The organism is Kocuria sp. CNJ-770, from assembly GCF_001942375.1.
In the GTDB taxonomy this organism is placed as follows: Bacteria; Actinomycetota; Actinomycetes; order Actinomycetales; family Micrococcaceae; genus Kocuria; species Kocuria oceani.
Map to the genome: position 1 here is coordinate 1 of NZ_MKJW01000144.1, position 54,495 is coordinate 54,495.

A 54,495-nucleotide genomic window follows, 5' to 3' on the forward strand; every position below is an offset into this window, starting at 1 on the left:
CGACCAGAACCCCTCGAGCGCCGCCGGTATTCCAGAGGGTCATTGTCGGCGTTCGTCCTGCTGACGGTGCGCCAACCGACTCGACGTCCCCTGGCAGACCCGAGGACGAGTCCCGGTGCGGGCGGACTGAGAGCGGTCGAGGTGGTGGGGGCGTCGCGGGGCTGTCAGTCGGTGGCCTCGAGCTGGAGGCCACCCCAGGGGACGGCGACGAGCCGCCCCGAGGCGCCGTAGGGATGAGAGCTGACGGTGGCAGCACCCTCGTTGGCCGAAGTGGTCGTCGAGACGGACCAGTCGTTGCGGATGCCCGTCAGAAGGCGGTGTACGAAGCTCATGATGGATCTCCTGGCGTTGTGATCTTTGGTGTCGTGCGGACAAGGACCGACGCCGCCCTGGTGCTGCCGAAGGTCCGCGCACCTGGAACCGAGTGGTACGCGAGGAGCGGTCGGCCATCAGGCGTGGACCGACTTCACATGGAAACAGAAGGGCGGGAACAAGGGATCTGCGAATAATGCAACGTTACGCGTAATGCGCAACTCGAGTGCATGGGAAAAGTGTCCGCAGGAGCCCTGCCCCCTGTCAAGGGATTTCCGAGAGAGTTACGAGATCCAGGTCACATCCCGCCGGGATGACGCCCGGCGGCGTCCGGGCCACCGAGCATGCCATCACTGCTGAAGCTGCTTCGGCGCGGTGAGGATCTGGGGTCCGTCGTCGGTGATGGCGATCGTGTGCTCACTGTGCGCTGCCCGGCAGCCCGTCGCGCTGCGCAGCGTCCACCCGTCGGCATCGGTGATGAGCTCCGCGGTGTCGGCCATGACCCACGGTTCCAGTGCCAGCAGCAGTCCCGGGCGCAACATGTAGCCGCGGCCGGGGCGCCCGGTGTTCGCCACGTGCGGGTCCTGGTGCATCGTCGAGCCGATGCCGTGGCCTCCGAACTCGGTGTTGATCGGGTATCCCGCCGCTCCGAGGACGGAGCCGATGGCGTAGGAGATGTCGCCGATCCGGGCGCCGGGGACGGCCGCGGCGATTCCTGCGCTCAGCGCGCGTTCGGTCGTCTCGATCAGCGCGAGGCTCTCCGAGGGGCGTGAGTCGCCCACGAGGAAGCTGATGGCCGAGTCCGCGGCCACTCCGTTGTGGATGACTGCAAGATCCAGGGTCAGCAGGTCCCCGTCGGCCAGTGAGTAGTCGTGGGGGCGCCCGTGGAGCACCGCGTCGTTGACGCCTGTGCAGATGTGGTGGCCGAAGGGCCCGCGCCCGAAGGGCGGTGCGTAGTCGACATAGCAGGACCGCGCTCCGGCTTCCCGGATCAGGGTCTTCGCCCACCGATCGATGTCGAGGAGGTTCGTCCCGACCGTGCTGCGGCGCTTGAGGGTCTCCAGGATGTCGGCGACCAGGGCGCCGGTGTCCCTCGCGCGGGCCACTTCGGTGGGGTGCAGGATCTCGATCATGGGGCGCCCTTCTCGTCCGACCAATAACTATCCCGGCCATATTATCCCGGTCATAGAATTGGGGGCATGGTCAGACTGCCGCTCACTCCCGCTGAGGTCGAACGCGGGCAACGCCTCGGTGCCCTGCTGCGTCGGGGCAGGGGGGAGCGGTCGATGCTCGAGACGGCGCTCGATGCTGGTGTCTCACCGGAGACCTTGCGGAAGATCGAGTCCGGTCGCGTCGCCACTCCTGCCTTTCCGACCATCGCCGCGATCGCCGGGGTCCTCGGTCTCTCTCTGGACGAGGTGTGGGTCGAGATCAACCGCCCCGCCGTCGAGGGCGGACCCGCCGGAACAGGTCGCACCACAGGGGCGCGACTGGCCTCGTGAGCCCCGGAGTCGCGGCTCCGTCGTCAGGTTCGACGGCAGGCGGCCCATCGGTGCGATGTCCGACCAAGCTCTCCATCAGTCGCCGGGGTCGTCGCGGTGAACGCTCCTGCTCCTAGAGAGCCTCTGCTTGGCGCGGTACGGGGGTGCCAGCTGGGGGGTCCACCGATCGACCGCCGACCAGCAGCAGGGGGCCACGCCGACGGCGATCGAGTTCGCCGGCCGCTGGCGGGAGATGCGGAAGGTGTCGTTCTCCTCGGCGACCAGTGCGGCCGACGGGACCGCCCGTCCGGCCGCCGGCGACGCGGTCACCGCGATCGCGAGGTGCACGGCCGAGGCCGGCGACCTCTCGCATATTGGTAACCGGGTGGTTACCATAAGTGTCGTGGACGTCTTCACGGCTCTGGGGGACCCGGTACGACGGGCCCTGCTGCGACGGCTGGCCGAAGGGCCGGCCCGGGTGGTGGACCTGGCGGCCGATCACGACATCAGCCGCCCGGCAGTCAGCAGGCACCTGAAGGTGCTCGGTGAGGCGGGCCTGGTTGCCGGGACCGATCAGGGTCGTGAACGCCACTACACCCTGGTCCCGTCCGCCCTGGAACCGGTCGCCGTCCTGCTCGCCGAGCTCAGCGGCCGGACGCCGCGGATCCCGGAGCACGTCCTGGACGCACTCGAGCTCGAGGTCCGCCGCACCCGCCGCGACCGGTCCGCCGACCGGCATGCCCGCACCGAGAGGAAGGACGCAGGATGACAACACCACAGGCCACCGGCCGGCCCGAGACCCGCCAGGACGGTGAGTGGATCGTGCTCACCCGCCACTTCGACGCCCCCATCGACGACGTGTGGGCCGCCGTCACGGACCCCGAACGCCTCGGCCGCTGGATCGGCACCTGGACCGGGAGTCCGTCCTCCGGCAGCGTCGTCTTCCGGATGACCGCCGAGGACGGCATGCCGGAGGAGGTGCACCACATCGAGGTCTGCGAGCCTCCGCGGCTGCTGCGCACCCGCGCACGCAGTGAGGGCCTGGACGGGCAGGAGCACGATTGGCGCGTGGAGATCCGGCTCACCGAAGACGGTGGCGGCACCACGCTGCATTTCGGCCAGCTTCTGCCCGAACCGGAGTGGGCGCACAGCATCGGCCCCGGCTGGGACTACTACCTGGACCGGCTCACAGCGGCCGAGACGGGCCAGGATGTCGCCGCCATCGATTTCGAGCGCGACTACTACCCCGCCTTGGTCCCGGTCTACCAGCAACGTTTCCCGGTCACGCCCCAGCGGCCGTAATCGGCCCACCGTGCTCACGGGCCCAGTCATGGGTCAAGGAGGGGCCGGTGGAGCAGCGGATCCGTGAGCACCTCGTAGTGCGCCACTGTGCATGGGGCTGTCGCAAGAAGGGTGCAAGAGGCGGCGAGCGCACCTGTGCCGCTTTGTGCAAGATCCGTCAACGGCGAACGGTGCTGCGGTGGAGGCTCCTAATCGGTCGGTGTGGTGGTGAGGATCTGCAGGGCTGCCCGCAGCTGATCGGCCAGCGCACGCGCCTGCTCGTCACCGAGGCGATCGGCCACGAAGGCCTGGCCGTCCACCCCGGCGGCCACGGCCTGGTCGATGGTCTCGAGCCCTGCGTCGGTGAGCTCGGCGTAGAGACAGCGCTTGTCGCTGGGGTGGGGCACCCGGTGGATCAGCCCCGCGTCGGTGAGCCGGGTGAGCCGGCCGGTCATGCCCCCGGTGGTGATCATCAACGACCGCGCCAGGTCCTTGGGCGCCAGCCGGTACGGTGCCCCGGACAGTCGGTAGATCCGTCCGAAGATCTCCATCGCCCGGGTGTCCAGCTCCGGTCGCTGCTGGGCCCACTGAGCCACGATCGCATCGACGTCGTCGCGCTCGGGCGGTCTTGTGCTGGTCATGGAACCATTATACCTTTCAACTAACTTACTACTATGCAATTGAGGGGGTGGGATGCCGTACGCGATGACCGACCGCGCCCGGGCCACCCTGCTCGGGGCGATCGCCCCCGTGGTGTGGGGCACGACCTACGCGGTCACCACCGAGCTGCTCCCGCCGGACCGGCCGATGACGGCGGCCCTGCTGCGGGCGGCACCGGCCGGGGTGCTCCTGCTGCTGCTGACCCGGCAGATCCCGCCCGCCGGGTGGTGGGGGAGGCTGGTGGTGCTGGCGGTGCTCAACATCGGGGCGTTCTTCCCGCTGCTGTTCCTCGGCGCCTACCGCCTTCCCGGCGGGCTGGCGGCGGTGGTGGGCTCGGCCCAGCCGCTGATCGTCGCGGCGGTGCTGCTGCTGGCCTTCCGGCAGTCCACCCCGGCCCGGCAGCTGCTCTGGGCGGTCCTGGCCGTGACCGGGGTGGGGTTGGCGGTGTTCGCCGGGCCGGTCACCGTGGACGCCCTCGGGATCACCGCCGCTCTTGCCGGCACGGCCTCCATGGCCACCGGGTGGTGCTGACCCGCCGATGGGGCCTGCCCCCGCGGATGAGCGGGCTGGCGGTGACCGGTTGGCAGCTGGTGCTCGGGGCCGTGGTGATCGCCCCGCTGGTGCCCGTGCTGGACACCGGGCCCTTCGTGCTGGACGGCCCGGCGATCGCCGGCTACACCTGGCTGGCCGTGCCCGGGACCACGATCGCCTACGCGGTGTGGTTCTCCGCCGGGCGCCGTCTGCCGGCCACCAGCACGGCGATGCTGGGGGCGCTCAGCCCCGTGGTGGCCGCCCTCGTCGGTTGGGTCTGGTTGGGACAGGCCCTGTCCGGGGTGCAGAGCGCCGGCTTCGCCCTGGCCCTGGTGGCCGCCCTGCTCGGGCAGACCGCCGCGCACCGGCCCGCCGGCACGCCGCGGCGACCCGGCGGCGAGCCGGCTGGATGCCCCGGGCGCGTGCCTGCTGCACCGTAGCGGTGGGAGTGCGTCGTGGGCGTGCCGGGCCGCGGCGACGCAGAGGTCCCCGCCCGAGCGGTCAGGAGGCGTAGATCCGCGACAGGAAGTCCGACAGCTCGGCCGTGGCGGTCAACGGCAGCACGTGGGCCACGTACTGGTCGGGCCGGACGAGCACCACGACGCCGTCGCGGCTCAGGCCGCGGGCCTCGAAGATGTCGTTGCCGGGGTCCACGCCCCACACCTTGTTGAGGTTGGAGATCCGGAACGGGCCGACCTGCGGGCGGAAGATCGACGGCGTCTGCATCAGCTCGACCTCCTCGTGCGGCTGCTGGTAGACGACGTGGAGGTCGAACAGCGCGTCCAGGTCCTGGCCCTCGGGGGTGAACCGGCGCACGGGCGACCCGGCGGAGTCCATCTGCTCCGCCCACGCCCGCAGCGCCGAGTCCGGTGCGGAGGACACGGCGGAGTCGGCGAAGGCGTAGATCCGCCAGCGGCCGTCGGCGACGTGCTGGTGGCCCAGGTACTTCGGGTTGGTGTCGCAGACCCGCTTGACCGGGTGGGCCTTGAAGCGCTTGCCCAGCGGGAAGCCGGTAGCCAGGTCCTGGTGCACGGCCTCGCCCCGGAGCAGGCTCACCGGGTACTCGGTCATGAAGCCGGCCGGGAACTCGGCGGTCTTCACGTAGAAGTCCTCCAGCGCGGTCTCGCTCTCGAGCTCCTCCGGCTTGGCGGCCATCATGGAGGACCACTCGCGGTCGAAGTCGATGAGGTCCTGGGCGATCTGCTGGCGCTCGGCGGTGTAGGTGGCCAGGAGCTTCTCCGGGGCCACCCCGCTCAGCACCTGACCCAGCTTCCAGCCGAGGTTGAAGGCGTCCTGGATGGAGACGTTCATGCCCTGGCCCGCCTTGGCGGAGTGCGTGTGGCACGCGTCGCCGGCGATGAACACGCGCGGGCTGCGCTGTCCGGCCTCCTCGACGGGGACGTCGTCGAAGCGGTCGGTCACCCGGTGGCCGACCTCGTAGACGCTCCACCAGGCGACGTCCTTCACGTCGATGCTGTAGGGCGAGACGATCTCGTTGGCCTGGCGGATGATCTCCGTCAGCGGGGTGGCGCACTTGGTGCGGATGTCCGGGAAGTCGGTCTCGGCCAGGACGTCCATGACGCCCCAGGCGTGGTAGGACACGGCGCCGACGTGCTGCGCGCCGATGTCCCGCCGGACCCTGGAGTGGGCGCCGTCGGCGCCCAGCACGTACTTGGCGCGCACGACGCGCTCCTCGCCGGGGCCCACCCCCGCCTCGGCGCTCTCGCCGGTGCGCTTCAGGGTGACGGCGACGGGATGCTCCCCCTCGCCGACCTCCAGCCTCACGAACTCCCAGCCCCAGTACGGCTCGGTCCGGGACGGTGCGTTCTTCGCGAAGCGGGCGAAGTAGTCCAGCACGCGCGCCTGGTTCACGATCAGGTGCGGGAACTCGCTGACGCCGGCCGGGTCGTCGACGGTCCGGGCGGTGCGGACGATGTGCTCCGGGTTCTGCGGGTCCGGCTTCCAGAAGTTCATCTCGGTGAGGTCGTAGGCCTCGGCGGTGATCTCCTCGGCGAAGCCGAACGCCTGGAAGGTCTCGACGCTGCGCGCCTGGATGCCGTCGGCCTGGCCGATCTCGAGGCGCTGCGGGCGGCGGTCGACCAGACAGGTCATGACGTCCGGGAAGCTCGCCAGCTGGGCGGTGGCGGTCATGCCGGCGGGGCCGGAGCCGACCACCAGCACGTCGATGACCTCCGGCAGGTCGGGGGAGCGGTCGACGCCCACACCGGCGGCGGGCTGGATCCGGGGGTCCGTGGACACGTAGCCGTGGTGGTGGAACAGCATGGGGCCTCCTGGCCGGTGAGAGGAAGAAACTCACGGTGTGTTCTATAATGGAACACGTCGTTCTTTTATCGAACTCTTGCCGGTGATCATATACGGTCCGTGATCGCCCTCACAAGACCCTGCGACCCCGCTCACGCTCCGGTGCAGTGGGAGCATGGTCATCCCGGGGACGAGACCCGCCGGGCCTCTCGGGCCGGCTCCGCGGTCCCGACATGGCACTCCGGCAGACCGCCCACGGAAAGGGGCCACGGTGAACACTTCGGGACGTCCTCCCGCCCAGGTGCCGGCGAGCAGGGCACCGGCCGCGCAGGCGACCGGGAGCACGCAGGGCCGGGCGGCCTCGTCGGCACCGCTCTCCCAGACCCTCTCCCGGGGGCTGCGCATGCTGGAGCTGGTGGTCGCGGCGGACGAGGCACCGACGATCGCCGACGTGGCCGCGCAGCTCGGCGTCCACCGGTCGATCGCCTACCGGATCCTGCGCACCCTGGAAAGCCACGGCCTGCTGACCCGGGACTCCACGGGCCGCCTGATCGGCGCCCCCGGGCTGGCGGTGCTCGCGCTGGGGGTGCAGCAGGACCTCCGGACCGTTGCCCTGCCGGAGCTGACCGCGCTGGCCAACGAACTGCAGATGAGCGCGTTCGTGGCGGTCTGGGGCCAGGAGGAGTGCGTCACGCTGGTGACGGTGGAGCCCTCGCGCGGCCACGCGGTCACCCAGCGCCCGGGCACCCGCCACCCGCTGGACCGCGGCGCCCCCGGGCTCGCCGTGCAGGCTGGCATGGACCCGGACGAGCTCAGCGAGCTGACGGGCGGGGTCCGCCCCCGCGCGGAGGTGGAGCAGGCCCGGGAGCGCGGATTCGCCGTCAGCAGCAACGAGGTGCTGGACGGCGTCTCCTCCGTGGCCGTTCCCCTCCGCGTGCCCGGCCACCTGCCGGCGTCACTGGCCGTCGTCTACGCCACCCGCCGGCTCGACGTCGAGGCCCTGGGCCGGCGGCTGGCGCACAGCGCCGAGCTGGTCGCCACCCGCCTCGGGCAGCGACCGGCCCCGTCGGATCAGTAGGATCCGCGCGGCGCCGTACCCGGCCCCTGCTCCTCGCCCGCAGGAGCGCACCAGGCGTCCGCGAGCGCCTCGGTCCCGCGGGCCAGCAGCGCGACGTCGGCGCCCACGTTGACGAAGTCGGCCCCGGCGTCGAGGTAGTCCTGGGCCTGGGACCGCGCGAAGGCGTTGACCCCCACGAACTTCCCCGACTGCCGCACGGCGGCGACGACGTCCTTGACGGCGGCCACCACGTCCGGGTGGGTCTGCTGGCCGATCAGGCCCATGGAGGCGGCGAGGTCCGAGGGACCGACGAAGACGCCGTCCACCCCGTCCACCGCGGCGATCTGCGCGGCGGATCCGACCGCGGCCGCGCTCTCGACCTGCACCACCAGGGTGACCAGCTCGGCGGCGCGGGAGAGGTAGTCGGGGACCCTGTTCCACCGGGCCGAGCGGGCGAGCGCCGAGCCCACCCCGCGGACCCCGCGCGGCGGGTAGTGCACGGCGCGCACGGCGGCCTCGGCGTCGGCCGCGCTGTTCACCATGGGCACCACCAGGGACTGCGCGCCCAGGTCCAGGTACTGCTTGACCAGGACCTCGTCCAGACCGGGGAGGCGGACCACCGGGATCGAGCCGTAGCCGGCCATGGCCCGCAACTGGGCCAGGATGGTCTCCAGGCCCAGCGGCGAGTGCTCGGCGTCGATCAGCAGATAGTCCAGGCCCGCAGAGGCGCAGATCTCGGTCACCGTGGGATCTCCCGAGCTGACGAACATGCCGGCCGCCGGCCGCCCGCCGCGCTCGGCGCGGGCCGCCTCGGTGAACAGGTCCTTGAGGCTCGGCTGGACCGCTAGACGAATCGGCATGTGATGGTCCCCAGTTCTCCGTAGTCGGCGTAGACGGTGTCCCCGGCGTGGACCCACATGGGCCGGGTGAACGAGCCGGCGAGGATGATCTCCCCGGCCTCCAGGCGATCCCCGTGTCCGGCGATGCGGTTGGCCAGCCAGTGCACCCCGTTGGCCGGGTGGTTCAGCACGCCGCAGGCCACCCCGGTCTCGATGACCTCCTCGTTGCGGAAGAGCGCACCGGCCACCCAGCGCAGGTCCACGGCGTCCGGGGCCACCGGGCGGCCGCCGATCACCATGGAGCCCAGGGCGGCGTTGTCCGAGATGGTGTCCGTGATGGTCCGGCCCTGCATCTCGATGCGGGAGTCGAGCACCTCCAGGGCCGGCACCACGTACTCGGTGGCGCGCAGCACGTCGAAGAGGCCCACCCCCGGTCCGGACAGGTCCTCCTTGAGCACGAAGGCCAGCTCCATCTCGATGCGCGGATGGGTGTACTTCGCCCACTCGTAGACGTGGCCGGACTCGACCACCTGGTCGTCGAAGACGATCCCGTAGTCGGGCTCGTCGATGCCGGTGGCGTCCTGCATGGCCTTGGAGGTCAGGCCGATCTTGTGGCCGACCTTGCGCCGGCCGGCCTCCTCCTGGCGCTGCGCCCAGATCCGCTGCACCGCGTAGGAGTCCTCGATCTCCATCTGCGGGTAGCGCTGGGTCAGCAGCGGCACCGGGGTGCGGTCCAGCCCGGCTCGGTGCAGCTCGTCGGCGATCGCCACGTGTGTGTCGTGGTCCAGCATGTGCTCTCCTGTCCTGTCCTGTGCTCTGCAGGTGCTCCGCCCGGGGGCCGACGACGGCCGGCGGGCTCCACCCAGGAGCCGACCGGCCGCCGTCGGCCCGGGGGGGCTCAGAGCTGGTTGCCGATCTTGAAGCCCTTGGCGGCCTCGCCCTTGTAGCTGCCCGAGTCGTCACCGGGGCGGGTGTAGGAGAAGCCGTCGGCGCCGATGGTGACCTCCATCTCGGAGTCGTCGGTGCGGGCGACGACATCCTTCGGGTTGCCGTCCAGGTCCAGCACCAGGGAGGCCTCGGTGTACCAGGACGGCACGACCGGGTTGCCCCACCAGTCGCGGCGCTGGTTGTCGTGCACGTCCCAGGTGACCACCGGGTTGTCCGGGTCGCCCGTGTAGTAGTCCTGGGTGTAGATCTCGATCCGGTGGCCGTCCGGGTCGAGGATGTACAGGTAGAACGCGTTGGAGACGCCGTGGCGGCCGGGCCCGCGCTCGATCAGGTCGGACATGCGCAGCGCGCCGAGCTTGTCGCAGATCGCCAGGATGTTGTGCTTCTCGTGCGTGGCGAAGGCGACGTGGTGCATGCGCGGCCCGTCGCCGCCGGTCATGGCGGTGTCGTGCACGGTCGGCTTGCGGCGCATCCAGGCCGCGTACACGGTGCCCTGCTCGTCCTGGATGTCCTCGGTGACGCGGAAGCCCAGGTCCTGCATGAACTTCGTGGCGCGCGGCACGTCCGGGGTGACCTGGTTGAAGTGGTCCAGCCGGACCAGGGCGCCCGGGGTGTAGAGGTCGTAGCGCCAGGCCAGGCGCTCGACGTGCTCGACGTCGTGGAAGAACTCGTACGGGAAGCCCAGCGGATCCTCCACGCGCACCGACTCGCCGATGCCCTTGGTGAAGCCCTCCGGGCGCCGCTCCACGCGGCAGCCCAGCTCCTCGTAGAAGGCCACCGCCCGGTCCAGGTCCTCCGGGGTGCGCACGCGGTAGGAGAAGGCGGCGACGGCGGCCACCGGGCCCTGCCGCAGCACCAGGTTGTGGTGGATGAACTCCTCCAGGGACCGCAGGTAGACGGCGTTCTCGTCCTCCTCGGTCACGGTCAGCCCGAGCACGTCCACGTAGAAGTCCCGCGAGCGCTTCAGGTCGGTGACCACGAGCTCCATGTAGGCGCAGCGCAGGATGTCCGGCGCCGGGGCGGAGGGTGTCGGGATGGGGTTGTCGGCGGCGATCGGGGCCTCCTGCGAGACGTAGAAGCCCGAGGACGTCATCGTCCGGTCGTCGAGGTGGGTCATGGTGGTGTCCTTGCTGTGAGAGGGGTCGGTGCCGGAGAGCGCGGGAGTTCAGGCCTGCAGGTTCTCGGCGGCCTGCTCCTGGCGGCCGAAGACCGGGTTGTGGACCTCGCCCAGGTTGATGTGCACGGCCTGCTGATCGGTGTAGAAGTCGATCGAGCGGTAGCCGCCCTCGTGGCCCAGGCCCGATGCCTTGACGCCGCCGAACGGGGTGCGCAGGTCGCGGACGTTGTTGGAGTTCAGCCAGACCATGCCGGCCTCGACGTTCTGGGCGAAGTTGTGGGCCCGCTTGAGGTCGTTGGTCCAGATGTAGGCCGCCAGGCCGTACCTGGTGTTGTTGGCCAGCGCCAGCGCCTCCTCGTCCGTGTCGAACGGGGTGATGGCCACGACCGGGCCGAAGATCTCCTCCTGGAAGATCCGGGCGTCCGGGGCCACGTCGGCGAAGACGGTCGGCCGGATGAAGTTGCCCTCCGGGTACTCCTCGGGACGGCCGCCGCCGGCGGTCAGGCGGGCCTCCTGCTTGCCGATCTCCACGTAGGACATGACCTTCTCGAAGTGCTCCGGGTGCACCAGGGCGCCCACCTCGGTGCTCTCGTCGTGCGGCAGGCCGACCCGCACGCGCTGGGCCTGGGCGGAGTAGCGCTCCACGAACTCGTCGTAGATGCCGCGCTGGACCAGGATGCGCGAGCCGGCGGTGCAGCGCTCGCCGTTGAGGGAGAAGACGCCGAAGATCGTCGCGTCGATGGCGGCGTCCAGGTCGGCGTCCTCGAAGACGACGGCCGGGGACTTGCCGCCCAGCTCCATGGACAGGCCCTTCAGGAACGGCGCGGCGTTGCCGAAGATGATCTGGCCGGTGCGGGACTCGCCGGTGAAGGAGATCAGCGGGACGTCCGGGTGCTTGACCAGGGAGTCGCCGGCGAAGCCCTCCTCGCCGTAGCCGTGCACGATGTTGAACACACCGGCCGGCAGGCGGCCTCCTCGAAGATGCCCGGCCACAGGGACGCGGACAGCGGGGTGAATTCGGCCGGCTTGAGCACCACGGTGTTGCCGGTGGCCAGCGCCGGGCCCAGCTTCCAGGACTCCAGCATGAACGGCGTGTTCCACGGGGTGATGAGCCCGGCCACGCCGATCGGCTTGCGGTTGACGTAGTTCACCTGGCGGCCGGGCACCTTGTACGTGTCGTCGGCCTGGGCGACGATCAGGTCCGCGAAGAAGCGGAAGTTCTCGGCGGCGCGGCGGGCCTGGCCGAGGGCCTGCTTGATCGGCAGGCCGGTGTCGAAGCACTCCAGCTCGGCGAGATCCTGACCGCGGGACTCCACGATGTCGGCGATCCTGTGCAGCACCCGGGAGCGCTCGCGCGGGAGCATGCCCGGCCACGGGCCGTTCTCGAAGGCGTCCTTGGCGGCGGCGACGGCGGCGTCGACGTCGGCGACCTTGCCGGAGGCGGCCTGGATGTAGGTCTGGTTGGTGACCGGGTCCAGCACGTCGAAGGTGTCGCCGTCGATCGAGTCGACGTGCTCACCGTTGATGTAGTGCTGGATCTTCTCCGGCAGGTGGGCCGGAACCCAGCGCTGTGCGGTGTCGGTGGTGGTCTCGGGGCTCATGGTGTGTCCTTTCGGCGTGCAGTGTCCTGGGGCGTGGTACGTGAGGCCAGGTAGGCGTCGAGCGTGTTGAGGCGGTGTGTCCGGGCGGCGGCCTCGACGGTGTCGAAGGGGGCGCCTTCGGCGATGAGGTCCAGCAAGTGGTCGTGCTCGTCCACGGAGGCACGGGCCCGGCCGGGGACGTACGCGAAGGTGGACGAGCGCAGGGCGGCCAGCCGGTTCCACCCCCGGTGCACCAGGTCGAGGATGTGGGCGTTCTGGTGGTGCTCGTAGAGCGTGGAGTGGAACTGCTTGTTCAGCGTGGTGAACTGCACCGGGTCGAACTCGTCCAGGATCCGGCGCATCTGCTCGTTGATCCCCCGGGCCCGTTCCAGCTCGGCGTCGGTGATCAGCGGCGCGCACTGGGCGGTGGAGAATCCCTCGACCAGGGCGAGGGTCTCCATGGTGTTCCGGTACTCCACGGGGTCGATGCCCACCACGGTGGCGCCGACGTTGCGCTGATAGGCCACCAGGCCGTCCTGCTGGAGCATGCGCACGGCCTCGCGGACCGGCACCACGGACATCCCGAGCTCGGCGGCCAGCTGCGCCAGCACGAGGCGGCTGCCCGGTGCGAAGCGGGCCTGCTGGATCCCCTCGAGGATGGCCTGGTAGGCCAGCTCCGACTTGGAGTGGAGGGCCTCGGTGCTCACGGGGCGTCCTGGCCGGCGCGCGACTGCCGGTGCTCCTGGTACCTGCGCTTCCACTCGGCGTTGGGCGGGAACAGCCCGTCCACCGGGTGGCCCTCGGCCACGCGGTCGTACACCCAGGCGTCCTGCTGCTCCTGCTCCCAGGCGTCGGTGATCACCTCGGTCAGCAGCTGCGGGGGGACGACCACGACGCCGTCGTCGTCGCCGATGACGATGTCGCCCGGCTGGACGGTGGTCCCGCCGCAGGCCACCGTCCCGCCGACCTCCCAGGGGATGTGGCGGCGGCCGAGCACGGCCGGGTGGACGCCGCTGGAGTAGACCTGGATGCCGACCTCGGCGACCGCGGCGGAGTCGCGGACGCCGCCGTCGGTGATCACGGCACTGGCGCCGCGCACCTGGGCGCGCAGGGCGAGGACGTCGCCGAGGGTGCCGGTGCCCTTCTCGCCGCGGGCCTCCATGACCACCACGTCGTCCGGCTGCACCGTGTCCATGGCGCGCTTCTGGGCGTTGAACCCGCCGCCGAAGGCCGTGAAGAGATCCTCCCGGTTGGGCACGTAGCGCAGCGTCTTGGCGTAGCCGAGGATGCGCCGGCCGGGGTGGGTGGGCCGCACGCCGTCGATCGTGGCGTTGTCGATGCCCCTCTTCCGCAGCTGTGCGGTGATGGTGGCCACCGCCGTCGCATTGATCGTGGCCTTCAGCTCATCGGTGAGCAGGGCGCGGTCCGGCCGCGGCTGGGACGGCACGTAGTGGTCGGACTCCTCCGCGCCGCCCCGATCGTCCCGGGCCTCCTGCGCCTCGGCCGGCGGCAGCCCGGCGGCCTCGCGCGAGCCCCACGCCTCCTCCCGCTGGGTGTCGTCCACCTGCGGCTGCGCCCCGTACGGGGCCATGGCGTGCTCGCCGGCCACCACGTGCGTGACCAGGCGGCCGCTGGAGGGCTGCCCGGGTGCCGCGGGCGCGTCCACCTCGACCTCGACGACGTCGCCCGGCTGGGCCACGGAGGAGCCGGCCGGGGTGCCGGTCAGGATGACGTCGCCCTCCTCCAGCGTCATCAGCTGGGACAGGTCCGCCACGAGCTGACCGAAGGAGAAGGCCAGCGCCTCGGTGGTGTCGTCCTGGACCAGCTCCCCGTTGACCCAGGTGCGGAGGCGGAGCGCGGCCGGGTCGAGCCCATCGGTCGGGATGACGTCCGGGCCCAGCGGGGTGTAGCCGTCCCCGGACTTGTTCTTGACGTTGGAGCCCTTGTCGGCATGACGCAGGTCGTACAGGCCCCAGTCGTTGGCGGCGGTGATGCCGGAGACCTTGGACCAGCCCTCCTCCGGGCGCACGCGGCGGCACGCCTGCCCGATGATCAGGGCGATCTCGCCCTCGTAGGCCAGCAGCTCGGTGCCGGCCGGGCGCTCGATCGTGTCGCCGGTCCGGGCGATGGAGGTGCCGGCCTTGAGGAAGTAGCCGGGGAACTTCGGGGAGCGGCCCCGCTGGGCGATGCGGGAGGGGTAGTTCAGGTGCAGGGCGATGACCTTCCCGGGGCGGTGCGCCCTGTCGGTGAAGTCAACGGGCCCGGTGGCCCCGCGAGGAGCCGGTGTCGTCTCTGCCATGCCGTCCTGCCTTCGTGGTCTTCGGAGTCGGTCCGGGTCCAGCACGTCCAGCGGTGTGTCCCAGGTCTCGTGATTCTGATCGTATATGATACGAAGTGCTCGGCGCTAGCCCCTCCGTGGAATTCCCCCGGGCTGCGTCGGCAAGCTTCTCCAGGGTCCGGGCCGCCGGCCGGCTGCAGCCTCGCCGGCGCGTCCAGGGCGGCGTCGAGGTCATCCAGCAGGAGGTCGGCGTGCTCGCGGGTGAAGACCGGCGCCATCGGCTGAGGGCGGAGTGCCGGGTTGCGGCGCCGGCATCCGGTCGACGATGTCGGACGGTCACGCACCGCTCGGTCCGCCGCATCCGGTGACCCTGGGCCGCCCGGCCGCACCTGCCCGGCGCTCAGGGGCGTTGCCCGTGGGCCGGCCCGTGCAGGGTCCTCGCCAGGTCCACCATCGCCTCGGCGCGCCGCGACGGGCGGACGTTGGAGTCCCACGCGAGGCAGACCCCCACCGGATGCGGACGTGGTTCCAGGGGGCGGGTCGTGAGGGGCCGGCCTCCCCAGGTGAGGCTGCTCGAGGGATGCTGGACGAGGATCGAGTACCCCAGGCCCCTGCCGACCAGGGATCGGGTGAGTTCGTAGTCGGTGGTGCGGAAGCGCACCTGTGGCGTGATGCCGGCGTGGTCGAAGAGCGTCATGGTGTTCTCCCGGCTCGGCGGCAGGTCCAGGAGGATGAAGGGCTCGGAGGCCAGGAGGTCCAAGGGCAGGGGCTGGTCCTCGTCCTGGGCCAGGCGGTGGTCGGCGGGGAGCACGACCTGCGGGGCGGCCTGGTACAGGCGGTGCACCTGGATGGTCGGTGGCAGGGCCACGTCGTAGACCACGGCCAGGTCGAGCTCGCCGCCGGCGAGCCGGTCCACGAGGTCGGCCTGGCTGCCGCTGACGAAGTCCAGGTCCACGCCGGGGTGCCGCTCGGTGTAGGCCGCCAGCAGCTCGGCCAGCACGGTGGGCGCCAAGGTGTGGTAGCTGCCCACCATGAGGGGGCCACGCAGATCGTCTCCGGTGTCCCGCGCGCGCGACTCCAGGTCCTCGGCCTCGTCCAGGAGGCTCCGGGCCCGGCGCAGCACGTCGTGCCCGCTGGTGGTGAGGGTGACGCCGTGCGCCCGCCGCCGGACCGTGAGCTGGGTGCGCAGCACGCGCTCCAGCTCGTCCACGGCGCCTGAGACCGCTGAGGGGGAGACGCGCAGCTGCTCTGCCGCAGCGGTGATGCTGCCGTGCTCGGCCACGGCGACGAAGCAGAGCAGCTGGCGCAAGGTGTAACCGACGAGCCGCACCCTCATCCCTTCCACGGTTTTTCTGAGGAATATAGACCGATCTTTGTCCTTTTCCCATGTTGTGCGCCGAGTCACACTGGGAAAAGTCCAGGTCCGGCCCGTTGTCGGTCCCAGCCTTCCGCGAAGGAGACCATCACGATGACGAGCACCGCCCCTGAAGCCGTTGACTGCCCCACCGCTGACTGGGTCACCATCCCCGACCTCTACCGTGACCCGTTCCCGATCTACCGGCGGATGCGCGCGGAGGCCCCGGTGCACTGGGTGCCGGCGGTCAACCGGTACATGGTGACCGACTACGCCGCCTGCCACACGATCGAGCAGGACGCCGAACGCTTCAGCGCCGACGAGACCGATTCGCTGATGAAGCGCTCGATGGGGCACTCGATGCTGCGCAAGGACGACCCCGAGCACAAGGTGGACCGGGACTCCTACGGCGCCACCCTGCGGCCGAAGACCATCAAGCAGCACTGGAACGCGATCTTCGCCACCAACAACCGCACCTACCTGGACGAGCTGAAGGCCAAGGGCCCCGGGGCAGACTTCGTGTGGGACTACGCCGCCCCCTACGCGGCGGAGAACCTCCGGCTGATCTGCGGGTTCCACAACGCCACGCAGCAGGACCTGCAGCGCTGGAGCCAGACCATGATCGACGGCACCGGCAACTACGCCGACGACCCGGAGGTCTGGGCCAGGAGCGAGACGTCCTCCGCGGAGGTCGACGCGGCCATCGACGAGATGCTGCCCCACCTGGCGCAGAACCCCGATCACAGCCTGCTCTCCGGGCTGTCCTCGATGCCGATCCCGCTGGAGGCGATCCGCGCCAACCTGAAGATGACCATCGGCGGGGGCCTCAACGAACCGCGCGACGTGCTCTCGACCATCGTCTGGGCGCTGCTGACCCACCCCGAGCAGCTGCACAAGGTCCAGCAGGATCCTGCCCTGCACCTGGCCGCGTTCGAGGAGTCCGTGCGCTGGGTCGCCCCGATCGGCATGTACCCCCGCCAGGTCGTGGCCGACACCGTCCTGGAAGGGGTCCGGCTGCCCGCCGGGGCCCGTCTGGGCGTGGTCATCGGGGCGGCCAACCGCGACCCGAGGATCTGGGACGATCCCGAGACCTTCGACGTCTTCCGCCCCAAGCGCCCGCACCTGGCCTTCGGCGGCGGCGCCCACTTCTGCGCCGGCACCTGGGTCGCCCGGGCCTCCGTCGCCCAGATCGCCATGCCCGCCGTGCTCGCCGAGCTGCCCGGCCTGCGCCTGGACCCACAGGACCCGCCGGTGGACGCCGGCTGGGTCTTCCGCGGCATGGTCCACATGCCCGTCCACTGGGACTGACCCCACCCGCGCCGCCCCGCACATCCCCGATCCGCACACCTTGTGATCCGTTCACCGATCGATCCGCACCAGGAGTTCCCATGCCCACGATCACCTACCACCAGCCCAGCGGGGCGGCCCGCACCCTCACCGTCGAGGAGGGCACCTCGGTCATGCGCGCCGCAGTCGTCGCGGGCGTGCCCGGCATCGTCGGGGAGTGCGGCGGCCAGGCCATGTGCGCCACCTGCCACGTCTACCTCCGCCCCGGCGCCGAGGAGCTTCCGCCGATCGGTGAGGACGAGGACGAGATGCTCGACTGCACGGTGGCCGAGCGCACCGACCGGTCCCGGCTGGGCTGCCAGGTGACCACCGGCGGCCGGCTGCAGGACCTCGAGGTCGACGTTCCCGCCGAGCAGGTGTGACCATGAACGCCGAGCACAGCCGGCCCGGGGTCGTCGTCGTCGGCGGCGGCCACGCCGGGATGCAGGCCGCCGAGTCCCTGCGTACCGAGGGCTACGAGGGCCCCGTCACGGTGGTCGTCGACGATCCCCACCCGCCCTACCAGCGGCCGCCCCTGTCCAAGGACTACCTCGGCGGTCAGGACGCAGCACCCCTGCCCCTGCGCGGCCCCCGCTTCGCCGAGGAGCACCGCATCCACCTGCGCACCGGCGTGAGCGCCACCGGGATCGACCGGCAACGGCGCACCGTCCACCTCGACACCGGCGAGGAGGTGCCCTACACGCACCTGGTCCTGGCCACCGGTGCCGCCAACCGGCGGCTCACCTGCCTGGGTGCGGAGCTGGACGGTGTCCACGGCCTGCGCACCCTGGCCGACGCCCAGCGGCTGAACGCCGAGCTGGCCGCAGCCCGCCGGGTCGTGGTCGTCGGGGCCGGGTTCATCGGCCTCGAGTTCGCCGCCGGCGCCCGGGCCCGCGGACTGGCGGTCACCGTCCTGGAGTTCGCGCCACGGCCGATGGGCCGGGCCGTCAGCCCCGTCACCGGGGACTGGTTCGCCCAGGCCCACATCGCCTCGGGCGTCGACCTGCGCCTGGGCGAGGGCATCGACCGGTGCGAGGGCACCGGCCGCGTCGAAGCCGTCGTGTCGACCACCGGGGACCGGTATCCCGCCGACCTGGTCGTGGTCGGCATCGGCGTAGCACCCAACACCGCACTGGCCGGGGACGCGGGGCTGGAGGTCGACAACGGCGTCGTCGTCGACGCGTCGCTGCGCACCTCCGACCCGGCGGTGCTCGCCGTCGGGGACTGCGCCAGCTTCCCCAGCGTGCACGCCGGCGTCCGCAGCCGGCTGGAGTCGGTGCAGAACGCCACCGATCAAGCCCGCCACGCCGCCCGCACCATCCTGGGCCGCAGCGCCGACTACACCGACCTGCCGTGGTTCTGGAGCCAGCAGGGACCGTGGAAGCTGCAGATCGCCGGGCTGTACCGGGCCGGTGACCACACCGTGGTGCGCGGAGACCCCACCGCCGGGAAGTTCTCCGTCTACTGCTTCCGCGACGGCGCCCTGGTCGCCGTGGAGTCGGTCAACCGCCCCGCCGACCACATGGCGGCGCGCAAGCTCATCGACGGGCGGATGCCGCTGACGCCCGCGCAGGCCGCCGATCCCGCCCTTGATCTCAGAGCCGTCGCCCACGCCGCCACGATCGCGGCCTAGAACCGGCCCGGCCAGCCCAGAAACGAGACCCGCACCATGCCCGAGAACCCCAGCCGTGACGCCGGCGCCAACCAGCGGCGCGTCGTCGCCGCCACCATCGTGGGCACCACGATCGAGTGGTACGACTTCTTCATCTACGCCACGGCCGCCGGACTGGTCTTCGCCCAGCTGTTCTTCGAACCGGCCGGGGCCCAGATCGCGCTGCTCCTGGCCTTCGCCTCCGTCGGCATCTCCTTCCTCTTCCGCCCCCTCGGGGCCTTCCTGGCCGGCCATTTCGGTGACAGGATCGGCCGCCGGGCCATCCTGGTCATCACCCTGCTCCTGATGGGCGGGGCCACCTCGGCCATCGGGCTCCTGCCCACCTACGAGACCGCCGGTGTGGCCGCCCCGATCATCCTGCTGCTGCTGCGGATCCTCCAGGGTGTGTTGGCCGGCGGCGAATGGGGAGGCGCCGTGCTGATGGCCGTCGAGCACGCCCCGGCCCGCCGGCGCGGACTCATGGGGGCCTGTCCCCAGATCGGCGTGCCGCTGGGGATGCTGCTCGCCTCCGGCGTCATGGCCCTGATGACGGGGTGGATCGCACCGGGCGAAGCATTCCTCGCCTGGGGCTGGCGGGTGCCGTTCCTGCTGAGCATCGTGATGATCGCCGTCGGCTACTTCGTCCGCCGCTCCGTGGACGAGTCCCCCGTCTTCGAGCAGATCGCCGTCCGCAAGCAGCAGACCAGAGTGCCGATAGCCGAGCTGTTCCGCAAGCACTGGATCCTGGTCCTCCTCGCCGCCCTGGTCTTCGCCGGCAACAACGCCGCCGGCTACATGACCACCGGCGGGTTCATCACCAGCTACGCCACCGACCCGAGCGGACCGGTGGGGCTGGATCGCACCCCGGTGCTGCTGGCGGTGACCGCCAGCGCGGCGCTGTGGCTGGTCTTCACCCTGCTCGGAGGGTGGCTGTCCGACCGGATCGGACGCCGCAGCACCTACTTCGTCGGCTACGGATGCCTGATCCTGGCGACGTTCCCGCTGTTCGCCCTGGTCGACACGGGCCGGATCGAGACGCTCTTCCTCGGGCTGGCGCTCTTCACCGTCGGGTTGGGCCTGACCTACGGCCCCCAGGCCGCGTGGTACTCGGAGATCTTCCCCGCCCCGGTCCGCTTCTCCGGGGTGTCGATCTCCTACGCCCTGGGCGCGATCCTCGGTGGGGCCTTCTCCCCGCTCATCGCCCAGGCGCTGGTCCAGGCCACCGGCGGAACCACCGCGGTCGCCGTCTACCTCATCGGCATGGCCGCCCTCGGCATCCTGGCCACCAGCCTGCTCCGCGATCGCAGGGGCATCGACCTGGGCATCGACAACCAGGCAGCCCAGGAGCAGGGAGCCACGATCCTGGAGCGTGCGCGACCCTCCGCGGACCGGGCGGACGTGCCGGCCGTCCGGTGAGGCCGCGGGCCACGGTGGGGCGGTTCGGAGCACCCGGTCCGTCCCACCGCCGTCGGCCGCCGTCGACGCCACGGACCGAGGGCCCCGCCATTCCACGGTGCAGGAACATCCCGGGTGCCGCATCCGGGAGGCCGCCCGGGGTCAGGCTGTACCGGTGCTGTCCCGCCGCCGGTGGCGCAGGTCGACGACGCCCACGGCGAGAGCGCAGAGGATGATGAGCCCGATCAGCCCGAAACCGGCGGTGATGGCCTGGGCCCAGTCCGAGCGGGGCAGCACGGTGAAGGACACCGCGGTGATGACGGCGATGCCGATGGAGGTGCCGATGCGCTGACCCGTCTGCATGATGCCGCCGGAGCTGCCGGCGTACTCCAGGGGGACCTCGGCCAGGGTGAGGGTCTGGTTGGGGCTCACCACCGCGCCCTGTCCCATCCCGACGAAGGCAAGGGTGGCCAGCAGCCACCACTCACTGCCGATCCCGTGGTCCTGCAGCTCGATGACGAGCACGCTCAGCGCGAGGCCGAGCAGCACGCTGAGCATCCCGCCCACCACGACCTTCCGGCCGAGCCGGAGCACGTGACGGCCGGCCCAGTTCGCCGCCAGGGCGCTGGCGAGGGCGTTGGGCAGCCCGATCAGCCCGCTCTCCAGCGCGGTGTGCCCCAGCCCCTGCTGCATGTACAGGGCCAGGAGCACCCACACACTGGTGACGCCGAGGAAGTAGAGGCCGATCAGGGTCGAGCCGTAGGAGAAGCTGCGGACCCGGAAGATCGCCAGATCGACCATCGGACTGTGCCCGCCGGCCTTGTACCGGCGCTCCCAGCGCACCCACACCAGCAGGAGCGCGGCACCGACCGGCAGCAGCGCCCACCACCAGGCCGAGACCGCGGCCCTCGCCTCGATGAACGGCAGCAGCAGGGCCAGGACTGCCAGCCCCAGCAGGAGGGCCCCCACGGGGTCCAGCTCGGACAGCGCCTTTCCCGCCGTGCGTCCGCGGGGAGGCTTCAGCAGCGGCCGCGGGAACCACGCCAACGCCAGGGCCAGGGCGAGCAGGCCCACCGGCACGTTGACGAAGAACATCCAGCGCCATCCGTCGGCAGTCCCGCCCAGGTGGATGAGCAGGCCGCCGAGCAGCGGCCCGACTCCCACGGAGATGCCCACCATGCTGCCGAACATGCCGAAGGCCCTGCCCCGCTCCGGCCCGCGGAAGTACTGCTGGATCATCCCCACACCCTGCGGATTGAGCAACCCCGAGCCGAGGCCCTGGACGAACCGGGCGACGGTGAGCACCACCGGGTCGCCGGCGAACCCGGCCGCCAGCGAGGCGAGGGTGAAGATGACGACACCGAGGATGAACAGGAAGCCGCGGCCGAAGATGTCCCCGGCTCGACCTGCTGCCACCAGCACCACCCCGAAGGTGAGCGCGTACCCGGAGAGCACCCACTGGATCTGGGCCTGACTGGCTCCCAGACCCTGTTGGATCGACGGCAGGCCGACATTGACGATGCTCACCCCCACCAATGACATGAAGACGGCCACGAGCAGCACCGCCAGGACGCGCCACCGATCCGGACCGGGCTCGGCCGCGCCCCGCGCCTCGTGCCCTGAGCGCATGCGCTGGGTCGACGTTCCCTGGGCCGATGTTTTCTGGGCCGATGTTCCCTGGGTGGCAGTCCCTGCCGGCCTGTCGGCAGGACACCCGATCGCGTCGGCAGCAGCGTCCGCATCGGAGCGCGAGCGAGGGTCCATGCCGCAACCACAGTCCTTCCGGGGGTACTCCACTCAGCAGGGGGTCTGCCCAGCGTAGACCCGCGGCCGGAACCTGCAGTCCGGCGTACCGCGCCACGGCAGCACCCGAGCGACCCGGTGGACCACGCATCGGCGCATTCCCGCGGTCTCGCACCGGACGGTGGATGCCGGAGCGCCGTCCTCGGGGGCGTCGCGCGTTCGCCACCCGGGCGCTGCGGGGCTCGCAGAATCTTAGGGATCTTGAGGATTGCGCAACGCGAGCGAAAGGTGCAGCAGAGATCCTGAGCGGAGGCAGGACATCGGATGCGGCTCGGGGCGGGGCCCTGGGGCGTGCCGGGGAGATCGGGGGAGCCCATGAGCTGGACGGCCAGAGCGGAAGGTTCCGCCCCGGTGGGTGCCGCGGGTGGCGCCCCCCGGCCCCCGGGGTGGGTGGCGGGTCTCGACGCGACCCGCGGGCTGGTGCTCATCGGACTGATCTGCGTCGACGTCCTGCCCCAGGCCGTCCGCGGGGCCCACGGGGCGAGCTGGGTGTCCCTTGTCCTCCCGGGGTCTGCGGCGGCGCTGGTCGCCCTGCTGGCCGGGGTGGGGCTGGCGCTCGGCTGCGGGGGCCGGTTCCCGCACGAGGGCCGGTGGCTGGCCGCCGACCGGTTGGGGACGGCTGTGCGGGCCGTGCTGGTCGGCGGGGTGGCTGGGGCCGGGGCGCTGCTGCCCGAGGACGTCCCGGCGGGCGAGATCCTGGTCTGCTACGGGCTGCTCTGTCTGCTGGCGATCCCGTTCCTGCACCTGTCGGCGAGGGCCCTGTTCCTCGGCGCGGCGGTCTGCTGGGTCGTGGGTCCGCTGCTGGTGGCGGCCCTGCGGGCGCTGCTGCCCGCAGCCACCTCCTCCACTGCGGTCGCCGGCGTGCTGGAGGAGCCCGCGGGGGCCGTCGCACCGCTGCTGCTGACCGGTACCTTCCCGGCTCTGCCGTATCTGGCCTGTCTGATGGCCGGGCTGGGCGTGGGGCGGGTGCGCCTGCGCGACAGGGGGATCCAGCTGCGGCTGCTGGCGGTGGGTGCAGTACTGGTCGTCACTGCCCCGCACATCGGCCGCCCGCTGGGGACGGTCGCTGCCGGCCTGGGGGCGGGGCTGCTGGTGCTGGGGGGCTGTCTGCTGCTCTCGAGGGGGTCCGGGGCATGGGCGCTGCCGCTGTCGGCGATGGGCGCGATGGGCCTGACCCTGTACACCACCCACCTGGTGATGCTGTCCGTGGGGCTCCGCACCGACCCGTCCTTCCCCTGGTACCTCCTCCACCTGGTGGTCGCAGCGCTGCTCGCCCTGCACTGGCGCCGGGCACTGGGGCGAGGACCGCTGGAGCGGGCGGTCGAGGCGAGCGTGCACGCGACCCGCCGCGCCGTGCTCCGCCGCTCCCACCGAACATAAGCACGGGAGATGAGCACCGGGCAGGAGGGGCCGCCCCCGGCCGTGCTCACCACCGAGGGGCCCACCCTGACGGCTCCGGAGACCACCCCGACATATTTCAAGCGGCGCTTCCGGCCCGGCCTGCCGTTCACTAGGGTCGGCTGCGGGCGAACGCATAGACCCCGCCAGTGCGCCGTCCGCCCCTCCCGAGGTCCTCGCCGTGCAGCAGCACGGCCGGTTCCCCTCGGGCCCCCGTGCTTCCACGGACTCCGTGACGGAGTCGGGAGACCGGGAAACGGAGCACTCCACCGGACCTCTCACGCCTGCGTGAGGGCACCGGCCCAGCACACCACTACAACGACGTAGGGAAGCGCCATGACCACAGCACCCAGCATCCACTCCGGAACGACACCACCGGCACGGCCGGCTCCGCAGGAGATCGACGGCACCAGCCGGGCGACCCGGACCGGGCCCGCCGACCTCGGGGTCGAGAACCTCCGGCGTTCCCCGTACCGGTGGAGCGCCGAGCGGGAACGTCCCGAGGACGACGAGGCGGTCATCACCGCGGTGCTGGCCACCGTCACCCACCGGTCCTTCCGGGAGCGTCCCGAGGACGACGAGGTGATCCTCACCTACACGAGCGAGCCCGCCTGCCGGCACATGAGGTGAGGCCCGCGTGCGCGCTGCTCGGGCCACGCCGTCGCTCGAGCGGCGTGCGCCGGCCGGGTGCTCGACCAGCGCGTCGCCGCAGTCCTCGCCCAGCCCGTCGACGAGAGTGAAGAACCCCTAGGACGGGCCCGCACCTGCGACGACGCCCGCCCGCCGGGACCCTGAGAGCGGCGTGGACCCGGCCGGAGCCGTCCACCGAGCACCCTGCGCGGGGCCGGCGGGCGGCTCCGGCGGTGCCTCAGCACCGTCATGGCTGCGCCAGGTGGGTGTGCATGCGCACGCCTTCACCGTTGAAGATGCTGAGCACCTGTGCGGGGTGCCTGCCCGCGGCGCTCATCGCATGGGGCACGTGGGTGTCGAACTCGGCGGCTTCGCCGCGGACGAGGACCAGGTCCTGCTCGCCCAGCCGGAGCCGGAGCCTGCCCGTGAGCACGTAGAGCCACTCGTACCCGTCGTGCACCCGCAGCTCCGGCAGCGTGTCGACGGGCGGGTAGGTGATCTTGTAGGTGTGGATGGCGGCCCCTTCGGGGGCGAGGGGGGCGATGGTGAGCCCGTCGCGACGAACGACCGGGCGGCGCACCCTGGGATCGCGGGCCTCGGGCTGCAGGAGGTCGTCGATGCGGATCCCGAGCTGCCGGGTCAGGGGCACCAGCAGCTCCAGCGAGGCCTGGCGCTTCCCCGACTCCAGCCTCGACAGGGTGCTCGTGGACATGCCGGCCTGTGCCGCCAGGTCCTCCAAGGTCAGGCCGCGGGCGCGGCGTGCCGCCCGCAGCCGCGGCCCGACCTGCTCCAGTTCCCCGCTCACCATGTCTCCTCACGTCCTGCCGCCTTGCCACCATTTTGCCATTTCTGCAAGAAACTTTGCCACAGATCGGGCCTGTTGCGCAGACTCGGTCCATGGACGAGATGCAGTGGGATGTCATGGTGATCGGTGGCGGTGCGGCGGGACTGAGCGCCGCCCTGCTCCTGGGGCGGGCGCGCCGGCGCACGCTGGTGGTCGACGCGGGGAGTCCCCGCAATCGGTTCGCGGAGCACATGCACGGGGTGCTCGGCATGGAGGGGGTGTCGCCGTCCGAGCTGCTCGAGCGCGGACGGGCCGAGGCCTCGGCCTACGGAGTGCAGATCGTCCCCGGGGCGGTGCAGCGGGTGGATCCGACCGGGACCGGGGTCGAGGTGACGCTGGACGACGGTGAGTCGGTGCGGGCCCGGATGGTGATCGTGGCGACCGGGATGACCGACGAGCTGCCCGTGATCCCGGGGCTGGCGGAGCGGTGGGGCAGCACCGTGCTGCACTGCCCCTACTGCCACGGCTGGGAGGTCGCCGATCAGCACCTCGGTGTGCTCACGACCTCACCGCTGGGGCTGCACCAGGCCCAGCTCGTGCGGCAGTGGAGCGACACGGTGACCGTGTTCACGGCGGGACTCGGGCCCCTGGACGCGGCCGCCGAAAACCGGCTGCGGTCCCGTGGCATCGGCCTCGTGGCCTCCCCGGTCGTCGAGATCCTCGGTGGCTCCGAGGCCGTCGACGCGGTGCGCACCGCCGACGGCGCGCTGATCGCGGTCGACGCCCTCTTCACGGCCGGCGCCCCGCGGCCGCACACCGCGTTCCTCGACCATCTCGGCCTCGCCACGACGGACACGCCGATGGGCCGGTTCCTGGCCGTGGACGGGACGGGCCGGACCAGCAACGAGCGCATCTGGGCGGTCGGCAACGTCACCGATCCGGTCCTGACCGTCCCCATGTCCATCGGCGCGGGCGCCCGCACCGGCGGAGCTGTGAACGCGGCCCTGGTCATCGAGGACTTCGACCGCTCCGCCGCCCCCGACCGGGCGGCGGAGCCGGCCCCGGGCGAGTACTGGGAGGACCGCTACAGCTCCGCCGAGCGGATGTGGTCGGGGCGCGTCAACCAGGTCCTCGCCGAGATCGCCGCGGACCTGGTGCCGGGCCGTGCCCTGGACCTGGGGTGCGGCGAGGGCGCGGACGCGATCTGGCTCGCCCAGCACGGCTGGACGGCCACCGGCATCGACATCTCCGGCACCGCGATCCGGCGGGCCACCGAGGCCGCCCGTGCCGCGGGGGTCCCCGCCGAGCGGATCTCGTTCGTCGCCGCCGATCTCTCGACCCTGGGTGAGGGCGGCCGGTACGACCTGGTCACGGCCAGCTTCCTGCACTCGCCGGTCGCCCTGCCGCGCACCGAGATCCTGCGGGCCGCGGCACGCCACGTCGCACCGGGCGGGCACCTGCTGATCACCGGCCACGCCGCCGCTCCCGCCTGGGCGGACCTGCCTCCGGGGCACGAGCCGCGGTTCCGCACGCCTGCCGAGGAGATCGAGGACCTGGGCCTCGACCCGGAGCGGTGGGCGGTCCGCGTCGCCGAGACCCGCCCTCGGCAGGTCACGGATCCGCAGGGTCGGCCGGCGAGCCTCGACGACGCGGTCGTGCTCCTCCAGCACCACCAGCACCACCCAGCGGGTGCTGCTGCGGGATCCGGCGAGCGGCGCCGCTGACACAGGGCGGAGCTCGAGCACGTCGTCGTGTCCGGGCCCGCGGACACCGATGCCCGCACGTACCGCCGCGCCCCCGCCCACGGGCCGGGGGCGTCGTGACCTGGGCGTTTCTCTGTGTCCGTCGGTGAACACGCTTTTGCATGCACAGTTGAGAACCGCACGCCCGGAGTGCTCAGGTGGGGAGGACAGGGCCGAGATCGGGTGGGGACGCCGGCCGGCGTGGGGCGTCTGCGGGCGGAGCGGGTACGCCAAAAGATGTGGGCGGGACGCAGTGCGCCGCCCACGGCGCCTCGTCGGGGGCCGGGAAGCAGTCCCCGGGACCGTGGGACCCGCCCGGGCGGCGAGCGGAGAGGAGCCACAGGGACATGGTCTTCGCCGGGATGCTGCTGCTGACGGCGGCCCTGCTGCTCGTCCTCCTCCTGGCCCGTGCCACCGTGCTCGAGACGGTCCGCTTCCAGCGGCTCACCGCGATGGCGGTGCTGGGTCTGATCGTGGTCGCCGCGGCGATGTTCGCGGCCGGCCTCCTCGTGACCGGTGGTGCGGTCCTCGGGCTGCTCTGAGCGTGTCTCCGGCGGCCGCGGTCAGGAGGCGTTCCCGGCAGGCCGGGGCCTTGGCCGGAGCGAACCGGGAGGGCGCCCAGGTGCTCTCCGTGCCGTCGCGGTCTCCCGGCACGGAATCACCTCGATCGGGTGATGCCGGCCGACCGGGGGAGGCGGACAGTGGTGGTGATGGTCAACCCGTCCTGCGGGGAGCCTGCAGGACACCTACCGGAGGGAACAGTCATGGCGACCACCACGTTCGACCGGGACACCGGCCGACAGGACCACAGCCGCGGCGCGGTGGCCGGGACGGCCGCTGCCGGCGTCTTCCTGGCCCTGGTCGGGATCCTGCACGTGCTCCAGGGTCTCGTGGCGCTCTTCAACGACGAGTTCTACGTGTACGGCGAGGAGTACATCTTCACCTTCGACATGACCGGCTGGGGCTGGACCCACCTCATCGCCGGCGTCGTGCTCGCCGTGACCGGCTTCGCCCTGATCCAGGGAGCGCTGTGGGCGCACACGCTCGCGGTCGTCCTCGCGGGTCTGAGCATCGTCGTCAGCTTCCTGTGGATGCCCTTCTACCCGCTGTGGAACATCGTCGTCATCGCCTTCGACGCTTTCGTGATCTGGGCGGTCACCACGCGCAGACGGGAGCTCACCCGCTCCTGAGCAGCGTCACGGGCCGGCGGCCTCTCCTGGGCCGCCGTTCCGCGCGGGGGCGGTCAGGGGCTGAGCGAGGTGAGCACTCCGGTGAGCACCAGGACGAACAGCAGCAGGGCTCCTTCGGTGTGCAGCGCCGAGCGCAGGTCGTCCCGGGCCGCCGGATCGGAGCGGGCGCGCACCCGGGGGAGGAGCCTCCAGCGGTTCCAGGCGGCGACACCGACCACGCCGGCGACGACGAGGACCTTGAGCAGCAGCAACCGGCCGTAGCCGGTGGTCACCAGGGCCTCGGCGTCGCCCAGGATCCGCCACCCCAGGATCACACCGGCGACCGTGAGGGCCAGCACCGTCCCGGCGGCCACGGTGGAGAACCGCACCAGGGTGGCCGTGGCCTGGTGGACCGGGAGGTCCCGGGCCTGTCCCAGCACGGCGAGCAGCCCCAGGATCCCACCGATCCAGACGACCCCGGTGGCCACGTGCACCGCGTCGGCGGTGACCACCAGCCAGCTCGGCGCGACGGCGCGGCTGTGGCCCACGACCACCAGCGAGGCGACGGCCAGGGCCACCCCGCCCAGCGCCAGCCGGCCGGCCGGAGCGGCCCGGTCGCCCGCGGCACGGGGGAGGGCGCCCACGGCCACGACCGTGCCGACGCCGGTCATGGCCGCGGCCACCGCGGCGTCGGAGCCGATCGCGGTGCGCCACAGGCCCGGGTCGGCCAGGGCTATCAGGGTGGCTCCGCTCTGCCACATCACCGTGGCCGGGACGGAGGCCACGGCCCCGGCCGCCGCCGCGGCGGCCCCCAGGCCGGCCAGGGCGCGGACCCGCCGGCGGCTGCCCGGCGCCGTGCCGGGCGGGGCGGCCAGCAGCAGGAGGTCGAAGACGACCAGACCGGCCGCGGCGAAGATCCCGAGGTAGACCAGCGTCTGGGCGGCGTGGTGGGCCACCAGCGCGCCGTGCCCGGTGGGCGGCGTCGCCGGGGCGCCGATCGAGAAGGTGAAGGACCCGGAGATCGGGTGCCCGTCGGCCGAGGGCACCCGCCAGGTCACCCGGTGGGTGCCCTCGGCCGCGAGGGGCGCGGCCGGGGTGACGGCCACGGTGGAGTCGAGGGCTTGGACGTCCACCGGGAGGGGCTCGCCGGAGGGGCCCGCCACCTCGATGTCCTCGGCCGTGGCGCCGACGGGCTCGGTGAAGGACATCGTGACCGTGCGCGGCGGCTTCTCGAGGACCCGGGCGTCGGCCGGATCGGTGGCCGGCTGCTCCGTGTGGGCCGCGGCGGCCGGTGCGGCCAGGAGCGTCAGCAGCATCGCGGTCAGGGCGGTGAGGAGGGCCAGGACCATCCGGGGGGCCCTCCGCTCCTCGCTGCGAGGGCCCGGTGTGGCCCGGCCCGTCCTGGTCGACTGCATGGGTCGAACCCTAGTCGGCCGGACGGGCGCGGGGACGCCGCACCGGGTTTCCGCCGCGGCGTCACCCCCGGTAGGTTTCGGACCAGGGGCTCAGGCGGTGTGCCGGCCCGGGGCAGGGGGCAGCAGTGGAGGACAGCCGATGAGCCGGCGCGCGGCAGCGTGCTGGCTCCGGTCGCTGCTGGTCACCGCCGTCGTCGTCTCCCTGGCCGCCGCCGGACACCTGGCTGCCGGCGGCGCTCTTCCCCCCGCCCTGCCGATGCTGGGGCTGGGCGTGGGCCTGCTGGGCCCCGTGGCCTGGGTGGCCAGGCGGACGCTGAGCCTGCCCCGCGTGCTCGTGCTCCTGGGAGTCACTCAGATCGGGCTGCACGAGGTCTTCACCGCCTGGTCGACCCCCGCGGACTGCCCTGCCGGTGGCCACGGCCACCACATGCCCCCCGCACCCGGCCAGTCCTGCCTGCCCGGGGGCGTCCCCGGGATGGGCCACCACGGCCTGGACGAGTTCGGCGCGGCCATGCCGGCCGGTCACCTGGCGGCGGTGGTGCTCACCGCCGTGGCGATCTCGACGGCGGAGAACGCCCTGGAGTGGGCGCTCGCCTGGCTGCGGCCCCTGGTCGCTGTGCCGCACCCACCCCGTCTGCCCCTGGGATTCCGGCCGGGGGACCTTCCCCCGGCGGAGCGCCCCGTGCTGAGACGGCGAGGGCTGCGGCGGGACCGGGTGCGCGGGCCGCCCGTGCCGCGGGCGCCGAGGGGAACCTGCTGGGGATGACCCCGGCGGGGCGGTCCCGGGCGCCCGCCTGCCGTTGACCCCACGACTCCTCCTGCGCCGCCGTGTCCCGGCGGCGCGCACGAAAGGCCCATCGTCATGACGAACACCACTGCCCCGCGCCTGATCACCAGCACGTCCGTCCTCGCCGTCGCCGCCGGGCTGACGGCCCTGGGACTGTCTCCCGCCGCCGCCCACGTCTCGGCCACCTCCACCTCCACCGCCGCGGAGGGCTACGCCCAGGTCACGTTCTCCGTGCCCAACGAGTCCGACACCGCCTCCACGAACAAGCTGGAGCTCACCCTGCCCGAGAACACCCCGTTCGCCTCGGTGCGGACCAAGCCCGTGGAGGGCTGGAGCGCCGAGGTCACCGAGGAGCAGCTGCCGGAACCGGTGCAGATCGGGGAGGGCGCCATCACCGAGGCGCCCGCCACCATCACCTGGACGGCGGACGAGGAGCACGCGATCGAGCCGGGCCAGTTCCAGACCTTCACCATCTCGGTCGGCCCGCTCCCCGAGGAGGGGACCACCCTGCTGCTGCCGGTGACCCAGTCCTACACCGACGGCCGCTCCGTGGCCTGGGACCAGCCCATGGCCGAGGGGGAGGCCGAGCCCGAGCACCCGGCACCGTCCCTGACCACCACCGCCGCCGAGGCCGACGGCCACGGGCACGGCACCGACGACAACGCCGGGGCCGCCACCGCGGCCGAGGAGGCCTCCACCCAGGGGTCCGTCGGCACGGGGCTGGGCTGGGCCGGACTGGTCGCCGGGCTGCTGGGGCTGCTCGCCGGGGTCGTCGCCCTGGTGCGCACCCGTCGCCGCGGCTGACCTGCGCCCGGCGCGGTCCGGGACGGCACCCCGCGAGGCGCGGAAGCGCCCCGCAGGGGTGCCGTCCCGGTCGGGTCCGCTGCGCCGGCCGGTCCCGGGGCACCGCTCCGGGACCGGGCGGCGCGGCCCCAGGTGCGCTCAGAGCGTGCCCTGCTCCTCTGACCCGGCCGGCAGCGGTGCCATGGTGGTGACGACGACGGGCTGGGCGGTCAGGCCCTCGATCAGCGTGTTCAGGCGTGCGACCGCCGGCCCGGCGGCGTGGGCCGCGAGGTCGCGCTCGGACGCCCACTTCTCGAGCATCACGATCGACCCGTCCGCGGCGTCGTGGAGCGCGTAGAGCAGGCATCCCGGTTCGTCGTGGACCGCGGGAACGGCCGTCCGCAGGGCCTCGACGAGACGGTCCCGGGAGCCGGTGGCGGGGGTGAAGACTGCGGTGACGACAACGGTCATGATGCTGTCCTTCCGGACGACGGTGGATGGCCGAGCTGGCTGGAGCGACCACGGTAGCGCATCGGACGGGAAGCCCTGTCCGCCCGCACGCGCCGCCGGGCCCCGACGTGCCGTCCTCCCCGGGTGCTCCGTCGACCTGGCGCGGACAGCAGGGCAGACTGCTGTCCGGGAGCACTGCGCTGTTGTGCCACGACCGGGGAGGACACCCATGGACCACCGCCACCTCGTCGTCGGTGCCGGGCCCGTCGGCCGGGCTCTGGCGCACCAGCTCGTCGACCGCGGTCACGAGGTGACCGTCGTGACCCGATCGGGCTCGGCCGCCGTGCCCGGTGCCCGGTCGCCGGCGCTCGACGCCTCCGACGAGGACGCCCTGACCCGGGCGGCGGAGGGCGCCGGGGTGCTCTACAACTGCGCCAACCCCGGCGACTACACCCGGTGGGGAAAGGTCTGGCCGCCGCTGGCGTCCGCGCTGCTCGCCGCCGCCGAGCGCACGGGAGCCGTCTACGCGATGACGGGCAACCTGTACCCCTACGGCCCGGTCGACGGCCCGATGCACGAGGGGCTGCCGGACGCCGCGACGGATGCCAAGGGCCGGCTGCGGGCGGCGATGTGGCGCGCCGCCCGCACCGCCCACGACGAGGGGCGGGTACGGGTGGTCGAGGTCCGGGGATCCGACTACATCGGCCCGGGGGTCGGCTCGAACGGGCACATCACGCGCGTGCTGCCCGCGGCGCTGCGGGGCCGGCCGGTCACGGTGCTGTTCGCCAAGGACCAGCCGCACACCTTCACCAGCCCCGCCGACGTGGCGCGGCTGCTCGTCGCGGCGGCCGAGGACGACACCGCGCACGGGCGGGTGTGGCACGTGCCCAGCAATCCTCCCCGCACGCAGGAGCAGGCGCTGACCGATGTCCTGCGCGCTGCGGGCAGGCCGCCGGTCCGGGTGCGGGTGCTGCGCGATCCCGCGCTGGCCGGCGTCTCCCTGGTCGTCCCCGTGCTGCGGGAGATGCGCGCCCTGTCCTACCAGTGGGACCGGCCCTACGTGCTCGACGACGCGGCCGCCCGCCGGCACTTCGGCCTCGAGCCCACGCCGTGGGACGAGGTGTGCCGCAGCACCGCGCACGGCGTGCCGGACGGGCGCTGAGACCTCCGGACCGCCCCTGGGGCCCGTCACGCAGCCGTGCGGTGCCGTGCCCGCGTCCCGTGGGCGGGGGACCTCGGCCGCTGCTCCGGGGCCGTGGGCGGGGCGGAGCGGACGTGGCGGTGTCCGGCTCCGGGCGCGGGGCGTCGAGGTGCCCGGTGCCGGGCGGCCCCGTTGGGGAGGTCTGCGCCGCGCGAACGCGGCCCCGGCCGCAGCTCGTCGGCGGGAGCGCGCCGGGCGGGCGCGGCGGACCTCCCTTGTGGGGACACTCGCCGGTTTCCCCTCTCCGTGTGCCTTCGCACATGATGAAGTGGGTGTGCGACGCCGTCCCACACCGGTTGCTCCTGATCTTGTCCCCGGGATGGCCACGGGTGGTTGCGCGGACAGGGGAAGGACGCCACGGATGAATCCTGCGGTGCTGCAGACCGAGGACCTGGTGAAGACCTACGGCCACGGCCCCCACGCCTTCACGGCCCTCCGCTCGGTGAGCCTGGCGATCGAGGCGGGGGAGTCGGTGGCGATCGTGGGCAAGTCCGGGTCGGGCAAGTCCACCCTGATGCACCTGCTGGCCCTGCTGGACGCGCCGACCTCCGGGTCGGTGGCGGTGCGGGGCCAGGACGCCGGGTCCCTCTCGGTCCGGGAGCTCAACGCCCTGCGCAACACGATGTTCGGGTTCGTGTTCCAGCAGTTCTTCCTCACCCCGGGGCAGACGGTGCTGGAGAACGTGGTGCTGCCCCTGAAGATCGCCGGGGTGCCCCGGGCGGAGCGGCGCCGCCGCGGACTGGCGGTGCTGGAGCGGCTGGAGATGGCGGAGAAGGCGGCCAGCCGGGCCACCGACCTGTCCGGGGGCCAGAAGCAGCGGGTGGCGATCGCCCGGGCACTGGTCAACGACCCGTCCGTGATCTTCGCCGACGAGCCCACGGGAAACCTCGACTCGGCCACCGGTGCCGTGGTCCAGGACATCCTCTTCGAGCTCAACCGCGAGCGGGGCATCACCGCGGTGATCGTCACCCACGACGCGGAGCTGGCTGCACGCTGCGACCGCCAGGTGCACCTGCGCGACGGGCTGATCGTGGAGGCCCCGGCTTCCGTGCCGGCGGACCCGCTCGAGGCCGTCGTTCCCGCCGACCGGGACGAGGTCGCCCTCGGGGTCTCCGGAGGCGCCCGGTGACGTGGACCGACATGGTCGGCTCGGCCGTGGCCAGCACCTTCCGGGGCCGGACCCGCACGGTGCTGACCGTGGTGGCGGTCTTCATCGGCGCGCTGACCCTGACGCTGACCTCGGGCATGGGCACCGGGGTGAACCGCTACATCGACCAGACCGTGGCCGCCTTCGGCGACACGGACGCGCTGTACGTGCAGAAGTCCCAGCCGTTGCTGGAGCTCTCCACCGGCACCGGCCCACGGGCCTACGACCCGGAGGACACCCAGGTCGCCACGGGCTTCGGGGTCTCCTTCGCAGGGCTCTCCGAGGAGGACGTCACCACCGTGGAGGACACCCCCGGTGTCACCGAGGTGCACCCGGTGTACAACGTGGTCCCCACCTATCTGCGCGCCGACGGGGCGAGGTTCCAGCTCGCGCTCGGCATCCCGGTCGACGGCGAGGGCCTGCAGGTGGTCGCCGGAGCCACTGCCGCGGACGGGGCGGACGAGCTCGCGATCCCCGACAGCTGGGTCGCCGACCTGGGGTTCGCCTCGGCGGAGGACGCGGTCGGGGAGGTCCTGGAGGTGGTCATGACGAACATGGCCGGGACGGAGCAGGCCTTCGAGGCCACGGTCTCGGGTGTGACCCAGGCCAGCCTGGCCGGGGTCGCGATGAACCCGCTGCCCTCGACCTCCTTCAACGAACGTCTCTACGCCTACCAGATCAGCGGGGGGCCGGAGGAGGTGGCGGCCAGCTACATCATGGCGCGCGCCGTCATGGACGATCCCGCGCAGGCTCCCGCGGTGCAGGAGCGGCTGGAGGAGGCCGGCATGGTCGCCTCCACGGTCGAGGACCAGCTCGGGATGTTCCGCACCGTGATCGACGCCGTGATCTGGATCCTCAACACGTGCGCGGTGATCGCCCTGCTGGCGGCGAGCCTGGGCATCGTCAACACGCTGCTGATGTCCGTGCAGGAGCGCACCCGCGAGATCGGGCTGATGAAGGCCCTGGGCACCAGCGGGGCGAAGGTCTTCGGGCTGTTCTCCCTGGAGGCGGTGTTCATCGGCCTCCTCGGCGCGGTCCTCGGCGTGACCACCGCGGTGGTGGCCGGGTCCTGGGTGGCCCGGTGGCTGGCCGAGGGGTTCCTGGCGGGGCTGCCGGGGCTGTCCCTGTTCGTCTTCCGGGCTCCGGAGATCGCACTGATCGCCGTGGCCGTGCTCACGATCGCCTTCGCGGCCGGCACGATCCCGGCCGTCCGGGCCGCGGGCAAGGACCCCATCACCGCCCTGCGCCACGAGTGACCGCACCCACCGTCCGGCCCGCACCGTCCCGGAACTCCTCGCCGCGGGCCGAGCGTGCGGGTCAGGTGCGGTAGCAGTAGGAGTCGGAGGAGGCGTCCCCGCCCTGCAGCCGGATCTGGTGGACGCGCAGGCCGCGGAAGTCCTCCTGGTCGAGGAAGAAGTCCTTGTCGATCGACAGGCCGCCGGTGTCGGTGTCGGCGTCGATCTTGGCCATCCAGGCGCCGATCCCGTGCGGGTAGAGCTGGTCGTCCCAGGCCCCGTAGAGCGAGTTGGTCACGTAGACCCGGGTGCCGTCGCGGCTGGTCTCCACCATCTGCGGGCCGCCGCCGAGCCAGGTGTCCGGGGCGGAGGGGTGGGCGGCGCGGTCCCCGATCCCGCCCAGGCGCACGGACCCGGTCTCCCGCGGGTGGGCCGGGTCGGAGACGTCGTACTGCTTGAGCTCCCCGGTGCCCCAGCAGGAGACGTAGAGCCAGCGGTCGTCCACGGACAGCGAGATGTCGGTGACCAGGGGCGGCACCGCGCCGAAGGGGCGCAGGAACTCGGGCAGCTTCTCCGCCTCGAGCGGTTCGGCCGGGATGGAGATGACCTTCTCCGCGGTCCAGTCCCCGGACTCGGTGCGGTGCCAGTGGAAGATCGAGGCCGAGAGGTCCTCGGTGGAGATCACCGAGTCCACCAGCCCCCAGGTCGCCTCCGGGTCGTGGGCCGGACGCAGCTCGAGGGCCATCTGGTGCTCGGGCCCCAGCTCCACCCGCTGCAGGTGCCGGCCTTCGGCGAGGTCCCAGAAGTGCAGGGCGTGGCCGTACTCCTGGTTGAGGAGCTGCTCGGGAACGATGCCGTTCTCCACCATGGCCGGGGTGCCCCACTCGCTGGTGATCAGCGTGTTGTGCATCAGGTGCCACCACGCGTCGTAGGCCAGGTGCTGGGGGCCGCGGTCGGTCTCCCACCTGCCGATCACGTCGAAGGTGCTGTGGTCGAGCACCGCGATGCCGCCGGGTCCGCCGTCCCCGGAGGCGGTGCCCAGGCAGGAGAGGTACACCCCGTCCGGGCCGCAGTGCAGGGTGTGCGGGCGGGAGTACCCGGCCTTCTCTGCCAGCTCGTCGGCGGTGATCGTCTTGACCACTCGCGGATTCCGGGGGTCGGGGTGGGTGTCGGCAACGTGCACGTTGGACGAGCGCAATCCGGGCATCAGCAGGTACCGGCGGGACAGGTCGTCCATGTCGTGGCCTTCGTGCATCAGGGAGCTGCTGCAGGCGTTCCAGCCGAAGTGGTGCAGCTCGTCCCCGGTGCCGGGCATGTCCTCCCAGCCGACCACGGTGCCGTAGGAGTCGGAGTCCGGGTCGAGGTCGATCACGCTCAGCGCGTCCGGGCGCTGGGCGTCGTGGTCGAAGGCCACCACGTAGGCCAGTGTCTCCCGCGGGGCCGCGATGGCCTGGGTCGGGGAGCGGTAGAACGTGGGATCCATCGCCGGGACCGCTTCGGCGTCGGACCCGTGGTCGTGGCCGGTGGAGTGGTGGTCGTGCTCGGAGGAGTTCATCGGACCTCCCTTGCTGGGGGCGGGCGGGTGGATGCCGGGTGCTCCGTCCCGGGTCTCCCGAGGAGGGGCGGCCGGCACGGCACCAGTCTTCCACCCCGTCAGCGAGTAGACCAGGTCACACGTCGTCCTTCCAGGCCTCGGCTCCGACGTCCAGCCACACGGCGTGGTCGGGCGGCAGCTGCCCGTCGCCGAGCGGGCCGCTGGCCAGCAGCACCTCGGCACCGGCGGGCAGAGGGACCTCGGCGCCGGAGAGGTTGACCAGGCAGCGGAACCCGGCGCCCCGGCCGTAGGCCAGGCACCCGGACGGGGCCTCCGCCCAGGCGAAGTCGGTGGTGGCCAGTCCGGGGTGGGCCCGCCGGATCCGCAGCGCACGCCGGTACAGCTCGAGGGTCGAGCCGTCCACCCCGTCCTGGGCCTCGACCGACAGCTCCCCGAAGTGCTCCGGCTGGGGCAGCCACGCGCCGCCCTCGCCGAAGCCGAAGGAGCCGCCGGACCGGGTCCAGGGCAGCGGGACGCGGGCGCCGTCGCGGCCCTTGAGCCTGTGGCCGGTGCGGTGCCAGACGGGGTCCTGCAGGTGCTCGTGGGGGATGTCGGGCACCTCGGGCAGGCCGAGCTCCTCGCCCTGGTAGAGGTAGGGCGAGCCCGGCAGGGCCAGCATCATGAGGGTGGCCGCCCGCGCCCGGTCCAGTCCCAGCCGGGAGTCGAGCACGGGGTGGCGCCCGTCGGCGAGCAGCCACGCGTCCGGGTCGGTGTCCTCGGGCAGGGCCAGGCGGGAGGCGTGACGGGGGACGTCGTGGTTGGACAGCACCCAGGTGAGGCCGCCGCCGGCTCCCGTGTGGCCGGCGAAGGCTGGTCGATCACGTCCACGAACTGGTCCCGGTCCCACCGGGACTTCAGCAGGGAGAAGTCGAAGACCTGCCCGAGCTCGGTGGGGCGGGCGTAGAGCCAGGTCCGCTCGTTGGCCGGGTGCCACGTCTCGGCCACCGCCATCCGCGGGGGGTCGTACTCGTCGAAGACCTGGCGCCACTCCTGGTAGATCGTGTGCACCTCCTCCCGGTCGTAGAGCGGGTCGGTGCCGTCCAGCGGGAGCATGCGGTCCAGGGTGGGCTGGTCGCGCAGCGGGTGGGAGAGGTCCTTCGCCAGGGAGTGGGCCACGTCGACGCGGAACCCGTCCACCCCGCGGTCGGCCCAGAACCGCAGGGTGTCCTCGAAGTACCGGCGCACCTCGGGGTGGTCCCAGTTCAGGTCCGGCTGCTCCTTGGCGAAGAGGTGGCAGTACCACTGACCGTCGTCCACCCGCTCCCAGGCGGGCCCGCCGAAGTGCGAGACCCAGTTCGCGGGCGGGCAGGCGCCGTCGTCGCCGGTGCCGTCCCGGAAGATGTAGCGCCCGCGGGCGGGGGAGCCCGCCGGTGCGGCGAGGGCCTCCTGGAACCAGGGGTGCTGGTCGGAGGTGTGGTTGGGGACGATGTCGACGATGATCCTGATGCCCAGCCCGTGGGCGCCGGCCACCACCCGGTCGAAGTCGTCGAGGGTGCCCAGCCGCGGGTCGACGTCGCGGTAGTCGCTGATGTCGTAGCCGCCGTCGGCCAGCGGGGAGGGGTAGAAGGGGCTGAGCCAGATCGCGTCCACCCCCAGCTCGGCGAGGTACGGCAGGCGGGAGAGCAGCCCGCCCAGGTCCCCGAGACCGTCACCGTCGGAGTCGGCGAAGGACCGGGGGTAGACCTGGTAGACGACCGCCGTCCGCCACCAGTCCGGATCGGGGGCGGCCGGGAGCGGGGCGAGGGAAGAGGACATCGGGACTCCGTCCGTGGAAGAGGGGGAAGGTGCGGCGGCAGGCAGGTGCGGGTGCGGACCGGCCGCGGTGGTCGCCGGCGGTCCGCACCGGCTCAGCCCTTGACCGAGCCGGCGAGCATGGCCTTGACGATGTGGCGCTGGAAGAAGAGGAACACCAGGATCATCGGGGCCATGATGAGCAGGGACCCGGCGTTGAGCAGGACCACGTCGGTGGAGTACTGGCCGACGAAGTTCTGCAGGGCACCGGCCATGGTGCGCTTGGCCGGGTCGTCCATCAGCACGATGGCCAGCAGGAACTGGTTCCAGGTGGAGATGAACATCAGCAGCCCCAGGGAGGCGATCGCGGGCAGGGCCAAGGGCAGGTGGATGGCCCGGAAGGACTGCCAGGTGCTGGCCCCGTCCATGCTGGCGGCCTCGGAGAGCTCGGCGGGTGCGTTGAGGAAGTGGGCGCGCATCCAGAACACGGCGAAGGGCATGTTCAGCCCGATCAGCGGCAGGATCAGCCCCAGGCGGGTGTTGAGCAGGCCCATCTCGCGGATCTGGTAGTACAGCGGGACGATCGTGACCTCGAACGGCAGGGTCAGCCCCAGCAGCAGCAGCACGAAGAGGATCGACCCACCGGGGATGCGCAGCTGGCCCAGGGCGTAGCCGGCCATGGTCGCCAGCAGCACCCCGAGGGGCACCACGCCCAGCACGAGCAGGAAGCTGGAACCGGCCAGGGTGGTGATGTCGGCGACGTTCCAGGCGTCGATGAAGTTGTGCCACTGCGGGTCCGCCGGCCAGCTCAGCCCCAGCGGCACGGACCCTGGGGCTGCAGGGCGGTGAAGAACATGCTCAGCAGCGGGAAGACGGAGAAGGCCATGGCCAGCAGCAGCAGGGCCACTCCGGGGATCTGGGTGCTTTTGGAGGTTCTCATGCTCACTTCTCCCGGAAGAGCTTCTGGAGGGGCAGGATCACGGCCAGCACCAGGGCGCTGAGGACCAGCGCCAGGGCGGAGGCGAGGCCGATGCGGGACTCGGTGAAGCCCAGCTGGTACACCTGCACACCGGGCACCATGGTGGAGTACCCGGGTCCGCCCTGGGTGGACATGAACACGATGTCGAAGCTGGCCAGGGCGGCGATGATGGTGATCGTCACGCACACCCCGATCTCCTGGCGCAGCCCGGGCAGGGTGATCGCCCGGAAGGTCTGGAAGAACCCGGCCCCGTCGAGCTTGGCCGCCTCGTAGAGGGAGGTGTCGATCTTGCCGATGCCCGACATCAGCAGGATGGTGCAGAACCCGAGGTTGATCCAGGTCCCGATCAGACCCACCGCAGGCAGCGCCCAGGCCGGGTCCCCGAACCAGGCGCGGGTCACAGCTTCGAGCCCGACGACCGACAGCAGCTGGTTGACCGCACCGGTGGTGGCGTACATCCAGCTCCAGGCGATCGCCGCGGCCGCGGCCGGGATGACGTAGGGGATGAACAGCAGCGTCTGGGCCAGCCTGCCCAGGCCCTTGCTGCGCAGCTCCCGGATCAGCCCGGCCACCAGCAGCGCCACCGTGACGGGGACAACGGTGAAGAAGATGATCAGGAAGAAGGCGTGCCAGATCGAGGACAGCAGCTGCGGGTCGGTGAAGACCCGCACATAGTTCTCCAGCCCCACGAACGTGGCCGGTGTGATGCCGTCCCAGTCGTAGAAGGAGTACTGGATCGAGGCGGCCAGCGGCCGCAGCACGAACACCGCGTACATCAGTGCTGCCGGGGCCGCGAACAGCCATCCGGCCCAGTTCTTCCTCCGCCGCCGGGGGCGCGGTGCCCGCTCGGGGGTCCGCTCCTGGCCGGCGGGCGCCGCCGGGGCGGGCCGGGTCAGGCCCTGCAGGAGGCCGCTGGAACCGTCGAGGGAGCTCATCGTCCCAGCTCGTCCTCGTACTTGGACTGGACCGCGTCCAGCATGTCCTCCGGGGTGGTGGCCCCGTCGACGAGGCGCTGGGCCTCGGAGTTCCAGGTGGTGGTCAGCCCGTTGGTGGCGTTCTGCACGAACTGCACCTGCCCGTCGGCCTCCACCAGCTGGGCGAAGGCCTCCTGGATCTGGGCCCTGACCGAGCCCTCCTCCGTGGCCGGGACCTCCCCTTCGCCGGAGGGGGCGAAACCGGCATCGGCGACCACCTGACGGGCCTCCTCGGAACGCAGGAAGTCCAGGAACGCCGCGGCGGCGTCCTTGGCGTCCGAACCGGCCGGGATGGCGAAGTTCGAGGCCGGGTCCGACATCGTCGCCGGCTCCTGGCCCTCGGGGGCGGGAGGCAGGAAGAACCCGACGTTGTCGCCCATCTGCTCGTCCAGGGCGGCGGCGTCCCAGTTGCCGGAGGCGTAGAACAGGGCCTCACCGTTGGCGAAGCGCCCCAACGCCGCGGTGGCGTCGGTGCCGTTGGTGTCCTCCGGGTAGTACCCGGCCTCGGCCCAGTCCTGGATCGTGGCCAGGGCCTCGGCGGCCTCCGGGGTGTCGATGGTGGCCTCGGGGGCGTGGAAGATCCACTCGTTGACCGACTCCGCGCCCAGGGCGTGGTTGAGCATCATCTGCGTGCTGGTCATGACCTGGCCGGTCTGGTTGCCGGCCATGATCGGCACCATGCCGGCCTCCTCGGCCTGAGCCAGAAGTTCCTCCAGCTCCTCCATGGTCTGCGGCGGGGTGGACATGCCCAGCTGCTCGGCCAGCTCCTTGTTGTAGTAGAAGCCGGTGACGGTGAAGCCGTCGGCCATCGTGTACTGCGAGCCCTCCCCGCGCACCCCGTCCTCGTTCACCCGGTACTGGGCCAGCTGACCCTCCGGCAGCTCGTCCCAGGTGTAGGCGTCGGCGTAGGCGTCCAGGTTGGTCAGCAGCCCGTCCCCGGCCACATCCGACAGGGCGATCACCCGGGCGATGTCCGGCGGGTCGTCCGAGGCCAGCACCCGCGGGGCGTTCTGGGCCTGCACGTCATCGGGGTCATAGCGGCCGGTGATGGTCACGTTCGGGTGCTTCTGCTCGAACGCCGCGATCAGCGCCTCGTCCTTGGCCTTGAGCCCGGCACCGTCGTAGAGGGTCAGCTCGATGGGCTCCTGGCCCAGCTCGGTGGACACATCCGTAGGCGCCGCCTCGGAAGCCGCCGGAGCCGAGCCCCCACCGGGAGGCGCGCAAGCGGCCAGGGCGAACACTGCGCAAGCACCTGCTCCCAGCACACGCAGCCTCGTGCGGGTCAGACGGGCAGAATCCTGGGTGACCAGACGATCGGTCATGGAACTTCCTCCTCCGGAAAGGGTGCCGCCCCCTTTTCGGAAGCGCTTCCGAATATGATTCAGGTCATACGGAAACAATGTCAACCCCATGGGGCGCATAATTTTGCGTGGATTCTGGGCGGGGGAGGGCATTGTTCGTCGTGATGTCGGAACGTTGTTTGGGAAGCGCTTCCGAAGGATCTACACTGAGGCCATGACCTCCTCGAGAACCGTCGGCCTGGCGGACGTGGCCCGTGAGGCCGGCGTCTCCCTGGCCACCGCCTCACGGGCGCTCAACAGTGCCTACGGCGTGGCCGCGGCCACCAGGGAGCGTGTCACCGAGGTCGCCCGCCGCTTGGAGTACGTCGCCTCCCCGGAGGCCTCGCGCCTGGCCACCGGAGCCACCCGCAGCGTCGCCCTGGTCGTGCCCCACCTGGACCGCTGGTACTTCGGGGAGATGGTCGGCGGCCTCGAGGAGGTCCTGCGGGAGGCCGGTCACGACGTGCTGCTCTACCACGTCGGGGATCCCGAGGGCCGCCACGCGTTCTTCGAGCGCCTGCCCGCCCGCCGCAAGGTCGACGCGGTCGTGGTGGTCGCGGTGCCGGTCACCGACCACGAGCGGCGCCGCCTGGAGCTCATGGGCGTCACCATCGTCGCCGCCGGCGGCCAGGACGCGACCTATCCCTACGTCTCCATCGACGACGCCGCCGCCGTGCGGCAGGCCACCGACCACCTGCTGCGCCTGGGTCACCGGCGGATCGCCATGATCACCGCCGTCGACCCCGACCGCGCCGATCAGCCGGCCCACCGGGGGCGCACGCGGGGCTTCTACGCGGCCATGGCCCACGCCGGTGTCCCGGTCGACGAGGAGCTCGTCGTGACCACCGACTGGGGCGGGGTGCCGGCCGCCGAGGCCATGGAGAAGCTGCTCAGCGTCCGCGAGCTCCCCACCGCCGTGCTGGCCCACTCCGACGAGATGGCCCTGGGCGCGATGCGCACCGTCCGCCGCGCCGGACTGCGGGTGCCCGAGGACATCTCTGTCATCGGCATCGACGACCACCCTCTCGCGGAGCTTGTCGACCTCACCACCGTCCGCCAGCCGGTCCGGGACCAGGGGCTGCAGGCCGCACGGCTGCTGCTGGCGCTGCTGCGCGGGGAGGACCCCGACCCGGCGCAGAAACTGCCCACCCGCGTCGTCGTGCGCCGCAGCACCGCCCCGGTCCGCGACGCACCGTCCGGCTCCGCGGCGGAGACCCCCGCGCGCTGAACGAGGCCCGCGGCCCCGGGGCCGCACCCGGACGCGGGCGCCTACGCTGGACGGGTGAGCAGCACAGCACCCGCCCCGTGGGTCGAACGCCACCAGGTGGCCGTCTACCTGGGGGCCATCGCCGCCGCGGTCCTCGTCGGCTGGGCGGTGCCCGGTGCGCCCGCGCTCGCCCCGGCCGTCACCCCGGTGCTGGGACTGCTGCTCTTCGCCACGTTCCTGGCCGTCCCGTTCGCCGCGATCGGCCGGGCCTTCACCGACCTGCGCTTCCTGGCGGCCGTGCTGGTGGTGAACTTCGCCGTGGTGCCGGTCGTGGTGCTCCTCCTCTCCCGGGCGGTCGCCGACCACGAGGCCGTGCTGATCGGGGTGCTGCTGGTGCTGCTGGCTCCGTGCGTGGACTACGTCATCGTCTTCACCGGTCTCGCCGGCGGCGCCGCCGACCGGCTGCTGGCCGCCGCCCCGCTGCTGATGCTGGGCCAGATGCTCCTGCTGCCCGCCTGGCTGCTGGTCCTCGCCGGCCCCGAGGCGGTCGCCCTCGTGGAGCTGGGGCCCTTCGTGGAGGCGTTCGTGCTGCTCATCGTCCTGCCCCTCGCCGCGGCCGCGGCGGTGCAGCGGGCGGCGCCGGGCTCCGCCGCGGCGCGCCGGGTCGTCACGGCCACGGCCGCGGCGACGGTGCCGCTGATGGCGCTGACGCTGTTCACGGTGATCGCCTCGCAGGTGCGCGGGGTGGGGGAGCAGCTGGCCGAGCTCGTGACCGTGGTGCCCCTCTACATCGGCTTCCTCGTGGCCATGGTCCCGCTCGGGCTCCTGGCCGCCCGGATCGCGGGCCTGGACGTGGCGGCCTCCCGGGCGCTGGTGTTCGGCGGTGCCACCCGCAACTCCCTCGTGGTGCTCCCCCTGGCCCTGGCGCTGCCGGAGCGGCTGGCGCTGACACCGTTCGTCGTCGTGGCCCAGACCCTGGTGGAGCTGGTGGGGATGGTGGTCCTCGTCCGGCTGGTCCCCCGCCTGGTGCCGGGCCGCGATCCACGACACAGTGGGGGCACCACCCCGTCCGATCGAAAGGCACCCCGCCCATGACGCAGCGCCTCCGTCCCGCCACCCAGGCCCTCCGACTGTGGGGGGTCCGCCAGTGGGGGGTCGCAGCGCTCGCAGGGCTCGTCGCCGCCGCGCTCCTGGGCCTGCTCTGCGCCCCCGTGCCCGGGCTCCTCCTCGGCCGGGAGGACCCGGCCGTGGGGTGGCGCCCCGCCTGGATCGGCGTCTCGCTGCTCACGGGCGCGCTCGTGGCCTCCTACGTGGTGCCGGTCGCCGGCGGCACCCCGCTCCCCGATGACGACGACGTCGCCACCGTCACCGTGGCCCGGGCCGTCGAGTCCGCGGAGCGCCGCAGCGCGCTGCTCGGCGCCGTCGGGGTGGTGCTGGTGGTGGCGGGCTCCGTCCTGCCGGGGGCCGGCGTCCTGGCGCTGGTGGCGGCCGCCCTGGCCGTGCTGCACCGCCTGTCCGGGCAGGCGGCCTGCCCCGTCAACGCGCCGGTGAGCGCCGCCAGGAACAGCGTGGTCCCGCCCGCGTCCGAGGTCCCGCCCGAGGACTGATCACTGCCGCGGATCGAGCGCGGCCCAGGTCTCCAGGCGGCTCACGGCCGTGCCCACACCGTCCTCCGCGCGGATCGCGGCGTCCAGCCGCCGCGCCCGCTCCCGCAGCGACCCGTCCCGCAGGCACCGGTCGAGCGCCTCGACCAGGCGCTCGGTCGTCAGCCGTCTCCGGGGGACGGGGGCGGCTCCCGCGCCGAGCTCGTGGACCCGTGCCGCCCAGAACGGCTGGTCGACCCCGTAGGGAACCGTGACGTGGGGGATGCCCGCGCGCAGTCCCGCCGCCGTGGTCCCGGCCCCCGCGTGGTGCACCACGACCGCCGCCCGCGGCAGCAGGAGGTCGTGCGGGACGGCGGTGCGCACCAGGATTCCCGGACCGGGGTCGCCGTCGGCGGCGAGTCCGCCCCACCCGGTCAGCAGCACCCCGCGGGAGCCCGTGGCGCGCAGGGCGGCCGTGACCGTCGCCGAGGTCCGGCGGGCGTCGGCGCTGGACATGCTCCCGAAGCCGACCACCACCGGGGGCGGCCCGTCGGCCAGGAACGCCTCGAGCTCGGGGTCGAGGGCGGCCCCGGGATCGTCGAGGAACCAGTACCCGGTCAGCACGTGACCGGTCGGCCAGTCGGGGGGCTGGGGGAGCACCTGGGGGCTGATGCCGTACAGGGCGCCCGTCTCCGGCCGGGCGGCGGATCTCTCCGCGAGGCCGGCGGCCGTCCGTGCGGCGCGCTCGGCCGGGCGCGTGGGGGCGGCCGCCGCGAGGGCGGTGATCCGGTGGGCCAGGCGGTTGCCGGCCCGCCCCGACCACCGGGGCACGTGCGGGGCCAGAACTCCGGGGAACGCGCCGGTGACGGGACCCAGCGGATGCAGGTGCGCCGAGAGGAACCGTGCCCCGGTCCGTTCGGCGACCGCACGGGCGATGGGGGCGCCGCCGATGCCCGCCAGGACCACGTCGGCCTCCGGGGCGGCCTCCAGGAGCGCGGCGGTCCGCACGGCGGCCTGGCGGCTCACCTCCTCCTGCATCCCGCGCGGCACCAGACCGCGCATCCCCTCGCTGGAGGGCAGGCGCGCGGCGGCCTCCTGCATGCTCCCGGGCAGGGCGAGGGCCGGGACGCCGTGCTGCTCCGGGAGCCAGGTGAGGTCCTCGGGCGCCGCGACGACGGTGGGGTGGCCCCGGGCCCGCAGGCCCGCGGCGAGCGCGGTGTAGGGCTGGACACCACCGCGGGTGTCGACGGCGACGATGAGCACGTCCATGAGCACCTCCCTTAATGCAACACATTGTTGCATTAAGGGAGGTGCTCGGCCCAGATGTCTCGAGCCGACGGCGCGGGTTCCCGGGGCGGCCGGCGTCCGGGGGCGGGCGCGGCGGGCGACAATGGGGGCATGTCCGTCACCGGCCCCGCCCCCGAGCCCCGCCCGGCACGGTCTCCCGGCCGGGCGGGACGTCCCGCCGTGCCCATCGACGGCGTGGTGCTGGCCGCCACGCTCGAGGAGCTGGCCGTGGCCGGACCGCACGCGCTGAGCGTCGACCGGGTCGCGCGGCGGGCGGGCGTCCACCGGACCTCCGTGTACCGGCGCTGGCCGGACCGCGGATCGCTCGTCGTCGGCGCCCTGGAGCACCAGCTGGACGCCCTCGGGGCGCCGGCGGACACGGGCCGGCTGCGCACGGACCTCGCCTCCGTGCTCGGGCCGCTGGCGCGGCACCTGGCCACCCCGGGCGGCCGGGCCCTGCTGCTCGTGGCCCTGGCGGACGGGCTCTCCGGCGAGGTGGAGGCGGTCGTCGCCCGGCGTCTGGCCGCCACGGAGCAGCCGCTGGACGCCCTGGTCCGCCGGGCCCGGGACCGCGGGGAGTGGGGACCGGGCACCACCGCCGCCGAGGTGGCGGACGCCCTGGTGGGCGCCGCGCTGCACCGGGTCGTCATGCTCCGGCAGCCCGTGACGGACGAGTGGGTCGACGCCGTGTGCGGCCTGCTGGCGCGGGGGGCGGCGGCCGGGACCGGCCGCGGCTGAGGGCTACCGGCCGGACCGGCCGCTGCCGCTGTCGTCGGCCGGATAGGGCTCGGCGCGCAGCAGGCGCGCCAGGTGGGCGGCGTTGCGGGCGGCCCCGGCCGTGGTGGCCGCGACCTTCTCCGGCACCTCGTCCAGGTCCTGGTAGTCCACGGTGTGCATGGCCTCGCCCACCCAGTAGGTCCCGGCCTGGGCCGGGACGGTGAACCCGACGTCGCTGAGGGCCTGCGTCATGTCGGCGATCGTCTTGTGCGCGCCGTCCTCGTTGCCGACCACGGCCACGATCGCGGTCTTGTCGTACATGATCGGCCGGCCCTGGTCGTCGGTCTCGGCGAGGTCGGCGTCGAGGCGCTCGATCACCCGCTGGGCGACGCTGCAGGGGTGGCCCATCCAGATGGGGGTGGCCAGCACCAGGATGTCCGCGTCCAGGACCTGCTGCCGCAGGGCCGGCCACTCGTCCCCGGAACCCATGTCCACCTGGACCCCCGGCTTCACGTCGTGGTCGACCACCCGCACGGAGGAGGTGGTCACCCCGTGCTGCTCGAGCGCCTCCAGCACGTGGCGTGCCATCAGCTCGCTGCTGGACGGGGCCGGTGACGGGGTCAGGGTGCAGACGAGGGCGACGGCGGAGAGCTGGGGCATGGGCGGGTCCTTCCGGGCAGGTGCGGGCATCGGTGCGGTCTCCCTGCCCAACCTACTCCGTCGCTCCCCGCCGGGGCGGCCCCTCGTGCGATCCGCCCGGGGTTCGTAGACTGGCCGTTCGCGCCGCGGAACCGCGGTGGTCGACGAGAGAAGGGCATCCCCATGACCGATCAGCACGACGGCGCCGCCAAGGTGCGCGAGCTCATCCGGAAGACCCGCATCGCCATGCTCACCCACGCCGACGAGCACGGCAACCTCATCTCCAAGCCGATGGCCACGCAGGACGTGGACTTCGACGGCACCGTGTACTTCATCGCCGAGCGCACCTCGGACCAGGTGCAGGACCTCCAGCAGCGGCCCTCCGTCAACGTCGCCTACGCCGGCGAGGGCGCCTGGGTCTCGCTCACCGGGACCGCGCTGGTGCTCAACGACGTGGACAAGCTCAAGGAGCTGTGGGACAGCTTCACCGGCTCGTGGCTGGAGGGCGGGCCCGAGAACCCGGACAACGTCCTCATCGAGGTCACCGGCCGTTCCGCCGAGTACTGGGACACCCCCGGCGGGGGCAAGGTCACCCAGGTGGCCAACCTGGTCAAGGCCAAGGTCACCGGGGACACCGTCAAGGGCGACAAGGGCGTCGTCGACCTCTGACGCCTCCGCCGTCCGCTCCGCCGGCCGCTCGGCCGGGCCGGAGCGGACGGCTCCGGCCCGGGCGTGTCCGGCGGTGCGAGCGTAGACTCCGGGCATGGCTACCACACTGGTCCGTCCCCGCAACGGCAAGCTCCTCGCCGGCGTCTGCGCGGCGCTGGCGAACCGCTTCGGTCTCCCGAAGTTCCTGGTGCGCCTCGGCTTCATCGTCTTCGGCCTCGTGGGCGTGGGGGAGCTGGTCTACATCGCGCTGTGGATCATCATTCCCAAGCAGACCTGAGACACCGCGGGCACCGCTCCGCGCGCCGTGGCGCCGCCACGGGGCGCCCCCGCGTCGCGGCCTCCGCACCTGCCCGCGCGCTCATTCCCGCGCGCTCACCGCGCCGCGGCCGGCACGCCGCCGAGCAGGCGGCGGTAGCTGCGGTGGACGTTGAGGGCCACGGCGGTGGCCACGACCGCCTTGAGCAGGTCGCCGGGGACGAACACGAGCGAGCCCAGCAGGGACGTGGACAGCGGCAGCCCGGCGACCACGGCCGTCCAGGGCACGCCGAAGGCGTAGACGACGCCGATCCCGCCCACGACCGTGCTGAACAGGACGGCGGCGAACCGGGCCGCGGGCCGGGCCTGCCGCAGCGCCCAGTGCTGCACCAGGAGACCGATGACCAGGGCGGCCGGGATCCAGCCGAGCACGTAGCCGCCGGTCGGCCCCAGGAACACCCCGAGCCCGCCCCGGCCGCCGGCCAGCAGCGGCAGCCCGGCGAGCACGAGGACCTCCAGCACGACCACCGAGAGCATGCCGCGGACCGGGCCGAGCAGTGCGCCGGCGAGCATCACGCCGAGGGTCTGCAGGGTGATGGGCACGGGAACGATGCCCACGGTGATGGGCGGCACCAGGCCCAGGGCGGCGATCAGGGCGGCGAACACCGCCACGAGGACGGTGTTCTGGGTGGTCTGCGGGTTCTCGGCGGCCATGGGGATCCTTCGGGTGGGCGGGACGGGAGCTCAGTCGGACAGGGGAGGAGCGGGGCGCGGCTGCGGCGGGGCGGAGTCGTAGCACCGGGCGTCGATCGCGGCGGAGATCTCCTGGGCGGACTCCAGCGTGCGCACCAGCAGGGGCACCAGTACGGCCACCGGGCGGTGGTGCAGGCCGCGGGCGAACTGCGCTTCGCGGATCGCGAGGTACTGGGTGCGGATCTCGGGGATGAACCGGATCGTCATGGACAGGGCCAGACTGATCTGGGCCGGGTTCAGGCCCAGGCGCCGGGCCGGGCGCAGCAGCGCCTCGAACAGGGCCAGCATCTCGCTGAACGCGGTGCTCAGGGTGACGGCGTAGGCGAGGAAGCAGAGGCTGAGCAGCCGCAGGGCCGAGACCGCGGCGGCCTCCCAGCCGGTGGTCAGCACCAGGGTGACGGCGACGACCCCCACGACGAGGAACAGCCCGGCCAGCATGCGCGCCAGCCGCAGCAGCGGTGTGCGGGTCAGCAGCACCGCCGCCGCCGCGAGGACGAAGAAGCCGATCTGCGCCGCGAGCCCAGGCACCGCGTACAGGGCGATGCTGGCGAGGAAGAGCAGCGCGAACTTGGGCCCGGCCGGCACGGCGGCCAGCGGCCCGGCGGGGCGGGCGCCGGTCACGAGTCGCTGATCCGGCAGTAGAACTCGAGCGCCCGGCCGGGATCGCCGTCGAAGGCGATGCGGCCCTCGTGGACCACGAGGGCGCGGTCGTAGGCCTCGACCATGTCCAGGTCGTGGGTCACCACGATCGCCCGCTGGTCCAGGCCGTCGATCGTGGCCTGGAGCCGGCGGCGGTTGCGCCGGTCGAGCATGGTGGCGGGCTCGTCGAAGACGACGGTGGAGGGCTCCATCACCAGCACCGCGGCCAGGGCGACCATCTGCTTCTCCCCGCCGGAGAGCGTGTAGGACTCGCGGTCCCGCAGGTGGGCGATGTCCAGGCGATGCAGGACCGCGTCCACCCGGTCGGTGAGCTCGGCGCCGCGCAGCCCGAGGTTCTGCACGCCGAAGGCGATGTCCTCGGCCACCAGGGGCATCACGATCTGGTTCTCCGGGTGCTGGAACACGAACCCCACCTGGCGCCGGATCCGCTTGGCGTCCCGGGCGGTGCTCAGCCCGCCCACCTGCACCGTTCCGCGGGAGGGCAGCACCAGGCGTTGAGCAGGCGCACGAGGGTGCTCTTGCCCGAGCCGTTGAGCCCGATCACGGCGATGCGGTGCTCGTCGAGGGTCAGGTCCACGTCCCGGAGGACGTCCCGGCCCTCCCGGGTGACGGTGACGTCCGTGAGCCGCAGCCCCGGGTGGGGGCCGGAGGGGCCCGGGGGCGCGGAGCGCTCTCCCGGCGGCGCGGGCGGCCGGGGCGGGAGGGGGCGGGGCGGGGGATCGGCACGGTGCGGGTCAGTCCTCGAAGTACAGGGAGGCGTGCAGACGGCATCCCGGGTTGAAGCGCGCACCGCAGCGCGGGCAGCCGTCCGCGTCCCGGTACTCGCGCACGGTCAGCTCGTGGGCGCAGACCCCGCAGAGGACGGCCGCGGCGTCGCGCTCGGCGGCCGGCCACGGCACGGCCGGGTGCCCCGCGCTCTCCGCGTGGCACAGGTGGCAGGGATAGTACTCCTGGCAGCACCAGAACCTGATCGCGACGACGTCCAGCGCCGTGCGGTAGTGGATGCACCTCGTCTGGTCGTCGACCGTGCTCCCCAGGACTCTCGGCACGGTCACCTCTTCTGCTCGATCCTTGGTCCCTGACGCATCTGTGCTGCGCGCGTCCGGGCCGGGCCGGCTCGGACGCCGATGCCATTATCCCTGCTCGGGTTCGGCCTGCCCGTCCCGGCGCGTCCAGCCGGCACCCAGAGGGCTGTCCTACAGTTCGGGGCTGACGTCCTGTGCCCTCCTGGTGCGCCCCGACGCCATGCCCGAGCCGACGCAGGAGCCGCATGCCGACCTTTCCTCGTTCCCAGCCGTCCGCCCCGGCGCCGATGCACCGGTGGCGGCTGGTCGTGGCGCTCGCCGTCGCGCTCGTCCTGCTGGTGGCGGCCACGGTCTCGGCCACGGCCGTGCGCTTCGCCCGGCTGGCCGGGAACATCGACACGGTGGACCTGGTGCGGGAGGACGTCGCCGCGGTCGGCGGGGGCGGGGTCAACCTCCTCGTCGTCGGCTCGGACGCCCGGGACGACGACCCGGGGATGGGGGACCGTGCTGACTCCATGGTCCTGGTCCACCTGAGCGAGGACCGCTCCCGGATCGACGCCGTGCAGATCCCGCGCGACACCGTGCTGGACCTGCCCGCGTGCACCGAGGACCTCGGCTACGCGTTCTCCGGCTACTACGGCATGGTCAACGGTGCGCTGGGCGCCGGCCCTGGCTGCCTCGTGTCGGCGGTGGAGGCACTGAGCGGGGTGCGGCTCGACCACTTCCTCGAGCTGCGCTTCGAGGGCTTCGCCCGCGTCGTCGACGCGCTGGACGGTCTGCCCGTGGACCTGCCCGAGGCCATGTTCGACCCGAAGGCGGAGCTGGACCTGCCGGCCGGTGAGCAGGTGCTCGACGGGCAGCAGGCCCTGGCGTGGGCGCGGACGCGGGACAGCTTCCCGGAGGGCAGCGACATCGGGCGGATGGGCAACCAGCAGACGGTGATGTACACGATCGTGGACCGGGTCCGGGAACGGAGGCTGGTCACGCATCCCGGCCGGGCGTACTCCTTGGCGGACGCCGTGACGTCCTCGGTGTGCGCCGACACCGACCTCGCCGATCGCCGGACCCTCGTCCGGCTCGGGGCCGGCCTGGCGCGCGTTCCGCGGGAGAACATCAGCATCGCGACGATGCCGTGGGAACCGGACCTCTACGATCCCAACCGTGTGGTGCCCTCGGCGGCGGCGGAGGAGCTCTTCGCCGCCCTGGCCCGCGACGAGCCGGCTCCGGGTCCTGCTGATCCGGCCCCGCCGATCGGGGCGTCCGGCACGGTCTCGTGAGGCCGGCGGGCCTCAGCCGGTGGAACGGCCCAACCGCTGCGCGTGGTGCAGGTCCCCGGGGGCCGTGCCGCTCAGGGCGGTCTCGGCCAGCGCCTCGCCCAGCGCGGGGGCCTGCTTGAACAGGTTGTGCCCGGCCAGGGCGGTGAGCCCGTCCTCGGACCACACGCCCACGCCGTCGTCGCCCCAGGGCAGGCGGGTGACCCAGCAGTGCACGTGGTCCACCGGGGACGGGTCGAGCCCGGGCAGGGCCCGCTGCACATAGCCGACCGTGCGTTCGGCGAACGCGGCGAGCTGCCCGGGGTCGGCCAGGCTGCCGTCCGCGCGGGCGTCCGTGTCGGCGCTGAGGCCCACGGAGTAGTGCCGGCCGTCCGGGTACGGCGCGGCGTAGACCCCCGTCTCCCCGAACGCGCCGCTGCTGTCCTGGAACGTGGGCAGCCCGGCCGCCCCCGGCGGGTCCGGCACGGCGAAGGTCAGCCGGACGTGGGCGCCCAGGGCGACCGGCAGCCGGAGACCGGCCCCGTGCGCCAGCGGGGCGGTGCCCCGCCCGGCGCACAGGACCACGTGGTCGTGGTCCTCGCAGGTGGTGCCGGTGCGCACCTCCACCCGGCCGGGGCCGGTGCGCCGCACCGAGAGCACGTGCTCGTGCAGCATCGACTCCCGCAGCCGGTCCGTGAGGGCGCCCACGGCGGCCAGGGTGCGGATCGCCCCGCCCTCGGCGTCGAGCATGGCCGGCCCGTCCCAGGCGGCCAGCAGCGGCAGCCGCTCGCGCAGCTCCGCGGGCTCGAGCCGCCGGACGGGGATGTCCGGGAAGGCCTCCAGGGTGCGCAGCTTCTCGGCCACGCCGTCCCCGATGGCCACGGCCCCGTCCGGGGAGATCAGCTCCACGCCGAACTCCTGCTCCCAGGCCCGCCACAGAGCCCGGCTGCGGGCGACCAGCGCCACCAGCCGGGGGTCGTCGTGGGCGTGCCGGAAGATCCGGACTGCCCGGCGGACTGGCCGCCGCCGGGCGGGCCGGACTCGTACAGGGTGACGTCGGCGCCCCGGGCGCGCAGGGCGTGGGCGGTGGCGAGGCCGACGATGCCCGCGCCCACCACGGCCACCCGGCTCATCGTGGTCCTCCGGAGGTTCTCAGGTGCCGTCGCGTGGGCTCAGCCGTCCTGCGCGGGATCGGTGCTCTCCCCGAGGATGTCGTCGAAGGCTCGCGCACCGCCTGCCGGGTGGCCAGGCGCACGCTCGCGGCGCCCTGCTTGTCCGCGGTGTCCGCGTCGGCGATGTTCTGGCGTTCCTCGCGCTCCTGCTCCAGGGCGTGGTCGCGGGCGGAACGGATGCGGTCCATGATCTCATTGGCTTCCATGGCCCCATCCCATCACGGGAACCCCCTGTTTGCACAGGGGGCTGATCATTCGGCGCGCGGCCGGGCCAGCTCGACGGGCCCGGTCACCGCGGGGGCCTCGGGTGTCCCGCTGCCCACCATGACCACGGCGCTGGCCGCCACGACCAGGCCCATGCCCAGCAGCTGCAGGGCGGTGAGCCCCTGGCCGAGCACCAGCAGTCCCGCCAGCGCCGCGACGGCGGGCTCCAGGCTGAGGAGGATCCCGAAGACCTTCGGCGGGATGGACCGCAGGGCCAGGAGCTCGAGCGAGTAGGGCACCACCGAGGACATCAGGGCGATCCCCACCCCGCCGGCGAGCACGCCCCACGTCAGGGCCGGGGCGTGGGCGGTGGCGACGCCCACGGGGGTGACCAGGACCGCGGCCACGACCAGCGCCACGGCGAGGCCGTCCAGCTGGTCGAAGTGCCGGCCCGCGGAGCGGCTGCCCAGGATGTAGGCCGCCCAGCCCACCCCTGCCAGCGCCGCCCAGGCGATGCCCACGAGGTTGAGCTCCGCCCACGGCACCGTGAGCGCCTGGGAGATCAGCACGACCCCGGCCAGCGCCGCGAGCACGGCGAGCACGTCCCGGCCGCGGCGGGAGAGCACCGCCGAGAGCGCGAGCGGGCCCAGGAACTCCACGGTCACCGCCACGCCCAGCGGCAGCGTGGCCAGGGACTGGTAGAACGCGAAGTTCATCCCGGCCAGCGCGGCCCCGAACAGCAGTCCGGCGCGCCAGGCCTCGCGGCTGCGTCCGCGCAGCCGCGGCCGGATGACGAGCAGCATGATCACGGCGCTGAGGAGCAGGCGCATCGTCACCGTGGCGGAGGCGCCGATCAGCGGGACGAGGACCGCGGCGAGGGCACCGCCGAACTGGACGGAGACGACGGCCGCCAGCACGTAGGCGGTCGGGCGCAGGCCGGGGCGGCGGGCAGGGGAGAGGGTGGTCACCCGTTCAGGGTAGGGCCCCGCCGCCGTCCCCGCTCACGGCTGGTCCGCCAGGCGCAGCGTGCCGTGCACGGGGGCGCGGTCGAGCACCCGCACCTCACCGAGCCCCCGCCGTGCGGCGGCCTCCCGGAGTCGCTCCCGCAGCAGCGGCTGGTGCACCGCGAGGCCGCCGCCGACCACCACCGGCCCGGACAGCGCCAGGCGCCGGGACACGGTCGCGGCGAGCTCCGCCAGGGCGTCCGCGGTGCGGTCCACCAGCCGCATCGCGTCCTCGTCCTGCGCGGCCGCCTCGAACGCCACCCGGGAGAGGCCCGCCCAGAGCCCGCGCTCGGGGAGCGTGTGGAAGCGTTCGATGAGTCCGCCGGGCTGTGCGAGGCCGCAGCGGTCGAGGACCGCCCGGTCCAGGGCGTCGGGGGCCTGCCCGTCGTCGTGCCGGGCGAGCGCGCGGCGCACCAGCTCCCGGCCCATCCAGTAGCCGCTGCCCTCGTCGCCGAGCAGGTGGCCCCAGCCCCCGGCGCGGGCTTCCCGCCCGCCGGGCGCGGTCCCCCACGCGGCGGAGCCCGTGCCGGCGATGACCGCGATCCCCGTGCGGCAGCCTCCGGCGGCCAGCACGAGCCGGGTGTCGTGCACCACGACGACGCGGGCCCGGCCCGCGTGCGGGGCGATCAGCCCGCGCAGCGCCTCCGCGTCGGCCGCGGTGTCCACCCCGCCGGCGCCCGCCACCACGACGTCCGCGTCCGCGGCCCCCAGCTCGGCGAGGACCTGCGCCAGCACGGAGGCCGCCGCGTCACGGCTGACGTTCTGCACGTTCGCGCTGCCGCCGAACGCCTCCTGCGCCACCGTGCCGCCCTCGGCGCGCAGGCCGTGGGTCT

Annotated in this window: 56 protein-coding genes and 3 pseudogenes (1 of these 59 only partly in view); 27 read left to right on the forward strand and 32 right to left on the reverse strand. The window is 72.9% G+C overall.

Features of this window, described 5'->3' with window-relative positions; all coding sequences use genetic code 11:
• Positions 1-164: 164 nt before the first annotated feature.
• Both BJF77_RS20680 and map read right to left on the reverse strand, forming a co-directional pair.
• A complete protein-coding gene (locus tag BJF77_RS20680) occupies positions 165-332 on the reverse strand; it encodes a hypothetical protein (RefSeq protein WP_158041307.1) in 168 nt (55 codons plus the stop codon).
• Between the two features lie 330 nt (positions 333-662).
• Positions 663-1,445, reverse strand: coding sequence for a type I methionyl aminopeptidase (map, locus tag BJF77_RS17025; RefSeq protein WP_075872910.1), 783 nt, complete (start codon positions 1,443-1,445; stop codon positions 663-665).
• Between the two features lie 66 nt (positions 1,446-1,511).
• On the opposite strand from map, the gene BJF77_RS17030 reads away from it, so the two are divergent.
• From BJF77_RS17030 to BJF77_RS17040, 3 genes are all read left to right on the forward strand, one after another.
• Entirely contained in the window at positions 1,512-1,814 is a 303-nt protein-coding gene (locus tag BJF77_RS17030; RefSeq protein ID WP_047802574.1) for a helix-turn-helix domain-containing protein, read from the forward strand.
• 127 nt (positions 1,815-1,941) lie between these two features.
• The gene (locus BJF77_RS22180) at positions 1,942-2,562 is read left to right on the forward strand and encodes a helix-turn-helix transcriptional regulator (RefSeq protein WP_255396338.1); all 621 of its coding nucleotides are present in this window, start codon (positions 1,942-1,944) and stop codon (positions 2,560-2,562) included.
• On the forward strand, positions 2,559-3,095 hold the full coding sequence (locus BJF77_RS17040) for an SRPBCC family protein (protein WP_075872911.1): 537 nt from the start codon (positions 2,559-2,561) through the stop codon (positions 3,093-3,095). The genes BJF77_RS22180 and BJF77_RS17040 overlap by 4 nt, the downstream gene beginning before the upstream one ends.
• Positions 3,096-3,283: 188 nt before the next feature.
• Here BJF77_RS17040 and BJF77_RS17045 read toward each other — a convergent pair whose 3' ends face one another.
• Positions 3,284-3,715, reverse strand: a complete 432-nt coding sequence (locus tag BJF77_RS17045; protein ID WP_075872912.1) for a MarR family winged helix-turn-helix transcriptional regulator — start codon at positions 3,713-3,715, stop codon at positions 3,284-3,286.
• Between the two features lie 52 nt (positions 3,716-3,767).
• On the opposite strand from BJF77_RS17045, the gene BJF77_RS22185 reads away from it, so the two are divergent.
• The gene (locus BJF77_RS22185; RefSeq protein ID WP_075872913.1) at positions 3,768-4,265 is read left to right on the forward strand and encodes a DMT family transporter; all 498 of its coding nucleotides are present in this window, start codon (positions 3,768-3,770) and stop codon (positions 4,263-4,265) included.
• Positions 4,259-4,705 (forward strand): EamA family transporter, encoded by a 447-nt coding sequence (locus tag BJF77_RS22190; protein WP_255396339.1) that lies wholly within the window; start codon positions 4,259-4,261, stop codon positions 4,703-4,705. The genes BJF77_RS22185 and BJF77_RS22190 overlap by 7 nt, the downstream gene beginning before the upstream one ends.
• A 61-nt stretch (positions 4,706-4,766) precedes the next feature.
• Here the strand turns inward: BJF77_RS22190 and BJF77_RS17060 are convergent, their stop codons facing one another.
• Positions 4,767-6,548 carry an FAD-dependent monooxygenase gene (locus tag BJF77_RS17060; RefSeq protein WP_075872915.1) on the reverse strand — a complete coding sequence of 594 codons (1,782 nt, stop codon included), beginning with the start codon at positions 6,546-6,548 and terminating at the stop codon, positions 4,767-4,769.
• A gap of 280 nt (positions 6,549-6,828) precedes the next feature.
• Between BJF77_RS17060 and BJF77_RS17065 the strand changes: the two genes are divergently transcribed.
• Positions 6,829-7,605 (forward strand): IclR family transcriptional regulator, encoded by a 777-nt coding sequence (locus tag BJF77_RS17065; protein ID WP_047802580.1) that lies wholly within the window; start codon positions 6,829-6,831, stop codon positions 7,603-7,605.
• Here BJF77_RS17065 and BJF77_RS17070 read toward each other — a convergent pair.
• From BJF77_RS17070 to BJF77_RS17100, 7 genes and pseudogenes are all read right to left on the reverse strand, one after another.
• On the reverse strand, positions 7,599-8,444 hold the full coding sequence (locus BJF77_RS17070; protein WP_075872916.1) for an HpcH/HpaI aldolase/citrate lyase family protein: 846 nt from the start codon (positions 8,442-8,444) through the stop codon (positions 7,599-7,601). The genes BJF77_RS17065 and BJF77_RS17070 overlap by 7 nt on opposite strands.
• Positions 8,429-9,214 carry a fumarylacetoacetate hydrolase family protein gene (locus BJF77_RS17075; protein ID WP_075872917.1) on the reverse strand — a complete coding sequence of 262 codons (786 nt, stop codon included), beginning with the start codon at positions 9,212-9,214 and terminating at the stop codon, positions 8,429-8,431. The genes BJF77_RS17070 and BJF77_RS17075 overlap by 16 nt, the downstream gene beginning before the upstream one ends.
• 107 nt (positions 9,215-9,321) lie before the next feature.
• Entirely contained in the window at positions 9,322-10,488 is a 1,167-nt protein-coding gene (hpaD, locus tag BJF77_RS17080; protein ID WP_075872918.1) for a 3,4-dihydroxyphenylacetate 2,3-dioxygenase, read from the reverse strand.
• Between the two features lie 48 nt (positions 10,489-10,536).
• Positions 10,537-12,089, reverse strand: a pseudogene (hpaE, locus tag BJF77_RS17085) (5-carboxymethyl-2-hydroxymuconate semialdehyde dehydrogenase).
• The gene (locus BJF77_RS17090; RefSeq protein ID WP_075872919.1) at positions 12,086-12,775 is read right to left on the reverse strand and encodes a GntR family transcriptional regulator; all 690 of its coding nucleotides are present in this window, start codon (positions 12,773-12,775) and stop codon (positions 12,086-12,088) included. Before BJF77_RS17090 ends, hpaE begins: the two are co-directional and overlap by 4 nt.
• Positions 12,772-14,367, reverse strand: coding sequence for a fumarylacetoacetate hydrolase family protein (locus BJF77_RS17095; RefSeq protein WP_075872920.1), 1,596 nt, complete (start codon positions 14,365-14,367; stop codon positions 12,772-12,774). Before BJF77_RS17095 ends, BJF77_RS17090 begins: the two co-directional genes overlap by 4 nt.
• A gap of 379 nt (positions 14,368-14,746) precedes the next feature.
• Entirely contained in the window at positions 14,747-15,676 is a 930-nt protein-coding gene (locus BJF77_RS17100) for a LysR substrate-binding domain-containing protein (protein ID WP_238985990.1), read from the reverse strand.
• A gap of 138 nt (positions 15,677-15,814) precedes the next feature.
• Between BJF77_RS17100 and BJF77_RS17105 the strand changes: the two genes are divergently transcribed.
• The 4 genes from BJF77_RS17105 to BJF77_RS17120 all read left to right on the forward strand — a co-directional run bounded on the left by BJF77_RS17105 (position 15,815) and on the right by BJF77_RS17120 (position 20,093).
• Positions 15,815-17,008 carry a cytochrome P450 gene (locus BJF77_RS17105; protein WP_075872921.1) on the forward strand — a complete coding sequence of 398 codons (1,194 nt, stop codon included), beginning with the start codon at positions 15,815-15,817 and terminating at the stop codon, positions 17,006-17,008.
• An 80-nt stretch (positions 17,009-17,088) separates the two neighbouring features.
• Positions 17,089-17,409: a 2Fe-2S iron-sulfur cluster-binding protein gene (locus BJF77_RS17110; protein ID WP_075872922.1), complete on the forward strand. Its 321-nt coding sequence runs from the start codon at positions 17,089-17,091 to the stop codon at positions 17,407-17,409.
• 2 nt (positions 17,410-17,411) lie between these two features.
• Positions 17,412-18,659, forward strand: coding sequence for an NAD(P)/FAD-dependent oxidoreductase (locus BJF77_RS17115; RefSeq protein ID WP_075872923.1), 1,248 nt, complete (start codon positions 17,412-17,414; stop codon positions 18,657-18,659).
• A 36-nt stretch (positions 18,660-18,695) separates the two neighbouring features.
• The gene (locus BJF77_RS17120; RefSeq protein ID WP_075872924.1) at positions 18,696-20,093 is read left to right on the forward strand and encodes an MFS transporter; all 1,398 of its coding nucleotides are present in this window, start codon (positions 18,696-18,698) and stop codon (positions 20,091-20,093) included.
• Between the two features lie 141 nt (positions 20,094-20,234).
• Here the strand turns inward: BJF77_RS17120 and BJF77_RS17125 are convergent, their stop codons facing one another.
• On the reverse strand, positions 20,235-21,701 hold the full coding sequence (locus BJF77_RS17125) for an MFS transporter (protein ID WP_075872925.1): 1,467 nt from the start codon (positions 21,699-21,701) through the stop codon (positions 20,235-20,237).
• Between the two features lie 564 nt (positions 21,702-22,265).
• Between BJF77_RS17125 and BJF77_RS17130 the strand changes: the two genes are divergently transcribed.
• Both BJF77_RS17130 and BJF77_RS17135 read left to right on the forward strand, forming a co-directional pair.
• Positions 22,266-23,255 (forward strand): heparan-alpha-glucosaminide N-acetyltransferase domain-containing protein, encoded by a 990-nt coding sequence (locus tag BJF77_RS17130; protein WP_075872963.1) that lies wholly within the window; start codon positions 22,266-22,268, stop codon positions 23,253-23,255.
• A gap of 354 nt (positions 23,256-23,609) precedes the next feature.
• The gene (locus tag BJF77_RS17135) at positions 23,610-23,903 is read left to right on the forward strand and encodes a hypothetical protein (RefSeq protein WP_075872926.1); all 294 of its coding nucleotides are present in this window, start codon (positions 23,610-23,612) and stop codon (positions 23,901-23,903) included.
• 247 nt (positions 23,904-24,150) lie between these two features.
• Here BJF77_RS17135 and BJF77_RS17140 read toward each other — a convergent pair whose 3' ends face one another.
• Positions 24,151-24,711, reverse strand: a complete 561-nt coding sequence (locus BJF77_RS17140) for a helix-turn-helix domain-containing protein (RefSeq protein ID WP_075872927.1) — start codon at positions 24,709-24,711, stop codon at positions 24,151-24,153.
• 89 nt (positions 24,712-24,800) lie between these two features.
• On the opposite strand from BJF77_RS17140, the gene BJF77_RS17145 reads away from it, so the two are divergent.
• From BJF77_RS17145 to BJF77_RS17155, 3 genes are all read left to right on the forward strand, one after another.
• Positions 24,801-26,411 carry an FAD-dependent oxidoreductase gene (locus tag BJF77_RS17145; protein WP_075872928.1) on the forward strand — a complete coding sequence of 537 codons (1,611 nt, stop codon included), beginning with the start codon at positions 24,801-24,803 and terminating at the stop codon, positions 26,409-26,411.
• A 365-nt stretch (positions 26,412-26,776) separates the two neighbouring features.
• The gene (locus BJF77_RS17150; protein ID WP_075872929.1) at positions 26,777-26,971 is read left to right on the forward strand and encodes a hypothetical protein; all 195 of its coding nucleotides are present in this window, start codon (positions 26,777-26,779) and stop codon (positions 26,969-26,971) included.
• Between the two features lie 222 nt (positions 26,972-27,193).
• On the forward strand, positions 27,194-27,619 hold the full coding sequence (locus tag BJF77_RS17155; RefSeq protein ID WP_047802598.1) for a hypothetical protein: 426 nt from the start codon (positions 27,194-27,196) through the stop codon (positions 27,617-27,619).
• A 53-nt stretch (positions 27,620-27,672) separates the two neighbouring features.
• Here the strand turns inward: BJF77_RS17155 and BJF77_RS17160 are convergent, their stop codons facing one another.
• Complete coding sequence (locus tag BJF77_RS17160; RefSeq protein ID WP_075872930.1) at positions 27,673-28,947, reverse strand: CopD family protein; 1,275 nt, start codon at positions 28,945-28,947, stop codon at positions 27,673-27,675.
• Between the two features lie 205 nt (positions 28,948-29,152).
• Between BJF77_RS17160 and BJF77_RS17165 the strand changes: the two genes are divergently transcribed.
• The gene (locus BJF77_RS17165) at positions 29,153-29,779 is read left to right on the forward strand and encodes a hypothetical protein (protein WP_075872931.1); all 627 of its coding nucleotides are present in this window, start codon (positions 29,153-29,155) and stop codon (positions 29,777-29,779) included.
• Positions 29,780-29,875: 96 nt separating this feature from the next.
• A complete protein-coding gene (locus BJF77_RS17170; RefSeq protein ID WP_075872932.1) occupies positions 29,876-30,604 on the forward strand; it encodes a YcnI family protein in 729 nt (242 codons plus the stop codon).
• A gap of 138 nt (positions 30,605-30,742) precedes the next feature.
• Here BJF77_RS17170 and BJF77_RS17175 read toward each other — a convergent pair whose 3' ends face one another.
• The gene (locus BJF77_RS17175) at positions 30,743-31,054 is read right to left on the reverse strand and encodes a putative quinol monooxygenase (protein WP_075872933.1); all 312 of its coding nucleotides are present in this window, start codon (positions 31,052-31,054) and stop codon (positions 30,743-30,745) included.
• Positions 31,055-31,262: 208 nt separating this feature from the next.
• On the opposite strand from BJF77_RS17175, the gene BJF77_RS17180 reads away from it, so the two are divergent.
• From BJF77_RS17180 to BJF77_RS17190, 3 genes are all read left to right on the forward strand, one after another.
• Positions 31,263-32,195 (forward strand): NAD-dependent epimerase/dehydratase family protein, encoded by a 933-nt coding sequence (locus tag BJF77_RS17180; protein WP_075872934.1) that lies wholly within the window; start codon positions 31,263-31,265, stop codon positions 32,193-32,195.
• A gap of 400 nt (positions 32,196-32,595) precedes the next feature.
• A complete protein-coding gene (locus BJF77_RS17185; protein WP_083665235.1) occupies positions 32,596-33,363 on the forward strand; it encodes an ABC transporter ATP-binding protein in 768 nt (255 codons plus the stop codon).
• Positions 33,360-34,637 (forward strand): ABC transporter permease, encoded by a 1,278-nt coding sequence (locus BJF77_RS17190; RefSeq protein WP_075872935.1) that lies wholly within the window; start codon positions 33,360-33,362, stop codon positions 34,635-34,637. The genes BJF77_RS17185 and BJF77_RS17190 overlap by 4 nt, the downstream gene beginning before the upstream one ends.
• Positions 34,638-34,698: 61 nt before the next feature.
• Here BJF77_RS17190 and BJF77_RS17195 read toward each other — a convergent pair whose 3' ends face one another.
• The 6 genes and pseudogenes from BJF77_RS17195 to BJF77_RS17215 all read right to left on the reverse strand — a co-directional run bounded on the left by BJF77_RS17195 (position 34,699) and on the right by BJF77_RS17215 (position 41,060).
• Entirely contained in the window at positions 34,699-36,171 is a 1,473-nt protein-coding gene (locus BJF77_RS17195; RefSeq protein WP_083665236.1) for a selenium-binding protein SBP56-related protein, read from the reverse strand.
• 115 nt (positions 36,172-36,286) lie between these two features.
• Positions 36,287-37,965, reverse strand: a pseudogene (locus tag BJF77_RS17200) (glycoside hydrolase family 13 protein).
• 92 nt (positions 37,966-38,057) lie between these two features.
• The gene (locus BJF77_RS17205; RefSeq protein ID WP_369821439.1) at positions 38,058-38,765 is read right to left on the reverse strand and encodes a carbohydrate ABC transporter permease; all 708 of its coding nucleotides are present in this window, start codon (positions 38,763-38,765) and stop codon (positions 38,058-38,060) included.
• The gene (locus BJF77_RS22900; RefSeq protein ID WP_369821440.1) at positions 38,750-38,881 is read right to left on the reverse strand and encodes a hypothetical protein; all 132 of its coding nucleotides are present in this window, start codon (positions 38,879-38,881) and stop codon (positions 38,750-38,752) included. Before BJF77_RS22900 ends, BJF77_RS17205 begins: the two co-directional genes overlap by 16 nt.
• Positions 38,882-38,883: 2 nt before the next feature.
• Positions 38,884-39,855: a carbohydrate ABC transporter permease gene (locus BJF77_RS17210; protein WP_082157266.1), complete on the reverse strand. Its 972-nt coding sequence runs from the start codon at positions 39,853-39,855 to the stop codon at positions 38,884-38,886.
• A complete protein-coding gene (locus BJF77_RS17215) occupies positions 39,852-41,060 on the reverse strand; it encodes an extracellular solute-binding protein (protein WP_222845024.1) in 1,209 nt (402 codons plus the stop codon). The genes BJF77_RS17210 and BJF77_RS17215 overlap by 4 nt, the downstream gene beginning before the upstream one ends.
• 349 nt (positions 41,061-41,409) lie before the next feature.
• On the opposite strand from BJF77_RS17215, the gene BJF77_RS17220 reads away from it, so the two are divergent.
• From BJF77_RS17220 to BJF77_RS17230, 3 genes are read left to right on the forward strand one after another with little or no spacing between them, the layout of a single operon-like run.
• Positions 41,410-42,462 (forward strand): LacI family DNA-binding transcriptional regulator, encoded by a 1,053-nt coding sequence (locus BJF77_RS17220; RefSeq protein ID WP_075872937.1) that lies wholly within the window; start codon positions 41,410-41,412, stop codon positions 42,460-42,462.
• A 54-nt stretch (positions 42,463-42,516) separates the two neighbouring features.
• Positions 42,517-43,536 carry a bile acid:sodium symporter gene (locus tag BJF77_RS17225; RefSeq protein WP_075872938.1) on the forward strand — a complete coding sequence of 340 codons (1,020 nt, stop codon included), beginning with the start codon at positions 42,517-42,519 and terminating at the stop codon, positions 43,534-43,536.
• Positions 43,533-44,048, forward strand: a complete 516-nt coding sequence (locus BJF77_RS17230; protein WP_075872939.1) for a hypothetical protein — start codon at positions 43,533-43,535, stop codon at positions 44,046-44,048. The genes BJF77_RS17225 and BJF77_RS17230 overlap by 4 nt, the downstream gene beginning before the upstream one ends.
• On the opposite strand, the gene BJF77_RS17235 is transcribed toward BJF77_RS17230, so the two are convergent.
• The gene (locus BJF77_RS17235; protein ID WP_075872940.1) at positions 44,049-45,293 is read right to left on the reverse strand and encodes a glycosyltransferase; all 1,245 of its coding nucleotides are present in this window, start codon (positions 45,291-45,293) and stop codon (positions 44,049-44,051) included. It lies immediately after the preceding gene.
• 129 nt (positions 45,294-45,422) lie between these two features.
• Between BJF77_RS17235 and BJF77_RS20685 the strand changes: the two genes are divergently transcribed.
• Positions 45,423-46,049 carry a TetR/AcrR family transcriptional regulator gene (locus BJF77_RS20685; protein ID WP_158041309.1) on the forward strand — a complete coding sequence of 209 codons (627 nt, stop codon included), beginning with the start codon at positions 45,423-45,425 and terminating at the stop codon, positions 46,047-46,049.
• A gap of 3 nt (positions 46,050-46,052) precedes the next feature.
• On the opposite strand, the gene BJF77_RS17245 is transcribed toward BJF77_RS20685, so the two are convergent.
• On the reverse strand, positions 46,053-46,688 hold the full coding sequence (locus BJF77_RS17245; protein WP_047802612.1) for a flavodoxin family protein: 636 nt from the start codon (positions 46,686-46,688) through the stop codon (positions 46,053-46,055).
• Between the two features lie 162 nt (positions 46,689-46,850).
• Here BJF77_RS17245 and BJF77_RS17250 point away from each other — a divergent pair, with 162 nt between their 5' ends.
• Positions 46,851-47,336: a pyridoxamine 5'-phosphate oxidase family protein gene (locus tag BJF77_RS17250; protein WP_047802613.1), complete on the forward strand. Its 486-nt coding sequence runs from the start codon at positions 46,851-46,853 to the stop codon at positions 47,334-47,336.
• 94 nt (positions 47,337-47,430) lie between these two features.
• On the forward strand, positions 47,431-47,613 hold the full coding sequence (locus tag BJF77_RS17255; protein ID WP_047802614.1) for a PspC domain-containing protein: 183 nt from the start codon (positions 47,431-47,433) through the stop codon (positions 47,611-47,613).
• 95 nt (positions 47,614-47,708) lie between these two features.
• Here the strand turns inward: BJF77_RS17255 and BJF77_RS17260 are convergent, their stop codons facing one another.
• From BJF77_RS17260 to BJF77_RS17275, 5 genes are all read right to left on the reverse strand, one after another.
• On the reverse strand, positions 47,709-48,305 hold the full coding sequence (locus BJF77_RS17260; protein WP_075872942.1) for a biotin transporter BioY: 597 nt from the start codon (positions 48,303-48,305) through the stop codon (positions 47,709-47,711).
• A 30-nt stretch (positions 48,306-48,335) separates the two neighbouring features.
• Entirely contained in the window at positions 48,336-48,965 is a 630-nt protein-coding gene (locus BJF77_RS17265) for an energy-coupling factor transporter transmembrane protein EcfT (RefSeq protein WP_047802616.1), read from the reverse strand.
• Positions 48,962-49,492 (reverse strand): energy-coupling factor ABC transporter ATP-binding protein, encoded by a 531-nt coding sequence (locus BJF77_RS17270; protein WP_255396341.1) that lies wholly within the window; start codon positions 49,490-49,492, stop codon positions 48,962-48,964. Before BJF77_RS17270 ends, BJF77_RS17265 begins: the two co-directional genes overlap by 4 nt.
• Positions 49,453-49,581, reverse strand: a complete 129-nt coding sequence (locus BJF77_RS22195; RefSeq protein WP_255396342.1) for an ATP-binding cassette domain-containing protein — start codon at positions 49,579-49,581, stop codon at positions 49,453-49,455. Before BJF77_RS22195 ends, BJF77_RS17270 begins: the two co-directional genes overlap by 40 nt.
• 157 nt (positions 49,582-49,738) lie before the next feature.
• The gene (locus BJF77_RS17275) at positions 49,739-50,059 is read right to left on the reverse strand and encodes a CHY zinc finger protein (protein WP_047802617.1); all 321 of its coding nucleotides are present in this window, start codon (positions 50,057-50,059) and stop codon (positions 49,739-49,741) included.
• 215 nt (positions 50,060-50,274) lie between these two features.
• Here BJF77_RS17275 and BJF77_RS17280 point away from each other — a divergent pair, with 215 nt between their 5' ends.
• Positions 50,275-51,306, forward strand: a complete 1,032-nt coding sequence (locus BJF77_RS17280) for an LCP family protein (protein ID WP_075872943.1) — start codon at positions 50,275-50,277, stop codon at positions 51,304-51,306.
• A 12-nt stretch (positions 51,307-51,318) separates the two neighbouring features.
• Here BJF77_RS17280 and BJF77_RS17285 read toward each other — a convergent pair.
• The 4 genes and pseudogenes from BJF77_RS17285 to BJF77_RS17300 all read right to left on the reverse strand — a co-directional run.
• Positions 51,319-52,415 (reverse strand): annotated as a pseudogene (locus BJF77_RS17285) (NAD(P)/FAD-dependent oxidoreductase).
• The gene (locus BJF77_RS17290; RefSeq protein ID WP_255396345.1) at positions 52,412-52,660 is read right to left on the reverse strand and encodes a hypothetical protein; all 249 of its coding nucleotides are present in this window, start codon (positions 52,658-52,660) and stop codon (positions 52,412-52,414) included. Before BJF77_RS17290 ends, BJF77_RS17285 begins: the two are co-directional and overlap by 4 nt.
• Before the next feature lie 45 nt (positions 52,661-52,705).
• Entirely contained in the window at positions 52,706-53,626 is a 921-nt protein-coding gene (locus BJF77_RS17295) for a DMT family transporter (RefSeq protein ID WP_075872944.1), read from the reverse strand.
• A 33-nt stretch (positions 53,627-53,659) separates the two neighbouring features.
• Positions 53,660-54,495, reverse strand: partial view of an N-acetylglucosamine kinase gene (locus BJF77_RS17300; RefSeq protein WP_075872945.1) — the 3' portion only. 37 nt of this gene lie beyond the right edge of the window; only the last 836 of its 873 coding nucleotides appear in the window; the start codon falls outside the window, past its right edge; its stop codon occupies positions 53,660-53,662.

Bases quoted from the DNA above. Each gene is read 5' to 3' on its own strand.
- BJF77_RS17195 (WP_083665236.1), bottom strand. From the start codon at position 36,171: ATGAACTCCTCCGAGCACGACCACCACTCCACCGGCCACGACCACGGG.
- BJF77_RS22900 (WP_369821440.1), bottom strand. From the start codon at position 38,881: ATGAGAACCTCCAAAAGCACCCAGATCCCCGGAGTGGCCCTGCTGCTG.
- BJF77_RS17255 (WP_047802614.1), top strand. From the start codon at position 47,431: ATGGCTACCACACTGGTCCGTCCCCGCAACGGCAAGCTCCTCGCCGGC.
- BJF77_RS17150 (WP_075872929.1), top strand. From the start codon at position 26,777: ATGGTCTTCGCCGGGATGCTGCTGCTGACGGCGGCCCTGCTGCTCGTC.
- BJF77_RS17075 (WP_075872917.1), bottom strand. From the start codon at position 9,214: ATGCTGGACCACGACACACACGTGGCGATCGCCGACGAGCTGCACCGA.
- BJF77_RS17030 (WP_047802574.1), top strand. From the start codon at position 1,512: ATGGTCAGACTGCCGCTCACTCCCGCTGAGGTCGAACGCGGGCAACGC.
- BJF77_RS17220 (WP_075872937.1), top strand. From the start codon at position 41,410: ATGACCTCCTCGAGAACCGTCGGCCTGGCGGACGTGGCCCGTGAGGCC.
- BJF77_RS17070 (WP_075872916.1), bottom strand. From the start codon at position 8,444: ATGCCGATTCGTCTAGCGGTCCAGCCGAGCCTCAAGGACCTGTTCACC.
- BJF77_RS17250 (WP_047802613.1), top strand. From the start codon at position 46,851: ATGACCGATCAGCACGACGGCGCCGCCAAGGTGCGCGAGCTCATCCGG.
- BJF77_RS17260 (WP_075872942.1), bottom strand. From the start codon at position 48,305: ATGGCCGCCGAGAACCCGCAGACCACCCAGAACACCGTCCTCGTGGCG.
- BJF77_RS17060 (WP_075872915.1), bottom strand. From the start codon at position 6,548: ATGCTGTTCCACCACCACGGCTACGTGTCCACGGACCCCCGGATCCAG.
- BJF77_RS17290 (WP_255396345.1), bottom strand. From the start codon at position 52,660: ATGGAAGCCAATGAGATCATGGACCGCATCCGTTCCGCCCGCGACCAC.
- BJF77_RS17140 (WP_075872927.1), bottom strand. From the start codon at position 24,711: ATGGTGAGCGGGGAACTGGAGCAGGTCGGGCCGCGGCTGCGGGCGGCA.
- BJF77_RS17110 (WP_075872922.1), top strand. From the start codon at position 17,089: ATGCCCACGATCACCTACCACCAGCCCAGCGGGGCGGCCCGCACCCTC.
- BJF77_RS17120 (WP_075872924.1), top strand. From the start codon at position 18,696: ATGCCCGAGAACCCCAGCCGTGACGCCGGCGCCAACCAGCGGCGCGTC.
- BJF77_RS17160 (WP_075872930.1), bottom strand. From the start codon at position 28,947: ATGGTCCTGGCCCTCCTCACCGCCCTGACCGCGATGCTGCTGACGCTC.
- BJF77_RS17280 (WP_075872943.1), top strand. From the start codon at position 50,275: ATGCCGACCTTTCCTCGTTCCCAGCCGTCCGCCCCGGCGCCGATGCAC.
- BJF77_RS17165 (WP_075872931.1), top strand. From the start codon at position 29,153: ATGAGCCGGCGCGCGGCAGCGTGCTGGCTCCGGTCGCTGCTGGTCACC.
- BJF77_RS17155 (WP_047802598.1), top strand. From the start codon at position 27,194: ATGGCGACCACCACGTTCGACCGGGACACCGGCCGACAGGACCACAGC.
- BJF77_RS17040 (WP_075872911.1), top strand. From the start codon at position 2,559: ATGACAACACCACAGGCCACCGGCCGGCCCGAGACCCGCCAGGACGGT.
- BJF77_RS17185 (WP_083665235.1), top strand. From the start codon at position 32,596: ATGAATCCTGCGGTGCTGCAGACCGAGGACCTGGTGAAGACCTACGGC.
- BJF77_RS17095 (WP_075872920.1), bottom strand. From the start codon at position 14,367: ATGGCAGAGACGACACCGGCTCCTCGCGGGGCCACCGGGCCCGTTGAC.
- map (WP_075872910.1), bottom strand. From the start codon at position 1,445: ATGATCGAGATCCTGCACCCCACCGAAGTGGCCCGCGCGAGGGACACC.
- BJF77_RS17105 (WP_075872921.1), top strand. From the start codon at position 15,815: ATGACGAGCACCGCCCCTGAAGCCGTTGACTGCCCCACCGCTGACTGG.
- BJF77_RS22185 (WP_075872913.1), top strand. From the start codon at position 3,768: ATGCCGTACGCGATGACCGACCGCGCCCGGGCCACCCTGCTCGGGGCG.
- BJF77_RS17235 (WP_075872940.1), bottom strand. From the start codon at position 45,293: ATGGACGTGCTCATCGTCGCCGTCGACACCCGCGGTGGTGTCCAGCCC.
- BJF77_RS17115 (WP_075872923.1), top strand. From the start codon at position 17,412: ATGAACGCCGAGCACAGCCGGCCCGGGGTCGTCGTCGTCGGCGGCGGC.
- BJF77_RS17170 (WP_075872932.1), top strand. From the start codon at position 29,876: ATGACGAACACCACTGCCCCGCGCCTGATCACCAGCACGTCCGTCCTC.
- BJF77_RS17135 (WP_075872926.1), top strand. From the start codon at position 23,610: ATGACCACAGCACCCAGCATCCACTCCGGAACGACACCACCGGCACGG.
- BJF77_RS20685 (WP_158041309.1), top strand. From the start codon at position 45,423: ATGTCCGTCACCGGCCCCGCCCCCGAGCCCCGCCCGGCACGGTCTCCC.
- BJF77_RS17125 (WP_075872925.1), bottom strand. From the start codon at position 21,701: ATGCGCTCAGGGCACGAGGCGCGGGGCGCGGCCGAGCCCGGTCCGGAT.
- BJF77_RS17175 (WP_075872933.1), bottom strand. From the start codon at position 31,054: ATGACCGTTGTCGTCACCGCAGTCTTCACCCCCGCCACCGGCTCCCGG.
- BJF77_RS20680 (WP_158041307.1), bottom strand. From the start codon at position 332: ATGAGCTTCGTACACCGCCTTCTGACGGGCATCCGCAACGACTGGTCC.
- hpaD (WP_075872918.1), bottom strand. From the start codon at position 10,488: ATGACCCACCTCGACGACCGGACGATGACGTCCTCGGGCTTCTACGTC.
- BJF77_RS17180 (WP_075872934.1), top strand. From the start codon at position 31,263: ATGGACCACCGCCACCTCGTCGTCGGTGCCGGGCCCGTCGGCCGGGCT.
- BJF77_RS17230 (WP_075872939.1), top strand. From the start codon at position 43,533: ATGACGCAGCGCCTCCGTCCCGCCACCCAGGCCCTCCGACTGTGGGGG.
- BJF77_RS17045 (WP_075872912.1), bottom strand. From the start codon at position 3,715: ATGACCAGCACAAGACCGCCCGAGCGCGACGACGTCGATGCGATCGTG.
- BJF77_RS17145 (WP_075872928.1), top strand. From the start codon at position 24,801: ATGGACGAGATGCAGTGGGATGTCATGGTGATCGGTGGCGGTGCGGCG.
- BJF77_RS17245 (WP_047802612.1), bottom strand. From the start codon at position 46,688: ATGCCCCAGCTCTCCGCCGTCGCCCTCGTCTGCACCCTGACCCCGTCA.
- BJF77_RS17210 (WP_082157266.1), bottom strand. From the start codon at position 39,855: ATGAGCTCCCTCGACGGTTCCAGCGGCCTCCTGCAGGGCCTGACCCGG.